The sequence below is a fragment of the Variovorax sp. MSC1_012 genome, from assembly GCF_023667525.1.
Classification (GTDB): Bacteria; Pseudomonadota; Gammaproteobacteria; order Burkholderiales; family Burkholderiaceae_C; genus Variovorax; species Variovorax beijingensis_B.
In genome coordinates this window covers 4,774,624-4,829,037 of sequence record NZ_CM174443.1, presented here as the reverse complement: position 1 = coordinate 4,829,037, position 54,414 = coordinate 4,774,624, and the positions used below count along the sequence as shown (strand labels likewise).

58 protein-coding genes (2 of these 58 cut by a window edge) are annotated in these 54,414 nt (G+C 68.2%); 32 read left to right on the top strand and 26 right to left on the bottom strand.

What is annotated here, in order from left to right:
• Both L1081_RS22740 and L1081_RS22735 read right to left on the bottom strand, forming a co-directional pair.
• Positions 1–753, bottom strand: partial view of an alpha/beta fold hydrolase gene (locus L1081_RS22740; protein WP_489416828.1) — the 5' portion only. Its footprint begins 258 nt before the window's first position; only the first 753 of its 1,011 coding nucleotides appear in the window; the start codon lies at positions 751–753; its stop codon lies off the left edge, out of view.
• Between the two features lie 49 nt (positions 754–802).
• Positions 803–1,255 carry a nuclear transport factor 2 family protein gene (locus L1081_RS22735; protein ID WP_489414180.1) on the bottom strand — a complete coding sequence of 151 codons (453 nt, stop codon included), beginning with the start codon at positions 1,253–1,255 and terminating at the stop codon, positions 803–805.
• A 217-nt stretch (positions 1,256–1,472) separates the two neighbouring features.
• Between L1081_RS22735 and rutA the strand changes: the two genes are divergently transcribed.
• From rutA to rutF, 6 genes are read left to right on the top strand one after another with little or no spacing between them, the layout of a single operon-like run.
• The gene (rutA, locus tag L1081_RS22730) at positions 1,473–2,585 is read left to right on the top strand and encodes a pyrimidine utilization protein A (protein ID WP_489414179.1); all 1,113 of its coding nucleotides are present in this window, start codon (positions 1,473–1,475) and stop codon (positions 2,583–2,585) included.
• A 13-nt stretch (positions 2,586–2,598) separates the two neighbouring features.
• Positions 2,599–3,354 carry a pyrimidine utilization protein B gene (gene rutB / locus L1081_RS22725; protein WP_489414178.1) on the top strand — a complete coding sequence of 252 codons (756 nt, stop codon included), beginning with the start codon at positions 2,599–2,601 and terminating at the stop codon, positions 3,352–3,354.
• Between the two features lie 34 nt (positions 3,355–3,388).
• Complete coding sequence (gene rutC, locus L1081_RS22720; RefSeq protein WP_124958891.1) at positions 3,389–3,781, top strand: pyrimidine utilization protein C; 393 nt, start codon at positions 3,389–3,391, stop codon at positions 3,779–3,781.
• 2 nt (positions 3,782–3,783) lie between these two features.
• Complete coding sequence (rutD, locus tag L1081_RS22715; protein ID WP_489414177.1) at positions 3,784–4,584, top strand: pyrimidine utilization protein D; 801 nt, start codon at positions 3,784–3,786, stop codon at positions 4,582–4,584.
• 5 nt (positions 4,585–4,589) lie between these two features.
• Positions 4,590–5,180 (top strand): malonic semialdehyde reductase, encoded by a 591-nt coding sequence (locus L1081_RS22710; RefSeq protein ID WP_489416827.1) that lies wholly within the window; start codon positions 4,590–4,592, stop codon positions 5,178–5,180.
• Positions 5,181–5,206: 26 nt separating this feature from the next.
• Entirely contained in the window at positions 5,207–5,749 is a 543-nt protein-coding gene (gene rutF, locus L1081_RS22705; protein WP_489414176.1) for an NADH-dependent FMN reductase RutF, read from the top strand.
• Positions 5,750–5,790: 41 nt separating this feature from the next.
• Here the strand turns inward: rutF and rutR are convergent, their stop codons facing one another.
• A complete protein-coding gene (gene rutR, locus L1081_RS22700) occupies positions 5,791–6,513 on the bottom strand; it encodes an HTH-type transcriptional regulator RutR (RefSeq protein WP_489414175.1) in 723 nt (240 codons plus the stop codon).
• A gap of 198 nt (positions 6,514–6,711) precedes the next feature.
• On the opposite strand from rutR, the gene L1081_RS22695 reads away from it, so the two are divergent.
• The 7 genes from L1081_RS22695 to L1081_RS22665 all read left to right on the top strand — a co-directional run bounded on the left by L1081_RS22695 (position 6,712) and on the right by L1081_RS22665 (position 13,866).
• Entirely contained in the window at positions 6,712–7,716 is a 1,005-nt protein-coding gene (locus L1081_RS22695) for a 2-oxoglutarate and iron-dependent oxygenase domain-containing protein (RefSeq protein WP_489414174.1), read from the top strand.
• Between the two features lie 323 nt (positions 7,717–8,039).
• Positions 8,040–8,426: a VOC family protein gene (locus tag L1081_RS22690; RefSeq protein WP_489414173.1), complete on the top strand. Its 387-nt coding sequence runs from the start codon at positions 8,040–8,042 to the stop codon at positions 8,424–8,426.
• Positions 8,427–8,482: 56 nt separating this feature from the next.
• On the top strand, positions 8,483–9,577 hold the full coding sequence (locus L1081_RS22685) for a BMP family ABC transporter substrate-binding protein (RefSeq protein WP_489414172.1): 1,095 nt from the start codon (positions 8,483–8,485) through the stop codon (positions 9,575–9,577).
• 12 nt (positions 9,578–9,589) lie between these two features.
• Positions 9,590–11,122 carry an ATP-binding cassette domain-containing protein gene (locus tag L1081_RS22680; protein ID WP_489414171.1) on the top strand — a complete coding sequence of 511 codons (1,533 nt, stop codon included), beginning with the start codon at positions 9,590–9,592 and terminating at the stop codon, positions 11,120–11,122.
• Positions 11,115–12,266: an ABC transporter permease subunit gene (locus L1081_RS22675; RefSeq protein WP_489414170.1), complete on the top strand. Its 1,152-nt coding sequence runs from the start codon at positions 11,115–11,117 to the stop codon at positions 12,264–12,266. The genes L1081_RS22680 and L1081_RS22675 overlap by 8 nt, the downstream gene beginning before the upstream one ends.
• Positions 12,263–13,195, top strand: a complete 933-nt coding sequence (locus L1081_RS22670) for an ABC transporter permease subunit (protein WP_489414169.1) — start codon at positions 12,263–12,265, stop codon at positions 13,193–13,195. The genes L1081_RS22675 and L1081_RS22670 overlap by 4 nt, the downstream gene beginning before the upstream one ends.
• On the top strand, positions 13,192–13,866 hold the full coding sequence (locus tag L1081_RS22665) for an isochorismatase family protein (RefSeq protein WP_489414168.1): 675 nt from the start codon (positions 13,192–13,194) through the stop codon (positions 13,864–13,866). The genes L1081_RS22670 and L1081_RS22665 overlap by 4 nt, the downstream gene beginning before the upstream one ends.
• Before the next feature lie 4 nt (positions 13,867–13,870).
• Here L1081_RS22665 and L1081_RS22660 read toward each other — a convergent pair whose 3' ends face one another.
• Positions 13,871–14,620, bottom strand: a complete 750-nt coding sequence (locus L1081_RS22660) for a hypothetical protein (protein ID WP_489414167.1) — start codon at positions 14,618–14,620, stop codon at positions 13,871–13,873.
• Between the two features lie 56 nt (positions 14,621–14,676).
• On the opposite strand from L1081_RS22660, the gene L1081_RS22655 reads away from it, so the two are divergent.
• Genes L1081_RS22655 through L1081_RS22645 form a run of 3 tightly spaced genes read left to right on the top strand, consistent with a single transcriptional unit; the run spans position 14,677 to position 16,736 of the window.
• Positions 14,677–15,270, top strand: coding sequence for a LemA family protein (locus L1081_RS22655; RefSeq protein ID WP_489416826.1), 594 nt, complete (start codon positions 14,677–14,679; stop codon positions 15,268–15,270).
• Positions 15,271–15,282: 12 nt separating this feature from the next.
• Positions 15,283–16,209 carry a TPM domain-containing protein gene (locus L1081_RS22650; protein ID WP_489414166.1) on the top strand — a complete coding sequence of 309 codons (927 nt, stop codon included), beginning with the start codon at positions 15,283–15,285 and terminating at the stop codon, positions 16,207–16,209.
• Positions 16,210–16,211: 2 nt separating this feature from the next.
• Positions 16,212–16,736, top strand: a complete 525-nt coding sequence (locus L1081_RS22645) for a TPM domain-containing protein (RefSeq protein WP_489414165.1) — start codon at positions 16,212–16,214, stop codon at positions 16,734–16,736.
• 119 nt (positions 16,737–16,855) lie between these two features.
• Here L1081_RS22645 and pdeM read toward each other — a convergent pair whose 3' ends face one another.
• A complete protein-coding gene (pdeM, locus tag L1081_RS22640; RefSeq protein ID WP_489414164.1) occupies positions 16,856–17,539 on the bottom strand; it encodes a ligase-associated DNA damage response endonuclease PdeM in 684 nt (227 codons plus the stop codon).
• A gap of 76 nt (positions 17,540–17,615) precedes the next feature.
• On the opposite strand from pdeM, the gene trxC reads away from it, so the two are divergent.
• A complete protein-coding gene (trxC, locus tag L1081_RS22635; RefSeq protein ID WP_209501056.1) occupies positions 17,616–18,065 on the top strand; it encodes a thioredoxin TrxC in 450 nt (149 codons plus the stop codon).
• Between the two features lie 10 nt (positions 18,066–18,075).
• On the opposite strand, the gene L1081_RS22630 is transcribed toward trxC, so the two are convergent.
• Genes L1081_RS22630 through L1081_RS22620 form a run of 3 tightly spaced genes read right to left on the bottom strand, consistent with a single transcriptional unit; the run spans position 18,076 to position 23,635 of the window.
• On the bottom strand, positions 18,076–20,841 hold the full coding sequence (locus L1081_RS22630; RefSeq protein ID WP_489414163.1) for a ligase-associated DNA damage response DEXH box helicase: 2,766 nt from the start codon (positions 20,839–20,841) through the stop codon (positions 18,076–18,078).
• Positions 20,838–22,493, bottom strand: a complete 1,656-nt coding sequence (locus L1081_RS22625) for an ATP-dependent DNA ligase (RefSeq protein WP_489414162.1) — start codon at positions 22,491–22,493, stop codon at positions 20,838–20,840. The genes L1081_RS22630 and L1081_RS22625 overlap by 4 nt, the downstream gene beginning before the upstream one ends.
• Positions 22,490–23,635, bottom strand: a complete 1,146-nt coding sequence (locus tag L1081_RS22620; protein WP_489414161.1) for a ligase-associated DNA damage response exonuclease — start codon at positions 23,633–23,635, stop codon at positions 22,490–22,492. Before L1081_RS22620 ends, L1081_RS22625 begins: the two co-directional genes overlap by 4 nt.
• Before the next feature lie 132 nt (positions 23,636–23,767).
• Between L1081_RS22620 and L1081_RS22615 the strand changes: the two genes are divergently transcribed.
• The 8 genes from L1081_RS22615 to hpxZ all read left to right on the top strand — a co-directional run bounded on the left by L1081_RS22615 (position 23,768) and on the right by hpxZ (position 30,912).
• The gene (locus L1081_RS22615; RefSeq protein ID WP_489414160.1) at positions 23,768–24,673 is read left to right on the top strand and encodes a LysR substrate-binding domain-containing protein; all 906 of its coding nucleotides are present in this window, start codon (positions 23,768–23,770) and stop codon (positions 24,671–24,673) included.
• A 139-nt stretch (positions 24,674–24,812) separates the two neighbouring features.
• Complete coding sequence (gene atzD, locus L1081_RS22610) at positions 24,813–25,985, top strand: cyanuric acid amidohydrolase (protein WP_489414159.1); 1,173 nt, start codon at positions 24,813–24,815, stop codon at positions 25,983–25,985.
• Positions 25,986–26,148: 163 nt separating this feature from the next.
• Positions 26,149–27,363, top strand: coding sequence for an FAD-dependent monooxygenase (locus L1081_RS22605; RefSeq protein ID WP_489414158.1), 1,215 nt, complete (start codon positions 26,149–26,151; stop codon positions 27,361–27,363).
• Positions 27,360–27,905, top strand: coding sequence for a VOC family protein (locus L1081_RS22600; RefSeq protein ID WP_369649112.1), 546 nt, complete (start codon positions 27,360–27,362; stop codon positions 27,903–27,905). The genes L1081_RS22605 and L1081_RS22600 overlap by 4 nt, the downstream gene beginning before the upstream one ends.
• Positions 27,906–27,954: 49 nt before the next feature.
• On the top strand, positions 27,955–28,899 hold the full coding sequence (locus tag L1081_RS22595; protein WP_489414157.1) for an ABC transporter substrate-binding protein: 945 nt from the start codon (positions 27,955–27,957) through the stop codon (positions 28,897–28,899).
• An 8-nt stretch (positions 28,900–28,907) separates the two neighbouring features.
• A complete protein-coding gene (locus L1081_RS22590; RefSeq protein WP_489414156.1) occupies positions 28,908–29,741 on the top strand; it encodes an ATP-binding cassette domain-containing protein in 834 nt (277 codons plus the stop codon).
• Complete coding sequence (locus L1081_RS22585) at positions 29,738–30,514, top strand: ABC transporter permease subunit (RefSeq protein WP_489414155.1); 777 nt, start codon at positions 29,738–29,740, stop codon at positions 30,512–30,514. The genes L1081_RS22590 and L1081_RS22585 overlap by 4 nt, the downstream gene beginning before the upstream one ends.
• Positions 30,515–30,522: 8 nt before the next feature.
• On the top strand, positions 30,523–30,912 hold the full coding sequence (gene hpxZ / locus L1081_RS22580) for an oxalurate catabolism protein HpxZ (RefSeq protein ID WP_489414154.1): 390 nt from the start codon (positions 30,523–30,525) through the stop codon (positions 30,910–30,912).
• 8 nt (positions 30,913–30,920) lie between these two features.
• Here hpxZ and L1081_RS22575 read toward each other — a convergent pair whose 3' ends face one another.
• The 17 genes from L1081_RS22575 to L1081_RS22495 all read right to left on the bottom strand — a co-directional run bounded on the left by L1081_RS22575 (position 30,921) and on the right by L1081_RS22495 (position 46,218).
• A complete protein-coding gene (locus L1081_RS22575; protein ID WP_489414153.1) occupies positions 30,921–31,448 on the bottom strand; it encodes a DUF3617 family protein in 528 nt (175 codons plus the stop codon).
• Positions 31,449–31,528: 80 nt separating this feature from the next.
• Positions 31,529–32,236, bottom strand: a complete 708-nt coding sequence (locus L1081_RS22570; RefSeq protein WP_489414152.1) for a phosphatase PAP2 family protein — start codon at positions 32,234–32,236, stop codon at positions 31,529–31,531.
• 49 nt (positions 32,237–32,285) lie between these two features.
• Positions 32,286–33,449 carry a Gfo/Idh/MocA family protein gene (locus L1081_RS22565; RefSeq protein ID WP_489414151.1) on the bottom strand — a complete coding sequence of 388 codons (1,164 nt, stop codon included), beginning with the start codon at positions 33,447–33,449 and terminating at the stop codon, positions 32,286–32,288.
• A gap of 110 nt (positions 33,450–33,559) precedes the next feature.
• Positions 33,560–34,486, bottom strand: a complete 927-nt coding sequence (locus tag L1081_RS22560) for a substrate-binding domain-containing protein (protein ID WP_489416825.1) — start codon at positions 34,484–34,486, stop codon at positions 33,560–33,562.
• A 94-nt stretch (positions 34,487–34,580) separates the two neighbouring features.
• A complete protein-coding gene (locus L1081_RS22555) occupies positions 34,581–35,582 on the bottom strand; it encodes an ABC transporter permease subunit (RefSeq protein WP_489414150.1) in 1,002 nt (333 codons plus the stop codon).
• Positions 35,569–37,107 carry an ATP-binding cassette domain-containing protein gene (locus L1081_RS22550; protein ID WP_489414149.1) on the bottom strand — a complete coding sequence of 513 codons (1,539 nt, stop codon included), beginning with the start codon at positions 37,105–37,107 and terminating at the stop codon, positions 35,569–35,571. The genes L1081_RS22555 and L1081_RS22550 overlap by 14 nt, the downstream gene beginning before the upstream one ends.
• The gene (locus L1081_RS22545; protein ID WP_489416824.1) at positions 37,104–38,273 is read right to left on the bottom strand and encodes an ROK family protein; all 1,170 of its coding nucleotides are present in this window, start codon (positions 38,271–38,273) and stop codon (positions 37,104–37,106) included. Before L1081_RS22545 ends, L1081_RS22550 begins: the two co-directional genes overlap by 4 nt.
• Positions 38,274–38,508: 235 nt before the next feature.
• Positions 38,509–38,928 carry a F0F1 ATP synthase subunit epsilon gene (locus L1081_RS22540; protein ID WP_124958921.1) on the bottom strand — a complete coding sequence of 140 codons (420 nt, stop codon included), beginning with the start codon at positions 38,926–38,928 and terminating at the stop codon, positions 38,509–38,511.
• Positions 38,929–38,940: 12 nt separating this feature from the next.
• Positions 38,941–40,341 carry a F0F1 ATP synthase subunit beta gene (gene atpD, locus L1081_RS22535; protein ID WP_124958922.1) on the bottom strand — a complete coding sequence of 467 codons (1,401 nt, stop codon included), beginning with the start codon at positions 40,339–40,341 and terminating at the stop codon, positions 38,941–38,943.
• Between the two features lie 127 nt (positions 40,342–40,468).
• The gene (locus tag L1081_RS22530; protein ID WP_489414148.1) at positions 40,469–40,858 is read right to left on the bottom strand and encodes a hypothetical protein; all 390 of its coding nucleotides are present in this window, start codon (positions 40,856–40,858) and stop codon (positions 40,469–40,471) included.
• A 90-nt stretch (positions 40,859–40,948) separates the two neighbouring features.
• Positions 40,949–41,824 (bottom strand): F0F1 ATP synthase subunit gamma, encoded by an 876-nt coding sequence (gene atpG / locus L1081_RS22525; RefSeq protein WP_145739645.1) that lies wholly within the window; start codon positions 41,822–41,824, stop codon positions 40,949–40,951.
• 21 nt (positions 41,825–41,845) lie between these two features.
• Entirely contained in the window at positions 41,846–43,399 is a 1,554-nt protein-coding gene (atpA, locus tag L1081_RS22520) for a F0F1 ATP synthase subunit alpha (RefSeq protein WP_489414147.1), read from the bottom strand.
• 48 nt (positions 43,400–43,447) lie between these two features.
• Entirely contained in the window at positions 43,448–43,978 is a 531-nt protein-coding gene (locus tag L1081_RS22515) for a F0F1 ATP synthase subunit delta (protein WP_319427964.1), read from the bottom strand.
• 8 nt (positions 43,979–43,986) lie between these two features.
• Complete coding sequence (locus tag L1081_RS22510) at positions 43,987–44,457, bottom strand: F0F1 ATP synthase subunit B (protein WP_007830193.1); 471 nt, start codon at positions 44,455–44,457, stop codon at positions 43,987–43,989.
• A 77-nt stretch (positions 44,458–44,534) separates the two neighbouring features.
• The gene (gene atpE, locus L1081_RS22505) at positions 44,535–44,798 is read right to left on the bottom strand and encodes a F0F1 ATP synthase subunit C (RefSeq protein WP_007830191.1); all 264 of its coding nucleotides are present in this window, start codon (positions 44,796–44,798) and stop codon (positions 44,535–44,537) included.
• Between the two features lie 60 nt (positions 44,799–44,858).
• A complete protein-coding gene (gene atpB, locus L1081_RS22500) occupies positions 44,859–45,728 on the bottom strand; it encodes a F0F1 ATP synthase subunit A (protein ID WP_489414146.1) in 870 nt (289 codons plus the stop codon).
• A 4-nt stretch (positions 45,729–45,732) separates the two neighbouring features.
• Entirely contained in the window at positions 45,733–46,218 is a 486-nt protein-coding gene (locus L1081_RS22495) for an ATP synthase subunit I (protein ID WP_489414145.1), read from the bottom strand.
• Positions 46,219–46,375: 157 nt separating this feature from the next.
• Between L1081_RS22495 and L1081_RS22490 the strand changes: the two genes are divergently transcribed.
• From L1081_RS22490 to lipA, 4 genes are read left to right on the top strand one after another with little or no spacing between them, the layout of a single operon-like run.
• Positions 46,376–47,281, top strand: coding sequence for an aminotransferase class IV (locus tag L1081_RS22490; RefSeq protein WP_489414144.1), 906 nt, complete (start codon positions 46,376–46,378; stop codon positions 47,279–47,281).
• Entirely contained in the window at positions 47,278–47,595 is a 318-nt protein-coding gene (locus L1081_RS22485) for a YbeD family protein (protein WP_319439786.1), read from the top strand. Before L1081_RS22490 ends, L1081_RS22485 begins: the two co-directional genes overlap by 4 nt.
• A 19-nt stretch (positions 47,596–47,614) precedes the next feature.
• Complete coding sequence (gene lipB / locus L1081_RS22480; RefSeq protein ID WP_489414143.1) at positions 47,615–48,295, top strand: lipoyl(octanoyl) transferase LipB; 681 nt, start codon at positions 47,615–47,617, stop codon at positions 48,293–48,295.
• A 7-nt stretch (positions 48,296–48,302) separates the two neighbouring features.
• A complete protein-coding gene (gene lipA, locus L1081_RS22475) occupies positions 48,303–49,286 on the top strand; it encodes a lipoyl synthase (protein ID WP_145739634.1) in 984 nt (327 codons plus the stop codon).
• Positions 49,287–49,307: 21 nt separating this feature from the next.
• Here lipA and L1081_RS22470 read toward each other — a convergent pair whose 3' ends face one another.
• Positions 49,308–50,867 (bottom strand): MFS transporter, encoded by a 1,560-nt coding sequence (locus L1081_RS22470; RefSeq protein WP_489414142.1) that lies wholly within the window; start codon positions 50,865–50,867, stop codon positions 49,308–49,310.
• Between the two features lie 116 nt (positions 50,868–50,983).
• On the opposite strand from L1081_RS22470, the gene L1081_RS22465 reads away from it, so the two are divergent.
• The 3 genes from L1081_RS22465 to L1081_RS22455 form a co-directional block, all read left to right on the top strand.
• Positions 50,984–51,889 carry a LysR family transcriptional regulator gene (locus L1081_RS22465; protein ID WP_489414141.1) on the top strand — a complete coding sequence of 302 codons (906 nt, stop codon included), beginning with the start codon at positions 50,984–50,986 and terminating at the stop codon, positions 51,887–51,889.
• A gap of 131 nt (positions 51,890–52,020) precedes the next feature.
• Positions 52,021–53,553, top strand: coding sequence for an AMP-binding protein (locus L1081_RS22460; protein WP_489416823.1), 1,533 nt, complete (start codon positions 52,021–52,023; stop codon positions 53,551–53,553).
• On the top strand, positions 53,534–54,414 hold the 5' portion of the coding sequence (locus L1081_RS22455; RefSeq protein ID WP_489414140.1) for an SLC13 family permease. The gene runs 256 nt beyond the window's last position; the window shows 881 of its 1,137 coding nt (coding positions 1–881); it begins with the start codon at positions 53,534–53,536; its stop codon lies beyond the right edge, outside the window. The genes L1081_RS22460 and L1081_RS22455 overlap by 20 nt, the downstream gene beginning before the upstream one ends.

Here is a 54,414-nt window from a genome sequence, read left to right as displayed (position 1 = left end):
CGAGCCCCGGGCCCAGTAGTCGTCGGTGTTGCGAAAGCCGTGCAGCGGCGCGGTGAACACGTCGTCGAAGGCGTAGAGGTCGCGCGCCGCGAGCAGCCGCTCGCGGTCGAACAGGCCGGGAAACTGCGCCAGCTTGGCCAGTGCCTTGGGCTTCATGGTCGCCAGGAACATGCGCGTGTAGACCAGCCGGTTGAAGCCGCGGCCAATGGCCTGGCCGCCGGCCGCCAGGTCGAGCGGCGCGGACACCGAAGCCACCGCGTTGACCGAATCGCGCGCCGTGTCGCCGGCCTCGCAGGCCCAGCGCAGCAGCGCATTGCCGCCGAGCGAGACGCCCACGGCCAGCACCGGGCCGCCGCCATGGCGCGCATGCTGGTCGTGCATGCGCTGCAGGATCCAGCCGATCTCCTCGTAGTCGCCCGAGTGGTAGGCGCGCGGCGCCAGGTTCATCTCGCCGCTGCAGCCCCGGAAATGCGGCACCGCATAGGCCATGCCCTGCGCGGCGGCAAAGGCCGCGAAGGCCTCCGCATAGTGGCTGCGGGATGACCCCTCCAGCCCGTGGAACAGCACCAGCAGCGGCCGCGGGCCGGGGACGGCCGCATTGACGAAGTCGACGTCGATGAAGTCGCCGTCGGGCGCGGTCCAGCGCTCGCGGCGGTAGGCGGGCGCGGGCCCCTCGAAGCGGCGGGCATAGAGCGCCGGCCAGATGGTCTGCAGGTTGCCGCCAGGCAGCCAGCGCGGCGCCATGTAGCCCATCGACGCATGCAGGGCGGATGAAGAATATGGCGCGTCGGGGGGCATCGCTTCAGTGCAGGGTCTGGGGCAGCTCGTTCACGTCGCCGGGTTCGCGCGCGCTGCCGGGGCTCGCGTGGTGCGCCACCAGGCGCCACCCTTCGACGGTCTTGTGATAGACGTTGGTGGCCAGCACGAAGGCGTGCTTGGGGCCTTCAGGCGTGAGCACCTCGATGCGTTCGAGCACATTGTGCACGGCGCTGGCCAATGACTCGATCTTGCGCACGCGCGCCGGCGTCGCATGGATGGCGCCGTTGCCGAACATCTGCTCGAAGGCCGCGCGGATGGCGATGGCGCCCACCAGCCGGGGGCCGCCGGGATGCACGCAGAACACCTCGTCCTCGTCGGCCCAGCACGCCATCAGGGCATCGATGTCGCCGCGCTGCAGCGCTTCGTAGAAGGCCGCTTCGATGTCGTCGGCAGTGCCGCCGATGGCCGCGGCGGCGCGGAGTGGGGTCTTGGGCATGGGGTGATTTTGCCGCGCGATCGGTGACATGGGGCTGCACCGCTTTGGCCTTGCGGCGCACCGCGTTGCCGCAGCGCGGGCGGTTCGTCCGCTCCACTTTGGACCAAATGGTCAAAACACAACATCCAAAAGCACTCAAACCGTTGATTTCAAACGGCTTTCCCAATTGGCACGGGGCATGCATAGGGCTTTGCGACCTCGCAACAGGAGCTTCTGCATGAACGTTGGCATCTTCATTCCCATCGGCAACAACGGCTGGCTGCTCTCCGAGAACGCGCCGCAGTACAAGCCCAGTTTCGAACTCAACAAGGAGATCACGCTGACAGCCGAGCGCTACGGCGTGGACTTTGTGCTTTCGATGATCAAGCTGCGCGGCTTCGGCGGCAAGACCGAGTTCTGGGACCACAACCTCGAGTCGTTCACGCTGATGGCCGGGCTCGCCGCGGTCACCACGAAGATCAAGCTCTTTGCCACCGCCGCCTCGCTGGTGATGCCGCCGGCCATCGTCGCGCGCATGGCGTCGACCATCGATTCCATCTCCAACGGCCGCTTCGGCCTCAACCTCGTCACCGGCTGGCAGCGGCCCGAGTATTCGCAGATGGGCATGTGGCCCGGCGATCAGTTCTTCGGCACGCGCTACCAGTACCTCTCCGAATACATCCAGGTGCTGCGCGAGCTCTGGGGCAAGGGCCAGTCCGACTTCAAGGGCGACCACTTCCAGATGGACGACTGCCGCCTGAGCCCGCAACCGCAGGCCGACATGAAGGTGATCTGCGCGGGCCAGAGCGATGCGGGCATGGACTTCTCGGCCAGGTACGCCGACTACAACTTCTGCTTCGGCAAGGGCGTGAACACGCCCAAGGCCTTCGCGCCCGCGGCCGAGAAGCTCATTGAGGCCACGCGCAAGACCGGCCGCCACGTCACCACCTACGTGCTGATGATGGTGATTGCCGACGAAACCGACGAGGCCGCGCGCGCCAAGTGGGAGCACTACAAGGCCGGCGCCGACCACGAGGCCATCGCCTGGCTGGGCCAGCAGGGCGCGGCCGACACCAGGTCGGGCGCCGACACCAACGTGCGCCAGATGACGGACCCGACCTCGGCCGTCAACATCAACATGGGCACGCTGGTCGGCTCCTATGCCACCGTCGCACGCCTGCTCGACGAAATGGCCGAGGTGCCGGGCACCGAGGGCGTGCTGCTGACCTTCGACGACTTCGTGCGGGGCGTGGAGGCCTTCGGCGAACGCATCCAGCCGCTGATGAAGAGCCGCGCGCACGTGCAGAGCCCCGTGCCCTCGCAGGCCGAAACCGAGCGCCTTGCGGCCTGAGCAGGAGCCTCACGTGAGCACTCCCGCACGCAACACCACCCTCACATCGAACATCCCCGTTGGCGCGCCGCGCCTGCCCGGCGCTCCCGCACCGCAGGTGCTGCCCGCGCGGCCCGAGCCGCTCGCGCTGCATGCCACCGACTCGGCGCTGATCGTGGTCGACATGCAGAACGCCTATGCGTCGATCGGCGGCTATGTCGATTCGGCCGGCTTCGATATTTCCGGCGCGCAGGGCACCATTGCCAACATCGCGCGCACCATTGCGGCGGCGCGCGCGGCCGGCATGCTGGTGGTGTTCCTGCAGAACGGCTGGGACGCCGCGTATGTCGAAGCCGGCGGGCCGGGCTCGCCCAACTGGCACAAGTCGAATGCGCTCAAGACGATGCGCGCGAAGCCCGAGCTGCAGGGCAAGTTCCTCGCCAAGGGCGGCTGGGACTACGAGCTCATTGCCGAGATGAAGCCGCAGCCCGGCGACATCGTGGTGCCCAAGACGCGCTACAGCGGCTTCTTCAACAGCACGCTCGACAGCACGCTGCGCGCGCGCGGCATCCGCCACCTGGTGTTCACCGGCATCGCGACCAACGTGTGCGTGGAGTCGACCCTGCGCGACGCCTTCCACCTCGAATACTTCGCCGTGATGCTGGAAGACGCGACGCACGAGCTCGGCGGCGCGGCCATCCAGAAGGCATCGGTCTACAACGTGGAGACCTTCTTCGGCTGGGTCTCCACCGTCGACGACTTCGTGCGCAGCTTCGCGCCGGCCGCCTGACTTTCAATCGTTCAACCCACAGCAAGGAACTCCCATGCCCAAGCAAGCCATCATCCCGGCCGGAACCACCACGCCGATCGCTCCCTTCGTGCCCGGCACCATGGCCGACGGCGTCGTCTACGTGTCGGGCACGCTGCCCTTCGACAAGGACAACAACGTGGTCCACGTGGGCGACGCCTCGGCGCAGACGCGCCACGTGCTCGAGACGATCCAGAACGTGATCAAGACCGCCGGCGGCACCATGGACGACGTGACCTTCAACATGATCATGATCAAGGACTGGGCCGACTACGCCAAGGTGAATGCGGTGTACGCCGAGTTCTTTCCGGGCACCAAGCCCGCGCGCTACTGCATCCAGTGCGGCCTGGTGAAGCCCGATGCGCTGGTCGAGATCGCCTCGATCGCCCACGTCGGCAACAAGGCCTGAGCATGCCGCTGCACTACGAAGTGCATGGGCCGGCCGATGGCGAGGCGGTGCTGCTGTCGTCGGGCCTCGGCGGTTCGGCCGCCTTCTGGCAACCGCAGCTTGGCGCGCTGGTCGAGGCGGGCCATCGCGTGATTGCGTACGACCAGCGCGGAACGGGCCGCAGCCCCGCCGCGCTGGACCTGGGCTACGCCATTGCCGACATGGCGCGCGACGTGGTGCAGATTCTCGATGCCACGGCCACGCCGCGCTGCCACCTGGTGGGCCATGCGCTGGGCGGGCTCGTCGGCTTGCAGCTGGCGCTCGACGAACCCTCGCGCGTGGCCAGCCTGGTGCTGGTCAATGCGTGGTCGAAGCCCAATGCGCATTCGGCGCGCTGCTTCGATGCACGGCTCGCGCTGCTCGATGCCTGCGGACCGCGCGCGTACGTGGAGGCGCAGCCGATCTTCCTGTACCCCGCGGCCTGGTGCGCGGAACATGCGCAGCGCGTGGCCGACGAGGTGGACCATGCGTTCGCGCACTTTCCGGGCGAAGCCAACATGCGCGCACGCATCGGTGCGCTGCGCGCCTTCGACGTCGACGCGCGCCTTGGCGACATCACCGCGCCCACGCTGGTGGCCGCCGCCATGGACGATGCCCTGGTGCCGTGGACCTGCTCGCAGCGCCTGGCCGATGGCCTCAAGGACGTGACGCTCCACTTCATGCCGCACGGCGGCCATGCGCACAGCGTGACCGAGGCCGCCGCCTTCAACCGCAGCCTGATCGACTTTCTTGCCCGGGTCAGCGCACCCGGCGTTCTTGCCTGACCATGATGAAACCTGCTCTCGACGACGCCGCACTGGCGCTTCTTTTTACCGAGGCGCGCAGCCACAACGGCTGGACCGCCGAACCCGTGACCGACGCGCAGATCCGGCAGATCTACGCGCTTGCCTGCATGGGACCGACCTCCGCCAACTGCTCGCCCGCGCGCTTCGTGTTCGTTCGCACGCCCGAAGGCAAGCAACGCCTCGCGCCGTCGCTTTCCAAGGGCAACCTCGACAAGACCATGGCGGCGCCCGTCACGGTGATTGCGGCTTGGGACCGCAGGTTCTACGACAAGCTGCCCACGCTGTTCCCGCATGCCGACGCGCGCAGCTGGTTCACCGGCAGCCCCGAGGCCGCGCACGAAACCGCCTTTCGCAACGCCAGCCTGCAGGCGGCCTACCTGCTGCTCGCCGCGCGCGCCGTGGGGCTGGATGCCGGTCCGATGTCGGGCTTCGACAAGGCGAAGGTCGACGCCGCGTTTTTCGAGGGCACCGACTGGAGCGCCAACTTCCTGATCAACCTCGGCCATGGCGATCCGGCCAAGGTGTTCGGCCGCCTGCCGCGGCTCGCCTTCGACGAAGCCTGCTTCCTCGCCTGAAGCCCGTCTTCACGGAAACTTTTCTCATGCTGCTCAACGCAATGGCCTCCAACCACGTCATGCCGAGCGGTGCGCCGCCCGCGCTGCCCAAGGCCGACTACCGCAACGCCATGGCGCGGCTGGGCGCGGCGGTCAACATCATCACAACCGACGGCCCCGCGGGCCGCGCCGGCTTCACTGCCTCGGCCGTGTGCAGCGTGACCGACGAGCCGCCGATGCTGCTGGTGTGCCTGAACCGCTCGGCCTCGGTGTATCCGGCGTTCACGGCCAACGGCGTGCTCTGCGTGAATGTGCTGTCGGCGGGCCACCAGGCGCTCTCGGGCCTGTTCGGCGGCAAGACGCCGATGGACGAACGCTTTGCCGCGGGCCGATGGAGCCGCAAGGCCACGGGCTCGCCGGTGCTCGAAGATGCCGCGGCGTCGTTCGACTGCCGCGTGGTGCGGGCCACGAGTGCGGGGACGCATGACGTGCTGTTCTGCGAGGCCTTGGCGATTGCCATCGGTGGGGCGGCGCAGAGCCTGATCTATTTCGATCGGCGGTATCACGAGATCGCGGCGCCGCCGCACTGATTTTTTGTCCCCTCTCCCGGAGGGAGAGGGAGTAAATCCCCCTAACGCGGCGCGATGCCCTGCAGCACGATCCGCTGCACGTTCTCCACCGTCTGCTCGAAGAAGGCCGGGTCTTCGAGCGTATGCCCCGTCAGCGCCTGCACCTGCACGCCGAAATCGGCGTAGTGCTGCGTGACGGCCCAGAGCGCGAAGATCAGGTGGTGCGGATCGACCGGCGCCAGCTTGCCGGCGGCGATCCATGAGCGGATGACCTCCGACTTGCGCTCCACCAGCGTGCGCAGTTCGCGGTCGAGCTCGTCGCGCAGGAGCGGCGCGCCCTGGATCATTTCGAGGCAGAACAGGCGCGATGCATCGGGCCGGTCGCGCGAGACCACGAGCTTGCGGCGGATGTAGCCGCCGATGGCTTCGCCCGGATCCTGCTCGTCGCTGAAGCCGCGCAGCGGCTCGAGCCACAGCGCGAGCAGGTCGCGCAGCACGTTGACGTACAGCTCCTCCTTGTTGGCAAAGTAGTAGAGCAGGTTGCTCTTGGACACATCGGCGCGCGCCGCCACCTGGTCGATCGACGTGCCATGCAGGCCGAAGCGCGAGAACAAACCCAGCGCGGCGCCGAGGATGGCGCTGCGCTTGTCCTCGATCTGGCGCAGCCTGCGGCTCACCGCGGACGCGCTGCGCACGGCGGGTTTCGCGCGCTGGCGCGCCGGGCCCTTCACCGGGATCTTCTTCTTGGTGCTGCTGGCTGCGGCCAGCGCCTTGGTCTTCGGCATCTTCCCTCGCTTCATCGATTGCTGGTTCTTCTTTCAACGCGCACCACTGTAAGGCCGCGGTGCATCGCGTTGCGCCAAGGCGGCCTTCACACGCCGCCGGCACGCACCATGCTGACGCGGCCAACGCGTTTTGTCCATTTGGTCCAACTGGCACAGACGTTGCATGGCGAAAGGCATGCCAAGCACGAGGACCGACACATGAGCACCCTGCTGTCCGTACCCATCATCGATCTCGCGCCCTACTTCGCCGGCACGGCCGAAGGCAAGGCGCAGGTTGCGGCCAAGGTCGACGAGGCCTGCCGCAGCATCGGCTTTCTGGTCATCACCAACCATGGCATTCCCGCCGAGCTGATCGCGCGCGTGTCGCGGCTCTCGCGCCAGTTCTTCGACATGCCGCTGGCCGAGAAGCGCAAGGTCGACCGGCCGCGCGAAGACGCGGTGCGCGGCTACAGCGCGGTCGGCGAAGAGGGGCTTTCGTACAGCCTGGAAGAGGCCGCGCCCGGCGACCTGAAGGAATCGTTTTCCGTCGGCCCCTCGAACGTGCCCGACGACGACTACCACCGCGGCCCCGCCGCCGGCCCGCACTTCGAGCCCAACAGCTGGCCGCCGATCGACGGTTTCCGCGAAGCCTATGAAAGCTACTTCGAGGCCATGAGCGATCTCTCGCGCTCGCTGATGCGAATCTTCGCGCTCGGCCTTGCGCTGCCCGAGACCTTCTTCGACGACAAGATCGACAGGCACATCAGCATGTTCCGCGTGCTGAGCTATCCGCCGCAGCGCGAAGCGCCGCTGCCGGGCCAGCTGCGCGCGGGCGCGCACAGCGACTACGGCAGCCTCACGATCGTGCTGCCCGACGACAAGGGCCTGCAGGTGTTCAACAAGGCGGGCCAGTGGGTCGACGTGCCGCAGGTGGAAGGCGGCCTGGTGGTCAACATTGCCGACCTGATGATGCAGTGGACCAACGACCAGTGGGTGTCGACGCTGCACCGCGTGGTCAACCCGCCGTTCGAGGTGGCCAGCACCAACCGCCGCCAGTCGCTGGTGTTCTTTCACCAGCCCAACTACGACGCGATGGTCGAGTGCCTGCCGAGCTGCCTGGCGCCGGGCGAGCAGCCGAAGTACGCACCGATTTCTTCGGGCGACCACCTGACCTCCAAGTTCGTCAAGCAGACGACCTTTGGTGGGACCAAGGTGGCGGCCTAGGCCCACGATGAAGACCTGCTCTTCGATTTGCTGGGTTCCTTGTCCGGGGCGCGCTCCCGCCGACGGGGTACCTTGCTCCGCGAATGTCCTCCGGCCTGCGGCCTCCCCCTTGATTTCGCTGCGCAAGGCACCCCATCGACGTGATCGTTGGGCAGAGCGGTCGTTGATCCGCCAGCACAAGCGCCGCGCCTCTCGTGCACAGGGCATCGAGTGCTCCCCGCAGCGAAATCAAGGAGGAGGCCGCAGGCCGGGGGACATTCGCGGAGGGGAGTACCCGGTGGCCTGTGCACGCGCCCTGAACAACAGCGCCAAGAAAAACTGACATGCCCCATCTCTCCTACGTCAACATCTTCGCAAAGGACGTGGCCGCGCTCAGCGGCTTCTACCAGCGCGTGTTCGGCTTCCCCGAGATCGAGGCGATCCGCTCGTCGATCTTTCGCGGGCTCGATACCGGCAAGTCGAGCCTCGGCTTCAACGCGCTCGAAGCCTACGAGCTGCTGCACCTGGCCGAATTTTCCGACACTCGCGGCGTGAAGTTCCTGCTGAACATCGACGTCGACAGCAAGGACGACGTCGACCGCATGGTGCCCATTGCACTCGAGGCCGGCGCCACGCTGGTGAAGCCGCCGTACGTCACCTACTACAACTGGTACCAGTCGGTGCTGCTCGATCCCGAGGGCAATGTGTTTCGCATCAACTTCATGATGTGACGCACGCAGTGTTCTTTCTCTCCGTCATTCCCACGCTTCCCACGAAAGGCTGCTCCATGCTGCGCACTCTCACCCCCGGCCTCGCCCTGGCGCTCGCAGCCGGCGGCGCGTTCTTCACGCTGCCCGCCGCGGCCGCCGACGGCTTCACGCTCAAGGACAAGCCGAAGATCGCGATGCTCTACTTCGGCCCGAAGAACGACGGCGGCTGGACGCAGGCCTTCGACGAGGCGCGCGTGAAGATCGAGAAGGAGATCGGCCAGAAGATCCAGTTCGTCGAGAACGTGCCCGAAGATGCATCGGCCATCAAGCCCGCGGCCGAGAAGTTCATCCAGCGCGGCGCCAACATCGTGATCGGCACCGCCTTCGGCTACTCCGACAGCTTCAAGGACCTGGCCGCCAAGTACCCCGGCGTGGCTTTTCTCAACGGCTCGGGCACCACCAACGGCGGCAATCTCGAATCCTTCTACGGCCGCACCTACGAGAGCCAGTATCTCTGCGGCATGGCCGCGGGCGCGGCCTCCAAGAGCGGCAAGCTCGGCTTCGTCGCGGCCAACCCCTTCGGCGTGGTGAACTGGACCATCAACGCCTTCGCGCTCGGTGCGCAGAAGATGAACCCCAACGCCACGGTCAACGTGATCTACACCGGCGCCTGGAACGACCCGGTGAAGGAACGCGCCGCCGCGGCCGCGCTGATCGACCAGGGCGCCGACGTGATCGGCCAGCACGTCGACTCGCCCACGCCGCAGATCGTGGCGCAGGAGCGCGGCGTGTACGGCACCGGCCACCACCGCGACCTGCGCCAGTTCGCGCCCAAGGCCACGCTGTGCTCGTCGGTGTGGGTGTGGGACCGCTTCCTGACGCCCGAGCTCAAGAAGATCATGGCCGGCAACTGGAAGCCCGGCCAGTACGGCGCCTTCATCGAGATGAAGGACGGCGGCACCGACATCGCGGGCTTCGGCCCCGCGGTGCCCAAGGACAAGGCCGCGCTGATCACGGCCGAGCGCGACGCCATCATGAAGGGCAAGCAGGTCTACGCCGGCCCGCTCGCCGACCGCGACGGCAAGGAGCGCGTGGCCAAGGGTGCGGTGCTGTCGGATGCCGAGCTCTGGAAAATGGACTGGTTCGTCAAGGGCGTGGTCACGCAGAAGTAAGCAGGCCGGCCGATGCCCAACGCGCTCCAGCTCACCGGCATCCGCAAGTCCTTCGACGGCTTTGCGGCACTGACCGACGCGCACTTCGAAGCGCGCTGGGGCGAGGTGCATGCGCTGCTGGGCGAGAACGGCGCGGGCAAGTCCTCGCTGATGAACATCGCGGCCGGACTCTATGCGCCCGAGGCGGGCCAGCTGCTGGTCGACGACAACCTGGTGCGCCTTGCCGGACCGCGCGATGCGGCCAGGCACCGCATCGGCATGGTCCACCAGCACTTCAAGCTGGTGCGGCCGTTCACGGTGGCGCAGAACATTTTGCTCACCGCGCCGCAGCCGGCCGAGTTCCAGAGCCACGGGGAGCGCCTGCGCGAGATTTCGCGCGACATCCGCAACAGGGCCTCGGAGCTGGGCTTCGAGATCGATCCGTCGAAGCGCATCGATGCGTTGTCGATCGCGGAACAGCAGCGCGTCGAGATTCTCAAGGTGCTGCTCGCGGGCGCGCGCATCCTGATTCTCGACGAGCCGACCGCGGTGCTGACCGACCGGGAAGCCGCGCGCCTGTTGCAGACGGTGCAGGGCCTCGCGCGCGCCGGCTCCGCCGTGGTGCTGGTCACGCACAAGATGGCCGACGTGAAGACCTATGCCGACCGCGTGACGGTGATGCGCGGCGGCCGCACGGTGGCCACGCTGGAGCCGGGCGCCGCCTCGGTGGCCGAGCTCGTGAAGCTCACGGTGGGCGAATCGGTTGCCGCGCAAGGCTTTCAAGCGGCGAAGTCGCCGCGCGGCCCGGTGCGGCTCGCGGTGCGCGGCCTGCGCTCGGCGGCATCGCCCGAGGGCCGCCGCGTGCTCGACGGGGTGGACCTCGAACTGCATGCGGGCGAAATCTATGGCCTGGCCGGTGTCGGCGGCAACGGTCAGGGCGAGCTGGCCGGTGCCATCATGGGCCTGCCGGATGCCGGCGGGCCGCTCGAAGGCGAGATCCATCTCGATGGCCACGGCGACCTCAAGGCCATGGCCGCACCCGAGCGCCGGAACATGGGCATTGCCGCGATCCCGGCCGACCGCTACGGCCTCGCGCTGGCCGGCAGCCTTTCGGTGGCCGAGAACTACGCGATCGGCCGCGTGCACACCGGCCGCTACGGCCCCGCCTGGCATCTGCGGCGCCGCCGCATCCAGGACGATACGCAGGAAGCGGTTCGCGCCTTCGATGTGCTGGGCGTGCGCTCGGTGGCACAGAAGGCCGCGCTGCTGTCCGGCGGCAATGCGCAGAAGCTGGTGCTCGCGCGCGAATTCGGCAAGGCGCCCTCGCTGGTGCTCGCGCACAGCCCGAGCCGCGGGCTCGACGTGCGCGCGAGCGCCGAGGTGCATGCGCGCCTGCGCGCCGCGCGCGACAGCGGCGCCGCGGTGCTGCTGATCAGCGAAGACCTCGACGAGGTGCTGCAGCTGGCCGACCGCGTGGGCGTGATGACGCGCGGGCGCATCGCCGGCGATTTCGCGCAGCCCGCCGACCGGCAGGCCATCGGACAGGCGATGGTGGACCATGGTTGACGCCACGCTCGCGGCCATCGCGCAGCCGGCGCAGGCCGATCCGGATGCCGCGCAACGGGCACGGCGCCAGCCGCTGGCGCGCCGGCGCTATGCGCTGGAGATCCGCCAGCACATGGGATGGCGGCGGCAGGCGCTGATCCTTGCGGCGGCGCTCCTGGCCGGGCTGGCGATTTCCGCCGCCATTCTGGTGGCGGCCGGCGTTCCCGCCAACGAGCTCGCCAACGAGTTCGTGATGCAGACCTTCTTCGACGGCCAGAACTTGCGCGCCGTGCTGTTCCAGGCCGCACCCATGGTCCTCGTGGGCCTGGCCGGCTCGCTGGCGTTTCGCGCGCGCTTCTGGAACCTGGGGCTCGAGGGCCAGATGATCTGGGGCGCCATCGGCGCGACGGCCGTCTCGATGTGGCAGATCGGCCCCGAGCCGCTGCGCCTGCCGCTGATGTTCACGGCCGCCATCGGCTGCGGGCTGCTCTGGGTGCTGGGGCCGGCGTGGCTGAAGATCAGGCTCGGCGTGAACGAGATCATTTCCACGCTGATGCTCAACTACATGGCGGCCAACTTCCTGCTGCACCTGGTCTATGGCAGCTGGAAGGACCCGAAGGACAACTTCCCCTATTCGCCGCAGTTCCGCGCCTTCGAGCGGCTGCCCGAACTGGGCGCCGGCGTGAGCAGCGCCATCGTGCTCGCGGCCGTGGTGGCGCTCTTCGCATGGTGGCTGGTGGGCGTGAGCCGCGCCGGGCTGTACCTGCGCTTCGTCGACGCCAATCCGCGCGTGGCGCATGCCAATGGGGTGCCGGTGCGCCGCACCATCTACGGCGCCGTGCTGCTCTCGGGCGCGATGGCCGGGCTCGCGGGCCTGGCGGTGGCCTCCGGGCAGGAAGGGCGGCTCACGCAGGCCTTCTACCAGGGCTACGGCTTCTCGGGCATCCTGATTGCCTTTCTTGCGCGCAACAACCCGCTCGCGGCCACCGTGGTGGCGCTGCTGGTGGCGGCGCTGTTCGTCACCGGCCGCAGCCTGCAGGTGTTCTACCAGGTGCCGTTCTCGATGGTGCAGCTGATCCAGGCCATCATCGTGGTGTGCGTGGCGGCCAGCGATTTCTTCATTCGCCATCGGCTGCGGCGCGTGGGTGCGGAGGCGCTGCAATGAGCGGCGGCATCGTGCTGAACTGGCTCGCGAGCACGCCCGATTTCGCGGTGCCCTATGCGCTCGCGGCGCTGGGCCTGATCATCAGCGAGCGTGCGGGCGTGCTGTCGCTCGGCGCCGAAGGCCTGATGTTGGTCGGAGCGCTCGCGGGCATCGGCGCACAGATCGCCATGGGGCAGCCGGCCGTGTCGCTGGTGCTGGCGATGCTCGCGGCCAGCGCGGTGTCGCTGCTGTTCGCGGTGATGGTGATCTGGCTGCGCGTGAACCAGGTGATCGCGGGGCTGGCGCTGGTGTTCTTCTGCCAGGGCCTCACGGCGCTCGTCGGCTCGCTGGCCGAATGGACCAACCATGCCACCGGGGGCATCGGCACGATGGCGCTGTGGCCGCTGTCGCTCCTGCCCGGCGCCGGCCGGCTGTTCGAGCAGAACGCGATGGTCTGGCTCACGCTGCCGATCTTCCTTGCCGTGGCGTGGTTCTTCTCGCGCACCTCGGCCGGGCTGCGGCTGCGCGCGGTGGGCGAGAACCCGCAGGCGGCCGATGCGGCCGGCATCCGCGTCGCCATGTGGCGGCTGGCCGCGGTGCTCGCGGGCGCGGCGCTGGTGGGGCTGGCTGGCGCGTACATCTCGGTGGTCAGCACCAAGCTGTGGATCGCGGGCATGACCGGCGGGCGCGGCTGGATCGCGGTGGGGCTGGTGATCTTCGCGCGCTGGTCGCCGTGGAAGGCGCTCGTGGGCGCGCTGCTGTTCGGCTGCATCGAGGCGCTGATCCCGCAGCTCGCGGCGGCCGGCGTGCAGCTGCCGCAGTACTTCGTGATGATGACGCCCTATGCGGTGACGCTCGGGGTGATGGTGTGGGTCGCGCTCTCGCGGCGCGGCGCCGACGAAGAGCCCGGTGCGCTGGGCCAACCCTACGTGCGGGAAGAGCGCCGATGAAGGCCTGGGTCTACAACGAGGAGCGCGAGCTCGACGCGGCGCAGTTCGCCGACTACCTGAACCCGGCCACCACCGCGGTCGTGTCCATCGACATGCACCGCGGCCACCTGGACGACAGCCCCGACTGCCCCTGCCCCGCGCCGCGGGCGCGCGACGTGGTGGCGCCCATCGACAGCTTCCACGACGCGGTGCGCGCGCTGGGCGTGCGCATCGTGCACATCCGGTCGGTGCTGCGGCCCGGCGGCGTGGACGATGTCCACGGCATTCCGTCCGCATGGCGGCGCACCTTTCCGCTGCACGTGGGCGCGATTCCGAATGCCGACGCGCACGCCATCGAAGGCTCGAAATGGACCGAGTGGGTCACGCGCGTGGCGCCCGGCGACATGCGCGTGGACAGCAAGCGGCGCCTCTCGGCCTTCTACCCGACCGACCTCGACTTCCTGCTGCGCAACCAGCGCATCGAGACGGTGGTGCTCAACGGCGGCTTCACCGACTGCTGCGTGCTCAACACCGCCTTCGACGCCAGCAACCGCAACTACCGCGTGATCGTGCTGCGCGACCTGGTGCGCGGCACCGATGCGCACCTGGAAGGCGCGGCGCTCGCGATGGTGTCGCTGCACCTGGGGCTGGTGCTCGACTCGGCCGAGCTGCTGCGCCAGTGGCGCCGCTGAAAAGCTAGCCGAGCCAGCGCTGCGCGACCGCCTGCATATCGCCCTGCGCAGCCTCCCACACCAGCTCGGGCGCCGCCACGTGCACGCCCGGCGGCGCGATGCGCAGCGCCAGGTCGACCAGCTCGGCCACCTTCGACGCGCGCACCGGCTGCTCGCTCGTCGGCACCATGAAGCGCACGATCGACAGCATCCAGGCCGCGAGCCTTTCGGCGGGGTTGGCGAACTTCGCATGGAGCGGCTTGCGCGCCGAGCGCACGAGGATCACGCGGTCGAAGCCGTTGGCGACCACGGCCTGCTCGTCGAGGCTCGCGAGGCCGCGCTTGAGCGCCTCGGGCAGCTTGCCCTGGTCGTGCGGCTGCACGATGGCCAGCGTTTGCACGCCGCAGGCGCGCAGCCAGCGCGCGAGCTCGGGCAGGTCCGAAGGCTGCGGCACCCAGAGCGCGCGTTCGCGGTCGTGGTAGAGCCGCGGCGGGTCGAAGGCGATGACCGCGCTGTCGGCCGATGTCAGCGGCCATTGCGCGATCGGCAGGCCGGGGACGAGGCAGGTCTCGACGCCGCGCAGCCCGTCGCGGATCGGCTCGCCTGCCAGCACGCGCGCATGGGCGAAACGGTGGCTGCCCGCGAGCCGGCGCAGCAGCTCCTGGCCCAGGGCGCCGGTCGCGCCGGCCACCAGCAGCGTGCCGGCACCTGCCGCGGCGGGCACGGGTGCTGCGCGGTTTGCGGCCCGCAGGGCATGGAGGGGATCGAGGGCCATGGAGCCTTCTATGCTAACTTCGGCTTCCTTCTGCGGAGGTAATGCAAATGACGATGATGAAACGCTGGCTCCTGATTCTTGCGGCGGCCCTGTCCCTGAGCGGCTGCGGCTACAACCAGTTCCAGTCGCTCGACGAGGCCAGCAAGTCGGCCTGGAGCGAGGTGCTCAACCAGTACCAGCGGCGCTCCGACCTGGTGCCCAACATCGTGGCCACCGTGAAGGGCGAGGCCAGCTTCGAGCAGGACACGCTCACCAAGGTGATCGAGGCGCGCGCCAAGGCCACCTCGATCCAGGTTTCGCCCGAGACGCTCAACAACCCCGAGACCTTCAACAAGTTCCAGCAGGCGCAGGGCGAGCTGTCGAGCGCGCTGTCGCGGCTGATGGTGACGGTCGAGCGCTATCCGGAGCTCAAGGCCAACCAGGCCTTCCGCGACCTGCGCGTGACGCTCGAAGGCACCGAGAACCGCATCACCGTGGCGCGCAACCGCTACATCCAGACGGTGCAGGAGTACAACGTGCTGGCGCGCAGCTTCCCGACCAACATCACGGCCAAGATCTTCAACTACGAGCCCAAGCCCAACTTCTCGGTGCAGAACGAAGCGCAGATCTCGACGCCGCCGACGGTCGATTTCAGTGCACCTAAAAAGTAAGACGCCCGCCTGATGGCCCTTGCCCTCTTCCGCCGCGCGCTGGCCACCGTCCTGCTGGCTGCGGCCGCGTGGGGCGGCCTTGCGGCAGCGGCATGGGCGCAGGGCCTGCTGCCGGTACCGGCGCTCACGGCGCGGGTGATCGACCAGACGCAGACGCTGGCCGAATCCGAGCGCGCCGATCTCGAAGCCAAGCTGGCCGCGTTCGAGCAGCGCAAGGGCTCGCAGATGGTGGTGCTGATGGTGCCCACCACCGAGCCCGAAGACATTGCGAGCTACGCCAACCGCGTCGGCAACGCCTGGAAGATCGGGCGCAAGGAGGTCGGCGACGGCATCCTGGTGATCGTGGCCAAGAACGACCGCAAGATGCGCATCGAAGTGGCCAAGGCGCTCGAGGGTGCGGTGCCCGACCTCGCGGCCATCCGCATCATCGACGAGGAGATGAAGCCGCGCTTTCGCAACAACGACTTCGCGGGCGGGCTGAACGCTGCCGTGGCCCGGCTCATCGGGCTGGTCGACGGCGAGGCGCTGCCCGCGCCTTCCAGCGGCGGCGACACCGATTCCAGCGAAGGCATCGACTGGGAGAACCTCGCGATCTTCCTGTTCATCGGGGTCTTCGTCGCGGCGCCGATCGTGCGCTCGATCGTCGGCAAGAAGCTGGGCTCGGTGGTCATGGGCGGCGGCATCGGCGTGATTGCCTTCCTCATCACGACCAGCATCGTCATCGCGGTGCTGGCGGGCATGGCGGCGCTCATGGTGTCGCTGTTCTCGGCCGTGGCTGCGACGAGCCCCGGACGCCGCGGCGGTGGTGGTGGCGGATTCGGCGGCTGGGGTGGCGGCGGCGGTGGTGGCTGGAGCAGTGGCAGCAGCGGAGGCGGCGGCGGCTTCAGCTCCGGCGGCGGCGGCGATTTCGGAGGCGGCGGCGCCTCGGGGGACTGGTAGGCATGGCATCGGCAACGCTTTTCTCCAGGCTCGCCCGCATCTGGCGCCACCAGTGGATGGACGAGGCCGATGTGCGGCGCGTGCTGCCCGATGCCGCCATGGAACGCCTCGCGGCGCGCGTGGCCGCGAGCGAGCGCCGCCACAGCGGCGAGATCCGCATCTGCGTGGAAGCGGGCCTGCCATGGTCCTACCTGCGGCGCAATGCCTCGGCGCGCGAGCGTGCCGTCACGCTGTTCGGCAAGCTGCGCGTGTGGGACACCGAGCACAACAACGGCGTGCTCATCTACCTGCTGCTGGCCGAGCATGCGATCGAGATCGTGGCCGACCGCGGCATCGATGCGCGCGTCGACGATGCCGAATGGGCCGCGATGGCGCAGCGCATGGGCGCAGCCTTCCGCGAAGGCCGCTTCGAGGACGGGCTCACGCAGGCGCTGGAAGAAATGTCGGCCTTGCTGGTGGCGCACTTTCCGCTGGCGCACGACCAGGCCGACAGCAACGAACTGCCCGACCAGCCCGTCGTCCTCTGACTTTCTTTCTCCCTCCCCTTCCGGGGGAGGGCCGGGGTGGGGGCAAGCTGCGTTGACACTGGGCACGCTCTGCCTGCCCCCATCCCAGCCTTCCCCCGGAGGGGGAAGGAGCTGAATCCTTACTCCGATGACGGCAGCGCCCACACGGCCGCGCCGCCCACCGCATAGAAGCGCCGCCCCGGCGCGCGCTCCATCAGCCACCCGCCCGTGAACTCGCCGAAAGCCGGCAGCACGGCCTGCTGCGCGTCGCTCACGAAACAGGGCAGCCGCACGCTGTCGCGCCCCGGCCCGTACAGCCTGCACACGGGATGCAGGTGCCCCGCGAGCACGAAGTGCGTGGCATGCGCCTGCGGATGGTGGCAGCAGGCAAAAGGGCCGAGCAGAAACGGCTCGTCGACCACCTCGATGCCGAGTGCGGCGGGCGGATCGCCCGCGCGGCTGTCGTGGTTGCCCCGCACCAGCACCATGCCGACGGAGGCATGCGCTGCGCGCCAGGCGGCCAGCGCCGCCAGCACCTGCGGCGTGCGCGCCTGCGCCGCATGCAGGAAGTCGCCAAGGAACACGATGCGCTGCGGTGCATGGACCGCCACGAGCGCATCGAGCCGCGCCAGGTTCTCTTGCGTGGTGCCGCCCGGCACCGGCTGCCCGAGCGCGCGGTAGGTCGCGGCCTTGCCGATGTGCAGGTCGGCAATGAACAGCACGCGGCCCTCGGGCCACCAGAGGGCGTGCTCGGGCAACAGGTGCAACAGTTCGCCGGCCCACTGGACCGGGAGCGCCGATGCGGGGAGATTCGAAGCGGTCACGGGCCACGAGTGTCGCAAAAGAAGCGCGGGCTGGCGGCCGTCTTGCAATTCACCCCGCGAGCCCCAGTTCTTCGTCATGACCGAAACGCCTTCGCTGCACATCGTCTGCCCGCACTGCCACACGACCAACCGCGTGCGCGCGGCGCAGCTGGGCAGTGCGCCCGACTGCGGCAGCTGCCACCGCGCGCTGTTCACCGGCCATTCCGCCGCGCTGCCGGACGAAAAGACCTTCGACCGCCACATTGCACGCAATGAAATTCCGGTACTGGTGGACTTCTGGGCGCCCTGGTGCGGCCCGTGCCGCCAGATGGCACCGGGCTACGAACAGGCCGCGGCCCAGCTCGAACCGCAGGTGCGGCTGGCCAAGGTCGACACGGAAGCCGTGCCGGCGCTGGGCGCGCGCTTCAACATCCGCAGCATCCCGACGCTGGCGCTGTTCCGCGGCGGCCGCGAAGTGGCGCGCCAGGCCGGCGCCATGGGTGCGGCGGACATCGTGCGCTGGGTCAAGGCGCACGGCGCGGGCTGAACTGAACGGCTCACAGCGGCGGCAAGGGCCGTGACGGCCGCCTGCGTTCGCGGCGCGGCGCAGACGGCGGCTTGCCCGGCCCTTCCTGGCCGAATGCGAGCGTGCGCTTCACGCGTTCCACGCCCCCGGCCGTGACCACGCCGCCCGCGGCCTTTTCGAGCTGCTCGACCATGCGCGCAATGCGGTCGGCCACGTTCTCGTTCGACAGCTTCTCGCGGAACAACTCGACCATCAGCGGAAACGAAAAAGGCGTGGGCCGCTCGAGCGGCTTCAGCACCAGCTGCTGAGTCGCCATGCGCGCGAGGCTGGCAGCCAGGCGGCCGATTTCGAGTTCCTGCGCAAGCAGTTCCTGCTCAGCCTGAAGCAGCAGCTTGTTCGCCGGGTCGTACTTGCGGAACACCTCCCAGAACAGCGAGGACGAGGCCTGCAGCTGCCTGCTGCTGCGCTTCTCTCCCGGATAGCCCTGGAAGATCAGCCCCGAGACGCGCGCGATCTCACGGAAGCGGCGCTGCGCCAGTTCGCCCGCGTTGAGCGAGGCCAGCACCTCGTGCAGCAGCGTGGCATGCGCATCCTCGCCCTGGGGCAGGCGCAGCACCTGCGGCAGCAGCGCGGGCCAGTCGACCGGTATGGCGCTCAGCAGCTCAAAGCCGTAGTCGTTCACCGCGATGGAGAAAGTGCGCGCCTCGTGCTGCGCCACGCGCCAGGCCAGGAGGCTCGCCAAGCCCATGTGCACATGGCGTCCCGCGAAGGGATAGAGGAACAGGTGCGAGCCTTCGCGCGTGGCGAGCGTTTCGGCCAGCAGGGTCTGCGGCGTGGGCAGGGCCGACCATTGCTGCTGGATCTCGAGCAGCGGCCGCACGCACTGCAACTCGGGCGATGCGTAGCGACCCTCGCCGGCCAACGCGAGCTGCTGCACCACCGCATCGGCCAGCGTGGTCGACAGCGGCATGCGCCCGCCGTTCCAGCGCGGCACCGCGGCACGCTTGCCGGTGGCGCGCCGCACCCAGGCCGTCATGTCGTGGATGCGCACGAGCTCGAGCAGCCGGCCGCCGAACAGAAAGCAGTCGCCGGGCTTCATGCGCGCGACAAAGCCTTCCTCGACGCTGCCGATTTTTGCGCCGCCCATGTACTGCACCGCCATGCTGGCGTCGCTCACGATGGTGCCGATGTTCATGCGGTGGCGCCGCGCGAGCCGCGCGTCCGGCACGCGCCAGACGCCCTCTGCATCAGGCACCGCGCGGCGGTAGTCGGGATAGGCGGACAGCGAAGGCCCGCCCTGCGAGACGAAGGACAGGCACCAGGCCCAGCTCTCGCGCGACAGATCCGCATAGGCGGCGGTGCTGCGCACTTCGGCATACAGCTCGTCGGGCACGAAACCGCCGCCGAGCGCCACGGTCACCAGATGCTGCACCAGCACGTCGAGCGGCTGCACCGGCGTGTGGCGCGCCTCGATGTGGCCGGCCGCGATGGCCGCGCGCGCCGCGGCGCCCTCGACCATCTCGATGCTGTGCGTGGGCACGAGCGTGATGCGCGAGGGCCGGCCCGGCGCATGGCCAGAGCGCCCCGCACGCTGCAGCAGTCGCGCCACGCCCTTGGGCGAACCGATCTGCAGCACGCGTTCGACCGGCAGGAAGTCCACGCCCAGGTCCAGGCTCGAGGTGCAGACCACGGCCTTGAGCTCGCCGTTCTTCAGGCCCAGCTCGACCCACTCGCGCACCGCGCGGTCGAGCGAGCCGTGGTGCAGCGCGATGATGCCCGCCCATTCGGGCCGTGCCTCGAGCATGGCCTGGTACCAGATCTCCGATTGCGAGCGCGTGTTGGTGAACACCAGCGTGGTGCTGCTGGCGGCAATCTCGTCGAGCACCTGCGGCAGCATCGTGAGGCCCAGGTGGCCGCCCCACGGAAAGCGCTCGGCGCGACCGGGCAGCAGCGAATCGACCATGAGCTTCTTGGGCACCGCGCCCTGCACCAGCACGCCCTGTTCACGCCCCAGCAAGGCGTGCATGGCCTCCTGCAGATTGCCGAGCGTGGCCGACATGCCCCACACGCACAACGCCGGGTTCCAGCGCCGCAGCCGCGCGAGCGCGAGCTGCACCTGCACGCCGCGCTTGTTGCCGAGCAGTTCGTGCCATTCGTCGACCACCACCATCTTCACGCGGCCCAGCACCTCGCCCGCGTCGGCGCGGGCGAGCAGCAGCGAGAGGCTCTCGGGCGTGGTGACGAGCACGGTGGGCAGGCGCTCGTTCTGCGCGCTGCGCTCGGCCGGCGAGGTGTCGCCGCTGCGCGCGCCGGCACTCCAGCGGTGCACGTCGATGGCCTGGGCATCCATCGCCTCGAGCGGCTGCTGCAGCGCGCGCAGCGTGTCGGCCGCGAGCGCGCGCATCGGCGTGATCCACAGCACGGTGAGCGGTGGTGGCGTGGTCTTTCCGGTGCGCGAGGGCGGCGGTGCCGCAGACGAGAACGCCTGCAGCGCGCCGAGCCACACGGCGTAGGTCTTGCCCGCGCCGGTGGTCGCATGCAGCAGGCCGGACTTGCCTTCGGCAATAGCCTTCCATACGTCGCGCTGGAACTTGAAGGGCTTCCAGCCGCGCGCTGCAAACCAGGCGTCGAGCGCCGCCTTGACTGCTGCTGCCTTGCTCCTTCCCCTCCCGGGGGAAGGTTGGGATGGGGGCTCGCGGCTTTCGAGAGGCGGCTGATCCTTGATACGCCGCTGGCCCCCACCCCTGCCCTCCCCCGGTAGGGGAGGGAGAAATTCGGGGTCCACGGGTGCGGTCATGGCGGCAGCAACGCAGCGAGCGTCTGCAGGGTATCGGCCTCTGCCACCGGCTTGTCCTCGCGCCAGCGCAGCATGCGCGGAAAGCGCACGGCGATGCCGCTCTTGTGGCGCGCGCTGCGCGCGATACCCTCGAAGCCGAGCTCGAACACCAGCCTGGGCTCCACGCTGCGCACCGGGCCGAAGCTCTCGACCGTGGTCTTGCGGATGATCGCGTCCACGCGCGCCATCTCGGCGTCGGTGAGGCCCGAATAGGCCTTGGCAAAGGGCACGAGCTTGCGGCCTTCCTGTTCGGGCGGGCCGTCCCAGACGGCGAAGGTGTAGTCGCTGTAGAGGCTCGCGCGCCGGCCGTGGCCGCGCTGCGCGTAGACGAGCACGGCGTCGATGCTGAGCGGATCGATCTTCCACTTCCACCACACGCCCACGTCCTTGGTGCGGCCCACGCCGTACTGCGCGTCGCGGCGCTTGAGCATCATGCCTTCCACGCCCATGCTGCGCGCCGCTTCGCGCTGGCGTGCGAAGTCGCTCCACTCGATGCCGGTGAGCATCGGACTCGGCAGCAGCGACGGGTGCTGCATGCGCGTGACGAGCTCGTCGAGCAGCAGCCGGCGCTCCGACTGCGGCAGCGCGCGCAGGTCGCGCCCTTCCCATTCGAGGATGTCGTAGGCCAGCAGCACCACCGGAATCTCGCGCAGCAGCTTCGCGCCCAGCGTCTTGCGGCCGATGCGCTTCTGCAGCTCCGCGAAGGGCTGCACGCGGTCGTCGCGCCAGACGGCAATCTCGCCATCGAGCACCGTGCCGTCGGGCAATGCGTCGCCCAGCACGGCCAGCTCGGGGAAGCGCTCGGTCACCAGTTCCTCGCCGCGCGACCACAGCCAGGCGACGCCCGCGCGCTTGACCAGCTGCGCGCGGATGCCGTCCCACTTCCATTCGATGATCCAGCTGGCCGGCGAGCCGAGCACGGCATCGAATTGCTCGAGCGGCAGGTTGAATGCATGCGCGAGAAAGAACGGGTAGGGCTGCCCGCTGGTCTTCTGCGCCTGCTCCGCACCCGACTCGGGCGCGATCAGCGCGCGGTAGTCTTCCGCCCGCGGCCGGCCGCCGATGTGGGTGTAGCCCATGAGGCGCTGCGCCACGCGCTTGGGATCGATGCCGCCCACGCCCGCGAGCGCCTGCGTGACCTGCAGCTTCGACACGCCCACGCGAAAGGCGCCGGTGATGAGCTTGAAGTACACCAGCCGCTCTTCGGCCGCGAGCTGGCGCCACTGCGCGCGCAGCCGCGCGGGGAGTTCGTCGGGCGCGGCCTTGCCGGCTTCGCGCAGCGGCAGCAGATGCTCCTCGACCCAGCGCGCCAGGCCGAGGTCGTGCGCCTCGGTGGGCGGCGGCAGCAGCAGGGCGATGGTCTCGGCCAGGTCGCCGACCGCCTCGTAGCTCTCGTCGAACAGCCATTCGGGCAGGCCCGCGGCCTCCTGCGCGAGCAGGCGCAGCAGCTTGGTGGGCACGAGCTGGCGCGGCTTGCCGCCGGCCAGGAAGTACACGGCCCAGGCGGCATCGGCCGGATCGGCCTCGCGCAAGTAGCGCTGCAGCGCGGCCTGCTTGGCGAGGCTCGAGGTGCTGGCGTCGAGTTCGCGGTAGAGCGCGGCGAAGTCCTTCATGGCTTTGCTCCTTCCCCTTCCGGGGGAAGGTCGGGATGGGGACTCTCGGCGTCCCTATCGAGCGCCGCTTGCCCCCTCCCCGGCCCTCCCCCGGAAGGGGAGGGAGCTTCCTGGTCGTCTTCATCACCGTACTCGGTCCTGAAGCCCTGCGCATCCAATCCGTTCTCTCCGAGCCAGCGCACCATCACCGCCACGCTGCCGTGGGTGACGAACACCCGCCCGGCCCCCGTGCCTGCGATGGCCTGCTGCAGGCCGGGCCAGTCGGCGTGGTCCGACATCACGAAGCCGCGGTCCACGCCGCGCCGGCGGCGCGTGCCGCGCAGCTGCATCCAGCCGCTTGCGAAGGCGTCGGCATGGTGGCCGAAGCGGCGCATCCACGGCGTTCCCTGGGCCGAGGGCGGTGCCAGCACCAGCGCGCGCTTGAGCAGCGCGGCATCGACGCCCGCATCGGTCACGCGCAGCGTCTGCGGCAGGGCCACGCCCGCGGCGCGGTACACCGCATTGAGCGGCTCCACGGCGCCGTGCACCACGATCGGCCCGATCGATGCATCCACGCCATGCAGGATGCGCTGCGCCTTGCCGAAGGCATAGCAGAACAGCACCGACGCGCGGCCGGCCTCGGCATTGGTGCGCCACCAGGCGTCGATCTCGGCGAACAGCATGGCCTGCGTGGGCCAGCGGTAGATCGGCAGGCCGAAGGTCGACTCGGTGATGAAGGTGTCGCATGGCACGGGCTCGAAGGGCGCGCAGGTGCCGTCGGGCTCGGTCTTGTAGTCGCCCGAGGCCACCCAGACGCGGCCGCCGTGTTCGAGCCGCACCTGCGCCGAGCCCAGCACATGGCCGGCCGGATGCAGCGAGACGCGCACGCCGCGGTGCGCGATCGCCTCGCCGTACGGCAGCGTCTGCAACGCGATGTCGCCGCCAAGGCGGGTGCGCAGCGTGCCGGCGCTGTCGGTGTGCGCGAGGTAGTGGCCGTGACCGGCGCGCGCGTGGTCGGAGTGCGCATGGGTGATGACGGCGCGCGCCACCGGCCGCCAGGGGTCGATGTAGAAGTCGCCCGGCGGGCAGTAGAGGCCCTCGGGGCGCGCCACCACGAGGTCGCCAGGGCGCAAGGCGGAACTGTGGGGCAGCGGCGCGGTCATGGCCCGACATCGTAGGCCGGCGCGGTGGTCCGCGTGCCGAAGGCGGGGCGCGAAGCGGTGTGGGCGGCGGCCTACGCTCGCTTCGCCGGCCCGGCCGCGCATGGCCCTGTGGAACAATCTTCGCCACTACCCATGCTGCATCCGCCTCGCCACTTCGTCTACCTCGATGCCGTCGCGCGCGCGGGGTCGATCCGCAAGGCGGCCGAGAAGCTGCACGTGGCCTCGACGGCGCTCAACCGCAAGATCCTCGAGATCGAGTCCGACATCGGCACGCCGCTGTTCGAGCGCCTGCCGCGCGGCGTGCGCCTCACGGCAGCGGGCGAGGTGCTGATCACCGCGGTGCGGCGCAGCATGGCCGACATGCGCTCGGCCGAGTCGCAGATCGAGCAGCTGCGCGGGCTGGTGCGCGGCACGGTGCGCATCGGCTGCGCCGAATCGGTCGCGACCGACCTGATCCCCGGCACCATCGCGCACTACCAGCAGACGCATCCGGGCGTGCAGTTCCAGATCGTCTCGGGCGTGACGGGCAACCTGGTCGCGTCGCTGATGGCCGACGATGTCGAACTGATCCTGGTGCACGACCCGCAGCCGTCGGAGACGCTGCGCGTGATCAGCGCGATCGCACAGCCGCTGTGCGCAATGCTGCGGCCCGACCACCCGCTGGCGAAGCGCGCCACGCTGCGGCTGGCCGATTGCCAGAAGTACATCGTGGCGCTGGGCGACCGGTCGTTCGGCAGCCGCCGGCTGCTCGACGACGTGATGGCGCGCTCGCGCATCGCGCTGCAGGTCGCGCTGGAGGCCAGCACTGTGCAGACGCTCAAGGAGTTCACGCGGCAGACGGGCGCGATCAGCTTCCAGTTCCAGATCGGCACGCTCAACGAGGTGCGCCGCGGCGAGCTGGTGTCGATCCCGCTGTCGGACCGGGCGCTGGCGCACAGCCAGCTGGTGCTGGCGGCGCGCGCCGGCCGCATGTTGCCGATCGCCACGCTGTCGTTCATGGAAACGCTGGTCAACCGGCTGGCGGCGCTGCCGGGCTGAGCGGGCCTTCGGGCGCGTGGCCGCGAACGCGGCGAATCTTCCACTGCACACAATTTGCGCTCGGTCCGAGCGAAACATTGCGCTGGAAGTTTGCACCCCGGCTGCCCATACTGCGTTCATCTGTTGCACCGCAGCATCCATGAACGCCCACACGCTCCTTCCCCCAGGCACCGCGCCGACGCAGGCCGCCACGCGTCCGCGCCTGGCCGTGCACCGGCTGCCGATGGCGCATCCGGGCGACCTCTCGGCGCTTGCCGCGCTGTTCGACCAGGGCGCGATCGAACCCGCGCAGGTGGTGGCCGTGATCGGCAAGACCGAAGGCAATGGCGGCGTCAACGACTTCACGCGCGGCTACTTCACGCAGACCCTGATGAACCTGCTGGCCGCGCGCCTGGGCCGGCCGGCCACCGAACTGCTGCGCGAGCTGCCCTGCATCCTGTCGGGCGGCACCGAGGGTGTGCTGAGCCCGCACTACGTGGTGTTCGCCCGCAGCGGGCGACCCGCAGCGGACGCGGCCGCCGGGCCCGGCCCGGGCGCGCTCGCGATCGGCACGGCCGTCAGCGCGCCGCTGCCCGCGCAGCATGTCGGGCGCTGGGCGCAGGTGGCGTCGGTTGCCGACGCGGTGCGCGAGGCGATGCGCGATGCCGGCATCGCCCGCACCGAGGACGTGGCCTTCGTGCAGGTCAAGTGCCCCTGCGTGACGGCCGCGCGCGCCCAGGCCGCCGCCGCAGCCGGCCACACGGTGCTGACCGCCGACTCGGGCCGCTCGATGGCGGCGGCGCGCGCCGCCGGCGCTTTCGGCGTGGCGATCGCACTGGGCGAGCTGCCCGACGACCCGGCGCTGGAGGCCGCGATGGGGGTCGACTTCGAGCGCTTCTCCCGCCGCGCGAGCATTTCGTCGGGCGTCGAGGTCGAGGCCAACGAAGTGATCGTGCTCGGCCACAGCGCGGCATGGGAAGGCACGCTGCGCATGGCCTGCGCACCGATGCGCGACGCGCTGGACATCGGCGCGGTGGCCGAGGCGCTGCGGCCGCTGGGCATGAACGCAGCGCCCCAGCTGGGCGCGGCCGATGCAGCACGGGTGGCGGCGGTGTTCGTCAAGTGCGAGCCCGACCGCCGCGGCCACGTACGCGGCCTGCGCCACACCATGCTCGACGACACCGACATCAATGCCCAGCGCCACATCCGCGGCGCGGTCGGCGGCATGGTGGCCGGCGTGCTGGGGGACGCGCGCATCTTCGTTTCGGGGGGCGCCGAGCACCAGGGACCGGACGGCGGCGGACTGGTCGCGGTGATCGCGCACGCGGCATGACGGCACGCTTGCAAACCGATGCCGGCGCGGACTTGGTACGCATCCTGCAGGTGCCCGCACCCACCATGCACGCCACCGGCCACGCCTTCGAACAACGCCATCCCCGGCAACACCGGCGTCGCGCGCCCGCCGCGGCGGCGCCTCTCAGCGAGAGCTCATCCGCATGAAGATCGTGATCATCGGTGCCGGCGTGGCCGGCGCCATCCTGGCCCGCCGGCTCGCCGCGCTGCCCGGCATTGAACTGCATTGCCTGGAGCGCGTCGGCCCCGACGACCACTCCGAGGCCGGCACCGGCCTGAACGTGGGCCCCAACGCGGTCAAGGCGCTGCGCCTGTGCGACGCGGCGCTGGCCGCCGAGGTCGAGGCCGCAAGCCTGCCGTGGAAGCACTGGCAGATCGCGCTGACCGACGGTACGGTGCTGTTCGACCTGCCGCTGTCGCAGGTGGCGGACAACCCCGGCATCCGCATCCGCTGGTCGGAGCTCTACCGCGTGCTGCGCGAAGGCGCGGGCGCGGCGATCCGGTACGACTGCGAGATCGCGTCGATCGCCGGGGCCACGGGCGGCGGCGGACGCACCGCCGTGCGCTACGTCCAGGGCGGCGTCGAGCACCGCATCGACGACATCGACCTGCTGGTCGGCGCGGACGGCCGCTATTCCGCCACCCGCGCCGCGTTCTCGGGCCTGCCCGAGCCGCGCCATGTGGGCGTGGCGATCCTGCGCACGCTGGTGCCCGACACCAGCGCCGGCCTGATCGACGACTACGGCCAGTGGTTCAACGGCCCGCACCGGCTGCTGGCCTTCCGCGTGCCGCCGGGCCATGTCTACATCGCGGCGACCTACCCGGTCGAACCCGGCGCGCCGCTGCGCGACGAATGGAAGACCGAAGCCACGATGCGCGCCACCTACCAGCCCGCGAAGGGTGCGCCGAGCGCGCAGGTGCAATGGCTGATGGACGCCATGTGCGCGAACCTGCCGCACAGCCACTGGGCCCGCATGCAGGAGTCCGACGTGCTGTTCGGCGAAGCCGATTTCAATGTGATGTACCTGGGCGACAGCGCCCACGGCATGGCACCCACGCTGGGCCAGGGCGCGACCCAGGCCATGGAGGACGCCTGCGCCGCCGCGCTGATCCTCGAGCGCGAGATCCGCGCCGGCCGCCGGGCGCCGCGCAGCTGGCTGGCGCTGGTGGACGCCGCGCGGCGCGAGCGCATCCGCTTCGCGATGGCGCTGTCGATCACGGCCACCGACACCATGCTGGCCGGCGCCGATCCGGTGGCCGGAACGCGCTGGAAGACCGGGCCCGGGTTCCTCGGCGACCTTTCCACCCTGTTCCGCGACGTGTCGCTGGGGCTGCGCGAGCCGGTGCCTGCGCCATGACAACAACGAACGCCGCCATCACGCACGGCCTCTTCCATCTTGCGATCAAGACCGCGGACCTCGGCCGCACCCGCGCCTTCTGGACCGGCGTGATCGGCCTGCGCGAGATCGCGCGGCCCGACTTCGGCTACCCCGGTGCATGGCTGGCCTGCGGACAACCGGGCGGCCAGGCCATCATCCACGTCTATGCCGGCGGCCCGGCGCTGGGCCAGGGCGGCCAGGTGCCGCACGGCAGCGGCGCCATCGACCACGTGTCGCTGGCCTGCTCGGGCTACCACGCCTACGTCGCGCGCTTTCGCGCCGCGGGGCTGGACTGGCGCGAATTCCTCGTGCCCGGCACCACGCTGTGGCAGCTGTTCGTGTACGACCCGAGCGGCGTGCAGCTCGAGCTCACCTTCGAAGGCGCTGTGGAAGACGGCGCGCCGCCCGACATGTCGGCCGCGCGCGTGTATCGCGCCGGCAGCTCCTTCTTCGACCCGCTGACCTATCCCGCCCTGACCCCGCCACCCCGTTCCGGAGAACCCCACGATGCCACCCCCTGAGCTTTCTTTCGCCGCGCCCCTTCGTGCCGCCACCCGTCTCGCCGGCGCCGTGGCCTTCGTCCTCGCCGCGTTCGCGGTGCTGCCGGCCCAGGCAGCCGACCGGATCAAGGTCGGCGTGTTTCCCTCGAGCGCGGCGCTGCCGTTCTACGTGGCCGTGAACCGCGGCTACTTCAAGGAGGCCGACCTGGAGATCGAGGAGGTGCCCATGACCAGCCACCCGCTGACCGTGCAGGCGCTGGTGTCGAACGGCATCGACGCGGCGGTGAACCTGGTGACGCTCGAAGGCGCCAACATGGAATCGCGGCGGCCCAACACGCTGAAGTACATCTCGCTCAACGGGCAGAACGCGCAGCACGTGATCGAGCAGTTCGTCGTCAAGGCCGACAGCCCGGCGCGGACGCTGAAGGATTTCAGGAACGGCTTCAAGCTGTTCTCGGCGCCCGGCCCCGCCAACATCGGCGCAGCGCGCGCGGTGCTCAGGAAGGTGGGCCTGGCCGAAGGCCGCGACTTCACGATCCAGGAGCAGCAGATCGGCGTGCACCTGGGCGCACTGCAGTCGGGCACCTTCGACGGCGGCTACACGCTCGAGCCGTCGGCCACCATCATGGTCGCGCAGAAGATCGGCAAGCGCATCGAGGCCGGCGTGATCTCCACCTACCTGCTGGGCAACAAGAGCGCCTCGGCCTTCGCGGCCGGCGCCGTGATGTCGGGCAGGTTCATGGCCGACAAGCCCGACGTGGCCCGGCGCTTCGCGGCCGCGTGGGCGCGCGGCGTGAAGGAAGCGCAGGCCGACAGCAGCGCGCGCGGCTACCTGGTGCAGGGCATGAAGGTGCCGCCCGAGCTGGCCGCCACCGTGCCGCTGCCGCGCATCGTGATGGCCAGGGACATGACCCCCGCCGACGTGGACGACTTCCAGAAGTTCCTGGACATCGGCACCGAGCTGGGCGTGGTCAAGGACAGGATCGACGGCAAGGCGCTGGTGCGGGCCTTCTGATGCGCACCATGAGCACCCATCTGCCGATCGGCACCGCCGCGCCCGATGCCGCGGATGCCGGCGCCTCGCACCGCTGGTACCCGAAGGGCACGCACATCACGATCCGCGGGCTGACCAAGCGCTTCCAGGACGCGACCATCTACGACAACTTCGACCTCGACATCCCGAAGGGAAAGATCGTGTCGGTGTTCGGCCCCAACGGCTGCGGCAAGAGCACGCTGATCAACATGATCGCGGGCATCCTGCCGTGCGACAGCGGCCAGATCCTGTTCGAGGGCAAGGAAGCGCGCGAGACACGCATCGGCTACGTGTTCCAGAACTACCGCGAGGCGGTGTTCCCGTGGCTGCGCGCAATCGACAACATCCGCTACCCGCTGCAGTACCTGAACCTGTCGAAGGTGGAGCAGCAGTCGCGCATGGACAGGCTGATGGAGAGCTTCGACGTCAGGCTCGACCTGCAGCGCTACCCCTATCAGATGTCGGGCGGCCAGCAGCAGCTGGTGTCGATCATGCGGGCACTGGTGGTCGACCCCGAGGTGCTGTTCCTCGACGAGCCTTTCTCCGCGCTCGACTACGAGATGGTGATGTTCCTGCGCGAACGGCTGCAGAAGGTGCTGGTCGAACGCCGGACCACCACCTTGCTGGTCTCGCACGACCTCGACGAGGCCGTGCTCTTGGCCGACGAAGTGCTGCTGCTGACCAAGCGGCCCACGCGCGTGGCCGAGAACCTGCCCTTCGACGTGGCGCGCCCGCGCACGGCCGACACCACGATCACGCCGGCCTTCATCGCCACCAAGACCCGCGCGCTGGACGTGTTCCAGCGGGAGGTGCGCAAGCCATGAGCCTCGCCCATCGAGCCAACGCCTTCGGCGCCCGCTTGCGGCCGCTGTTCGGCATCGCCGCGCTGATCGGCCTCTGGGCCTTCGTGCATGCGACACGCGCGGTCGACCCGGTGCTGCTGCCCTCGCCGCTCGAGGCCCTCGCGGCCTTCTGGAACGGCCTGGCGCACGGCACGCTGTGGGGCGACTTCTTCAAGACCATCGTGCGCACCGTCACGTCCTTCGGCCTCGCGCTCCTGACCGCGGTGCCGCTCGGCATCGTGCTGGGGTCGAACGAGAAGATCTACGAATCGATCGAGTTCGCGATCGACTTCTTCCGCTCGACGCCAGCCTCGGCCATGTTTCCGCTGTTCCTGGTGCTGTTCGGCGTCGGCGAGGCCACCAAGATCGCGGTCGCGGCCTTCGGCGCGGCGCTGGCCATCCTGTTCAACGTTGCCTACGGCGTGATGAGCGCGCGCAAGCAGCGCCAGCTCGCGGCCAAGGTGATGGGCGCGCCGCGCTGGCGCGTGCTGACCGACGTGATCCTGCTCGAATCGATGCCGCAGGTGTTCGTCGGCATGCGCTCGGGCGTGTCGATCGCACTGGTGATCGTGATCGTGGCCGAGATGTTCATCGGCTCCACCGATGGCCTCGGCCAGCGCATCATGAATGCGCAAACCATTTTCGACATGCCCGACATGTACGCCTCGATCTTCGCGGCGGGCCTGCTCGGCTATGTGATGAACCTCGTGTTCCTGGTGGCGGAGCGGCGCTTCGTGCACTGGGGCGGAAAGTAATGCAAGCCATGACCCTTTCCATGACCGACATCAACCTGCCCGCCGTGCTCGCCGAAGTCGAGGCCGCGTTCGCCGAGTACGAGCGTGCGCTCGTCACCAACGACGTGCCGGTGCTCGACAGGCTCTTCTGGGATTCGCCGCACACGCTGCGCTACGGCGCCGGCGAGAACCTCTACGGCTACGACGCGATACGCGCGTTCCGCCAGGGCCGGCCTGCGGTCAACCTCGAGCGCGAGATCACCGCCAGGGCCATCACCACCTTCGGGCAGGACTTTGCGGTCGCGAACGTCGAGTTCAGGCGCGCGGGCAGCGACCGCACGGGCCGCCAGAGCCAGACCTGGGCGCGCCTGCCGGAGGGCTGGCGCGTGGTGTCGGCGCACGTGAGCCTGATGGGCTAGGGCCCGCGCTATTTCTTCGGCTGGCCCTTCATCATGTCGACGACGTTCATCTTCATGCCGTTGCCCATGATCATGTCGCCGGGCTTCTGCCCGGCCTTGCACGGGCCAACCCACTTCGCCTCCATGACGAAGCTCCCGCTGGATCTGCCCATCATCGGCGGCTTGTAGGTCGAGCTGCTTTCCATCCGGTAGCTGGAACCGAAGTCGCCCGTGACCACCGCGTGGCTGGTGGCGGTGGTGGTGCCCATCTTGCACACGGAATCGATCACCAGCGTGCTGCCTTCCCTGCGCATCTCCTGCTTCGAGCAGGCGTCCTTGCCCATGCCCTGCCCCATGTCGCGCAGCGCCTGGTCGGTGGCGGCGTCGATGCACTGCTGGATGGTCTGCGCCGGCGCGCTGCTGGCGCCACCGGCGCCGTCCCCCATCTTCATCTCCCAGAGGCCGGGCTTGCGCGCGGGATAGTCGATGGCCAGCGCGGGCAAGGCCGTGCTGCAAGCCAGCATGAAAAGGGCAATGGCGGATGGACGAATCTTCATGGCGGGCTCCGCGTCGGTTCGAAGAAAAGGATGCCCGGGTTCTACCGCGCGCGGCGCGCAGTTGGAATAGCGCAATCGGCCTACGCCGGCCGTGCCTGCACCGCCGCTGCCGCCGCCACGGCCTTGCGGGGACGCGAGGCCAGCCCGAAGCCGATGCCGAGCGCCAGCCCGCCGAGCACGTCGACCAGCACGTGCTGGCGCACCGCCATCGTCGAATAGACGATGGCCACGGCCCACGCGATGTTGAGCGCGCGAGCCCATGCGGGTGCAGTCACCTCGCGCAGCTGCCGCGCGAGCACCACGCAGGCAAACACCGAGAACGACACATGCAGCGACGGAAACGCGTTGCCGGCCGCATCGACGGTTTTCAGCAGATGCAGCGTAGTGCCCGGGCTGGTGTCGATGCTGAAGTTCGGGATGGCCGTGGGCATGAACCAGAACACCACGAGCGCGATGCCCGTCATGAAGGCGCAGCCCAGCGCAAAGCTCCAGAGCTCCCGCCTGTCCTTGGCAAGGAACACCGGCAGCGCGATGTAGAGCCACAGCGAAAGATAGACCGGCAGCAGCGCCGGCCAGAAGGCGATCAGCCGGTCGAGCGCAGTGAGCGGCAGCGTCCAGGGCTGGCCGGCGTTCTTCATGATCCAGAAATACAGCGGAAAGAACCCCGCGGTCGCGACCGTGTTGCCGACCAGCTTCAGCGGCCAGAGCGCGCGGCACCGCCGGCCCAGGGCGCGAAGCCAGGGCTGTGGATTCGAAGGCGGCGGATCTTTGAAAGAAGAAGGTGTCATGAACGCCCGATGCGGTGCGCCTGGAACTCGCGCATGCGAGCCCGCGGCCCTACCAGGGCGTCCATTTTGATTCGCTTTGGGCCGAGGCCACCGTGCGCTCGATGAAGCGCACGCCGCGTGCGCCGTCTTCCACGCGTGGATAGTCGGCCGCGATGGCATCGGCCGGCTGGCCCGCATTCCGCGCGCGGATGTCGGCCACCACGCCGGCATAGATGTTGGCAAAGGCCTCGATGAAACCTTCGGGATGGCCGGCAGGCAGGCGGCTGGCGCGCTGCGCGGCCTCGCAAAGCCAGGGCGAGCCGCGCGTGAAGATCTGCTTCGGTCTGTCGTGCGGCAGGTGCACCAGTTGGCTCGGCTGCTCCTGCCGCCATTCGAGCGTTCCGAGCGTGCCCGAGACGCGCAGCCGCAGATCGTTCTCCAGGCCGGTGTTGATTTGCGAGGCAATCAGCACACCGCGCGCGCCGCCCTTGAAGCGCAGCAGCAGGCTGCCGTCGTCGTCGAGCATGCGGCCCGGCACCAGCGCGCTCAGGTCGGCGCACAGGCTCTCGATCTCCAGGCCGGTGACGCTGGCGACCAGGTTCTCGGCATGCGACCCGATGTCGCCGATGGCGCCGGCCGCGCCGCTCCGCGCGGGGTCGGTGCGCCAGTCGGCCTGTTTGTTGCCGGCGCCTTCGAGCTGGCTCGCGAGCCAGCCCTGGTTGTATTCGACCACCACCTTGCGCAGTTCGCCGAGCTGGCCCGAGCGGACCATCTCGCGCGCCTGCCGCACCATCGGGTAGCCGGTGTAGTTGTAGGTCACGCCGAACAGCGTGCCCTGCTTCTTCACGGCGGCGACCAGCGCGTCGGCCTGCGCGCGCGTGTGCACCAGCGGCTTGTCGCACACCACGTGGAAGCCGGCTTCGACGAAGGCCTGCGCGACCGGAAAGTGCACATGGTTGGGTGTGACGATCGAGACGAAGTCGATGCGCTCTTGCGGCGGGCGCTTCAGCTCGTCGGCCAGGAGCGACTGCCAGTCGCCATGGTTGCGGTCGTCCGCCAGGTGCAGGTCGCGCCCCGAGGCGCGCGCCTTCTCCGGACTCGACGACAGCGCGCCGGCCACGAGCTCGATCTGCCCGTCGAGCGCCATGGCGTTGCGGTGCACGGCGCCGATGAAGGCGTCGCGGCCGCCGCCGACCATGGCGCAGCGCAGTTTGCGAAGAGGTGTATCGGTCATGTCGTGTTTTTCAAGGAACACCGCGGAACCGGCTTTGCCGGGCCGCTGGTGTTGCCCCCGGTAGGGGGTTGGCGAAGCGACACGAAGTGCGCGCAGACTGGGGGCGAGCTTTAAAACGGCGAGTTCGGGTGATAGAAGTCCTTGGCGTTTTCCTTGGTGATCAGCACCGAAGGAATGATCGTCGTCGCGGGCAGCTTCTCGCCCTTCAGCCGCGCCTCGGCCGTGAGCTTGATCGCGTCGTAGATGAACTTGGGCGAGTAGCTCACGTCGGCGCCGATGCGCTTGTCCTTGCCGTCCATGATGGTCTTGACCATGCCCTTGGCGCCCGCGCCGCCAAAGACGATCTTGATGTCGTCGCGCTTGGCCTGCTCGATGGCCTTGAGCACGCCCACGGCCATGTCGTCGTCGGCCGCCCAGATGGCGTCGATGTTCTTGAAGCGCGTGAGGTAGTCCTGCGTGACCTTGAAGGCGTCGTCGCGGTTCCAGTTGGCGTACTTGGCGTCGAGCAGCTTGATGTCGGGATGGTTCTTGAGCACCGCGTTGAAGGCATCCATGCGCTCGTTGTCCAGCGTGGTGGCAATGCCGCGCAGTGCAACCACGTTGCCCTTGCCGCCGAGCTGCTTGGCGATGTACTCGGCCGGAATACGGCCGAAGGCGGTGTTGTCGCCGGCCACGTAGGCATCCTGCGCGCTGGTGTCGGTGAGGCCGCGGTCGACCACGGTCACGTAGGCGCCCTTGGCCTTGACCTGCGCCACCGGCTTGGTGAGCGCGGCCGATTCGAACGGGAACACCACCAGCGCATTGATCTTGGTGACGGTCGACAAGTCTTGCAGCTGGTTCGCCTGCTCGGGCGCGTTGGCTGCGGTCTTGATCGTGATCTTCAGGTCCTTGTGTTCCTTCTCCAGGTCTTTCTTCGCCTGGTTGGCCCAGTAGTTGATGCCGCCCATGAAGCTGTGCGTGGCCGCCGGAATCGAAACGCCGAGGTTCACTTTCTCGGCGGCGAATGCGGGCAGGCTCGCGAGCGCCGCGGCCGCCATGGCCGTGAGTGCGATGCGACGTGTGAAGAAACTTGTCATGCTGGATGTCTCCTTGTGGTTGATGAGTGAAAAGAAGGAACGAAACGCGAGCGCACTAGCGGCGCCCTCTTTGCAGGAACGCGACGATGATGATCACGAAGCCCTGCACCGCGGCGTTGAGGTACACGCTGATGATGCTGGTGAGGTTCAGGATGTTGCTGATGACCGAGAGCAGGATGGCGCCCACCACGGTGCCCGTGATGCTGCCCGCGCCGCCCTTGAGCGCGGTGCCACCGACGATCACCGCGGCAATCGCCTCGAGCTCCCACAGCAGGCCCGTGGTCGGCGACGCCGATCCGAGGCGCGGCACGTACAGCAGCGTGGCAATGCCCACGCACACGCCCAGCAGCACGTAGGTGAGGATCTTCACGCGGTCCACATCCACCGCCGCATAGCGCGCGACCTGTTCGTTGGAGCCGATGGCCTGCACGTAGCGCCCGTAGGCCGTGCGGTTCAGGATGACGCCGCCGATGATCGCGACGATCACGAACACCCACACCGGCACCGGAATGCCCGCGAGGCTTGCGTAGTACACCGGCGCATAGAGGTCCGACAGGTCGTTGTCGAGCGTGAGCGCGCCGCCATCGGCAAAGTACGTGAGATAGGCGCGGAAGATGCCGAGCGTGCCCAGCGTGACGATGAAGGGCTCGATGCGCCCCTTGGTGATCAGGAGCCCGTGCGCCAGACCGAACAGCGCACCCAGCACCACCGCGAGCACCGCGCCCATCACCACGGCCATCAGCGGCGAGCCCGAGGCCGGACCGGCCCAGTTGATGAACATGATCACGCTGCCCGCGATGAGCGCCGCCATCGAGCCTACCGACAGGTCGATGCCGCCGGAGATGATCACGAAGCACATGCCCACCGCGATGATGCCGATGAAGGCCGTGCGCGTGAGCACGTTCATCGCGTTGTCGACGGTCGCGAAGTCGCTGTTCAGCAGCGTGCCGCCGATGCACAGCAGCACCAGGCCGATGACCGGGCCGAGCCCGTGCAGGTACTCGGTCCAGCGCGGCTTGCCCTCGCTGCGGTGTTGCGCGGCTTCAGGCTGCGGCATGGGTGTCTGCTGTTCCGGTGGCATGAGCGATGAGCTCCTCTTCAGTCAAGTGGTCTGCGTCCAGCGTGGCAACGAGGCGGCCCGCGCGCATCACCGCCACGCGGTGGCACAGGCCGATGAGTTCCATCAGCTCCGACGAGATGACGATCACCGCGAGCCCTTCGCGGGCAAGTCGCTGGATCAGAAAGTAGATGTCGCGCTTGGCGCCGATGTCGACGCCGCGCGTGGGCTCGTCGAGCACCACCACCTTCGGCTTCGGCTGCAGCACCTTGGCGAGCGCGAGCTTCTGCTGGTTGCCGCCCGAGAGCGACGAGGCGCGCACGTCGAGCGAGCCGGTGCGGATGCCGTAGTCCTTCACCGCCTCGGCCAGCGCGCCGCGTTCGGCGTCGGGCTGGAGCCAGGGCTGCGCATAGCGTTCGAGCGCCATCAGCGTGAGGTTCTGGCGCAGGCCGAAGTTCACGTGCAGGCCTTTGCCCTTGCGGTCCTCGCTCAGATAGGTGAGCCCGTGCCTGGCGGCGTCGCGCGGATTGCGCCAGCCCTTGTGGTGGGGCACCGGCCTGCCGAGCATCTCGACTTGGCCGCTCGCGGGCCTGAGGCCCAGCAGGCCTTCGAACAGTTCGGTGCGGCCCGCGCCGACCAGGCCCGCGAAGCCGAGGATCTCGCCGGGGCGCACCTCGAAGCTCGCGTCCTGTGCCCAGCCGGGCACGTTGAAGCTGCGCACGCGCATGGCGGGCGCATCGGCGGCCACCACCAGGTCGCGCGGCGGGTACAGGTCGGCAAGCTCGCGGCCCACCATGAGGTTGGCCATCTGGTGGCGCGTGACCTGGGGCGTGGGCGCGCGCGCCACGAAGCGGCCGTCGCGCATCACGATCACCTCGTCGGTCACCTGCTCCACTTCGTCGAGCTTGTGCGAGATGTAGACGATGGTCACGCCGTCGCCGCGCAGCTGCGCGATGAGCTTGAAGAGGCGTTCGGTTTCGCCCGGGGTCAGCGTGGCGGTCGGCTCGTCCATGACCAGCAAACGTGCGCGGCGCGCGATGGCCTTGGCAATTTCGACGAGCTGCTTCTCGGCCACGATGAGCCGGCGCACCTTGGTGCGCGGATCGACCTGCAGGCCCACTGCGGCAAGGGCAGCCGCAGCGTCGCGCTCCATCGCGGCATCGTCGAGCAGCCAGCCCTTCTTCTTTTCATGGCCCAGGAAGATGTTCTGCGCCACGCTCAGGTCTTCGGCGAGATTGAACTCCTGGTGGATCAGCACGATGCCCAGCGCCTCGGCGTCGCGCGAGCTCGTGAATTGCTGCGGCTGGCCGTTGATGCGCAGCGTGCCGCCGGTGAGCGGCTCGTAGCCCGACAGGATCTTCATCAGCGTGGACTTGCCCGCGCCGTTCTCGCCGAGCAGGCCGTACACATGGCCGGGCGCCAGCGAGAAACTCACGCCGTGCAGCACCTGCACCGGGCCGAAGGCCTTCACCACGCCGTCGAATTCGACCGCGACGCTTCCCTTGGTTTCTGCTTCTGCCGTCATGGCGCCACTCCGCGGACCTTCAGTGTTTCGTGCATCGCGAGCACGCCGGCACCCACCAAGCCGCCCTGCACGCCCAGCGGCGTGTACTGGATTTCCAGGTGCCGCGTCGAAAGCGCAAGCGAGCGCTGGTACACGCTCTGCCGCACGGCCGCCAGGAACAGCGGCCCGATGCGCGTGATGCCGCCGCCGATGAACACGTGCGACGGATTGAAGAAGTTCACCACCGACGCCAGCATCTGGCCGATGAGGTTGCCCGCGCGCTGGATGATGCCGTTAGCCGCCGTATCGCCGGCGCGGCTCGCCTGGCCGACGTCGACGGCATCGATGCGGCCATGCACGCGCAGGCACTCGGCCAGCATGGCGCTTTCGCCGGCTTCGGCCGCCTGCACCGCCATGCGCGTGATGGCCGGCCCCGCGGCCATGGCCTCGACGCAGCCGACATTGCCGCAGTGGCAGCGCGGACCGTCCTGGTCGACGCAGATGTGGCCCACGTCGCCGGCCGAACCGGCGGCGCCGCGATAGACCTCGCCGTGGCAGACGATGCCGCAACCGATGCCGGTGCCGATCTTGATCACGAGGAAGTTGTTGAGCGAGCGCTTCAGCCGCCAGAGCTCGCCGAGCGCCATCAGGTTCACGTCGTTGTCGACAAAGACGGGCGCCGCATAGTCTTCGCGCAGGTAGTCGCGGATCGAGAAGCTGTCCCAGGCCGGCATCAGCGGTGGATTCACGAGCTGGCCGATCTCGAAGTTGACGGGGCCCGGCACGCCGATGCCGATGCCCAGCACGTCCTTCGGGCCATGGCCGCAGCGCGCGAGCAGCTCGCGCATCAGCACGCGCACCCGCGCCAGCACCACGGCCGGGCCTTCGCGCACGTCGGCCGGTTCGTCGTGCTGCGCGAGCACGGAGAGGTCGGGGCGCAGCACCGCGACGTCGAGGCTGGTGGCGCCAATGTCGATGCCGACCAGCACACCCAAGCCGGCATGCAGCTGCAGGTTTTCGGCGCGACGCCCGCCCGAGGAGCGCTGCAGGCCCGCTTCGGCCAGCAGGCCCTGCTCGACCAGGCCGGCGATCAGCGCATTGGCCTTGCTTTTGGAGAAACCGAGCTGTTCGGCCATGGCATGGCGCGAGCCGCCGGCTGACCAGAAGGTGGTCTCCAGCAACCGCATCTCGTCCGCAGTGATGCCACTCCAGGGTGCCACGCGCTTTGTCTCCAGATATTCTTTTGGCCATCGGCTGCAGCAACTGCAGTCCAGGGCGAAGGCGAATACTAGGGGCGCAGCTTCAGCCGGACAAGGCCGAACTTCGACCATATTCGGATCAAAGATGCCACCTTGCAGCAGCGGCAGACGCAAAAAAGCCGCCCGGAGGCGGCCTTTCGTGAAGAGCCTCTTCGGCTCCTGTTTATTTTTTCTGGCGGTACTTGCGCAGCGCAGCGATCTGCGCGGCCATCACGGCCAGTTCCGACTGCGCCATCGCGATGTCGATGTCGCTCTTGGCGTTCTTGAGCGCTTCCTCGGCGGCCGCCTTGGCCTGGTTGGCCTTCTCGTCGTCGAGGTCCTTGCCGCGGATCGCGGTGTCGGACAGCACGGTGACGGCGTTGGGCTGCACTTCGAGAATGCCGCCGGCCACGAAGACGAACTCCTCGCCGCCGTCGGCCGTTTCGATGCGCACGGCGCCGGGGCGGATGCGCGTGATCAGCGGCGTGTGGCGCGGGTAGATGCCGAGCTCACCGGCTTCACCGGGCAGCGCGACGAACCTGGCTTCGCCCGAGAAGATCGACTCTTCCGCGCTGACCACGTCCACATGAATGGTGCCTGCCATGGTGATTCCTTGTTAAGCGACCTTCTTGGCCTTTTCGAACGCTTCGTCGATGCTGCCCACCATGTAGAACGCTTGTTCCGGCAGGTGGTCGGCTTCGCCGTTCACGATCATCTTGAAACCGCGGATGGTTTCGGCCAGCGGCACGTACTTGCCGGGCGAACCCGTGAACACTTCGGCCACGTGGAACGGCTGCGACAGGAAGCGCTGGATCTTGCGGGCGCGGGCCACGGCCAGCTTGTCTTCCGGTGCAAGTTCGTCCATGCCCAGAATCGCGATGATGTCGCGCAGTTCCTTGTAGCGCTGCAGCGTGCCTTGCACGGCGCGGGCCACGTTGTAGTGCTCTTCGCCGACCACGTTCGGGTCGAGCTGGCGCGAGGTCGAATCGAGCGGGTCCACGGCGGGGTAGATACCGAGCGAAGCGATGTCGCGCGACAGCACCACGGTGGAGTCCAGGTGGGCGAAGGTGGTGGCGGGCGACGGGTCGGTCAAGTCGTCGGCCGGCACGTACACGGCCTGGATCGAGGTGATCGAGCCGACCTTGGTCGACGTGATCCGCTCCTGCAGGCGGCCCATTTCCTCGGCCAGCGTCGGCTGGTAGCCCACGGCAGAAGGCATGCGGCCCAGCAGTGCCGACACTTCGGTACCGGCCAGCGTGTAGCGGTAGATGTTGTCCACGAAGAACAGCACGTCGCGGCCTTCGTCGCGGAACGACTCGGCGATGGTCAGGCCGGTCAGCGCCACGCGCAGGCGGTTGCCCGGGGGTTCGTTCATCTGGCCATAGACCATGGCGACCTTCGAGTCTTCGAGCTTCTCGAGGTTCACGACGCCGGAGTCGGCCATCTCGTGATAGAAGTCGTTGCCTTCGCGGGTACGTTCACCCACGCCAGCGAACACCGACAGGCCCGAGTGAGCCTTGGCGATGTTGTTGATGAGTTCCATCATGTTCACGGTCTTGCCCACGCCGGCACCGCCGAACAGGCCCACCTTGCCGCCCTTGGCGAACGGGCACACGAGGTCGATCACCTTGATGCCGGTTTCCAGCAGGTCCTGCGAGGGCGACAGTTCGTCGTACGCGGGTGCCTTGCGGTGGATCGATGCGGTGAGGTCCTGGCTCACGTCGCCGCGCTCGTCGATCGGACGGCCGAGCACGTCCATGATGCGGCCAAGCGTGGCCTTGCCGACGGGCACCGTGATGGGCGCGCCGGTGTTGGTGACGATGAGGCCGCGGCGCAGGCCGTCGGACGAACCGAGCGCAATGGTGCGCACCACGCCGTCGCCGAGCTGCTGCTGGACTTCGAGGGTCAGCCCGCCGCCTTCGAATTTCAAGGCGTCATAGACCTTGGGCATCTGGTCACGCGGGAACTCCACGTCGACCACGGCGCCGATACATTGGACAATTTTTCCTTCAGCCATGGCGTTTCCTTCTGGATCTCAATAATGTTGCGACAGGTTCTTGCAGAAGCGTCCTTGTGCCATCGCGGGCCGCTTTTGCAAGAATGCCGGACGGGCCGGCACCCTTGGTTTCTTCAGTTGCTTCCGATCAGCACTTCAGCGCCGCGGCCTGTGCGGCGAAGGCATCGCTGGCAGCCTTGCAGGCCTGGCCCAGCGCGGCCTTGTCGGTGCCCATCGAAGCCCACGCCGCCTTGGTCTGCTCCACGCTTGCCTTCATCGCATCGGCGGCAGCGCCGCTTTGCGCGGACACGCACGCCTGGGCCTTGGCCAGGTAGTCGTTGCACTCCTGGGGCAGGTCCGCGGCCGATGCCGTGGGAGCGGTGGCCGCGGGTGCGGCCGGCGCTGCCGGGGCGGCAGGCGCCGCGGGAGCGGGCGCCGGTGCGGCGGCAGGTGCCGGCGGTGCAGCAGGCGCCTCTTCCTTCTTGGAGCAGGCAGTCAGGGCGGCGGCCATGGCCACCAGAACGAGAAGTTTCTTCATTTGTGCAGAGTCCCCAGAAAAAGGCCTTCGGTTATCGGTTCGCAGTGCTGCGAAGCGCGAATGGCAATGTGGCCCGGTCCATTGCCGCAATCAAACACCGGCAGCCGCAGCGGCGCCGGACACGATTTCCGAAAGCTCCTTGGTGATGCCTGCCTGGCGGGTCTTGTTGTAGACCAGCTTGAGCTCGTTGATCACATTGCCGGCGTTGTCCGTCGCCGCCTTCATGGCGACCATTCGGGCGGAGTGCTCGGACGCCATGTTCTCGGCCACGGCCTGGTAGACCAGCGACTCCACATAGCGCACCAGCAGCTCGTCGATCACGCTCTGCGCATCGGGCTCGTAGATGTAGTCCCACGAATGCTGACCGGCCTCGACCTGCAGCGAGTCCGCGGCCAGCGGCAGCAGCTGCTCGACGAGCGGCTCCTGCTTGATCGTATTGATGAACTTCGTGTAGCACAGGTACACGGCCGAGAGCTTGCCTTCCGCATAGGCGTCGAGCAGCGTCTTGACCGGGCCGATGAGCTTGTCCAGATGCGGCGTGTCGCCCAGGTGGGTGACATGGGCCACGACGCGCGCACCGATGCGGTTCAGGAAGCCCAGGCCCTTGCTGCCGATGGCCACCGACTCGATCGCGATGCCCGCGCTCTGTGCTTCCCGCAGCTTGGCCGTCACGGCGCGCAGCAGGTTGGTGTTCAAGCCGCCGCACAGGCCCTTGTCGCTCGTGACGATGATGAAGCCGATGGCCTTGGCCTCGTTCTTCTTCATGAACGCGTGCGTGTACTCGGGATTCGCCTTGCCCAGGTTGGCCGCGATGTTGCGGATCTTTTCGCTGTAGGGGCGGGCGGCACGCATGCGCTCTTGCGCCTTGCGCATCTTGGAAACCGAGACCATTTCCATGGCCTTGGTGATCTTCTTGGTGTTTTCCACCGATTTGATCTTGCCGCGGATTTCCTTACCAGCTGCCATGAGTGCTCCTTGTCCGGCCGATCAGGCGAACGACTTCTTGAACGCCGTGATGGCGGCGGTCAGCTCGGCTTCGGCGTCCTTGTCGAGCGCCTTGGCCTTTTCGATCTTGTCGAGCAGCGCAGCATGGCTGGACTTCAGGAACTGGTGCAGGCCGTGTTCGAACGGCAGCACCTTCTTGATCTCGAGGTCGTCCATGAAGCCCTTGTTCACCGCGAACAGCGTGGCGCCCATCAGCGAGATCGGCAGCGGGCTGTACTGGGCCTGCTTCAGCAGTTCGGTCACGCGGGCACCGCGGTCGAGCTGCTTGCGGGTGGCTTCGTCGAGGTCGGAGGCGAACTGCGCGAACGCAGCCAGCTCGCGGTACTGGGCCAGGTCGGTACGGATACCGCCCGAGAGGCCCTTGATGACCTTGGTCTGCGCCGACGAACCCACGCGCGACACCGAGATACCGGCGTTGATGGCGGGGCGGATACCGGCGTTGAACAGGTTGGTTTCCAGGAAGATCTGGCCGTCGGTGATCGAGATCACGTTGGTCGGAACGAAGGCGGACACGTCGCCGGCCTGCGTTTCGATGATCGGCAGCGCGGTGAGCGAGCCGGTCTTGCCCTTGACTTCACCCTTGGTGAAGGCTTCGACGTAGTCGGCGTTCACGCGGGCTGCGCGCTCGAGCAGGCGGCTGTGGAGATAGAACACGTCGCCGGGGTAGGCTTCGCGGCCTGGCGGGCGGCGCAGCAGCAGCGAGACCTGGCGGTAGGCCACGGCTTGCTTGGAGAGGTCGTCATAGACGATGAGCGCGTCTTCGCCGCGGTCGCGGAAGTATTCGCCCATGGTGCAGCCCGAGTAGGCCGACACGTACTGCATGGCCGCCGATTCGGAGGCCGATGCGGCCACCACGATGGTGTAGTCCATCGCGCCGGCTTGTTCGAGTGCGCGCACCACGTTCTTGATCGACGAAGCCTTCTGGCCGATCGCAACGTAGACGCAGGTCATGTTCTGACCCTTCTGGTTGATGATCGCGTCGATCGCCACGGCCGTCTTGCCGGTCTGGCGGTCGCCGATGATCAGCTCGCGCTGGCCGCGGCCGATCGGCACCATCGAGTCGATCGACTTGAGGCCGGTCTGCATCGGCTGGTCGACCGACTTGCGGGCGATCACGCCCGGTGCAACCTTCTCGATCACGTCGGTCATCTTGGCGTTGATCGGACCCTTGCCGTCGATCGGCTGGCCGAGGGCGTTCACCACGCGGCCGATGAGCTCGGGGCCGACGGGCACTTCCAGGATGCGGCCCGTGCACTTGACGGTGTCGCCTTCGGAGATGTGCTCGTACTCGCCCAAAATCACGGCGCCGACCGAGTCGCGCTCGAGGTTCAGCGCGAGGCCGAACGACGGCGTGCCGTCGGCCGTGGGCGGGAACTCGAGCATTTCGCCCTGCATCGCGTCGGACAGGCCGTGCACGCGCACGATGCCGTCGGTCACCGAAACCACGGTGCCCTCGTTGCGGATGTTGGCGCTGACCCCAAGGCCCTCGATGCGGCTCTTGATCAGTTCGGAAATTTCTGCGGGATTGAGTTGCATGACTCTTTCCTTCTTTCTTTGAGGCTACAAGTAGAGGGCTGAAGACCGTCAGGCCGCCAGCGCAACTTTCATTTGTTCAAGGCGCGCTTTGACGGAGGTGTCGAGCACCTCGTCGCCGACCACCACACGAATGCCGCCGATCAGTTCCGGCTCCTGCTGGACCGTGACCTGCAGCTTGCGGCCGAAGCGCTTTTCGAGCGCTGCTGCCACATTGGCCAGGGCCGATGCGTCGATCGGGAAGGCGCTGTAGACCACGGCGTCGGACGAACCGCTCTTCGCGTTGGCCAGTGCCCGGAACTGCTTCGCAATTTCCGGCAGCACCGAAAAGCGCCCGTTGTCGAGGAGCGCACCCAGGAAATTCTGGGCATGGGCAGCCAGCGGCGCACCGAAGGCGCCGGCGACCACGCCGAGAACCTGCTCGGCCGTGGCCTTGGGGTTGTCGGCGAACTGCTGGAGCTCCGGATTGGCCGCGATGGCGGCCATCTTTTCGAGCCAGGCGCTGGTGCCGGCAACGTCGGACGACGAGGCCTTGAAGAGCGCCTCGGCGTAGGGGCGTGCAATGGTGGCGAGTTCTGCCATGGCTTCTATCAGAGTTCGGTCTGCAGGCGGGCGAGCAAATCGGCGTGAACGCCTGCATTCACTTCCTTGCGCAGGATCTGCTCTGCGCCCTTGACAGCCAGGGCCGCGACTTGTTCGCGCAGTGCTTCGCGCGCCTTCAGTGCCTGCTGGTCGGCTTCGACGCGTGCGGCTGCAACGATCTTGTTGCCTTCTTCGGTCGCGCGGGCCTTGGCCTCTTCAACGATGGCCTGGGCGCGACGTTCGGCGTCAGCAAGACGTTGTGCGGACTCGTTGCGTGCCTGGCCCAGTTCGGCTTCCACGCGCTTGTTGGCGGCGGAGAGTTCGGACTTGGCCTTGTCGGCGGCAGCGAGGCCTTCGGCGATCTTCGCAGCGCGGTCGTCCAGCGCCTTCGCGATCGGCGGCCACACGAACTTCATCGTGAACCCGACCAGGATCAGGAACACGATCATCTGAACGATCAGGGTACCGGTAATGCTCACTTTTCACCCTCTCTTTGGGATTGAATGCGAAGCCATTCCACAGAGGGGAACGACGACACGGGTCCTACGAGAAAGACTTACTTCGGCAGGTTGGCGATCTGAGCCAGGAACGGGTTGGCCGTTGCGAACCAGAGGGCGATACCGGTGCCGATAATGAAAGCGGCGTCGATCAGACCGGCCAGCAGGAACATCTTGGTTTGAAGTTCACCCATGAGTTCAGGCTGACGTGCGGCCGACTCGAGGTACTTGCTGCCCATGATGCCGATGCCGATACATGCGCCCACAGCGCCCAGACCGATGATCAGGCCGGCGGCCAGTGCAACAAAGCTAATAACTTCCATGATGACTCCTAGAGGACTTTGGTTGAAGAGAAAACAAAAAACAAAAACGAAAACGGATGATCAGTGGTGATCGTGGGCCTGGCCGATGTAGACCAGCGCCAGCATCATGAACACGAACGCCTGCAGCGTGATGATCAGGATGTGGAAGATGGCCCAGGCCGTGCCCGCGATGATGTGGCCGATGGCCAGGCCGATGCCGGTGGCCGACAGCGACCAGGCACCGCCCATCAGCGCGATCAGCAGGAAGATCAGTTCGCCGGCGTACATGTTGCCGAACAGCCGCATGCCGTGCGAGACGGTCTTGGCGACGAACTCGATCATCTGCATTGCGAAGTTGAACGGATACAGCGCCCAGTGGTTGCCGAACGGCGCCGTGAAGAGCTCGTGCACCCAGCCGCCCAGGCCCTTGATCTTGATGTTGTAGTAGAGGCAGACCAGCAGCACGGCAACCGACATGCCCATTGTCACCGAGAGGTCGGCCGTGGGCACGACGCGCAGGTAGGCGTGGTGCGGGTCTTCGCCGGCGATGTGGAAGATCTTGGCCCAGATCGCCGGGAACAAATCGACCGGGAACAGGTCCATTGCATTGAGCAGGAAGATCCAGACGAAGATCGTGAGCGCCAGCGGGGCAACGAACTTGCGGCTGGTGGCGTTGTGGACGATGCCCTTGGCCTGCTGGTCGACCATTTCCACCAGCAGCTCGACGGCTGCTTGAAAACGGCCGGGAACGCCCGAAGTAGCCTTGCGGGCAGCCAGCCAGAGCAGCCAGCAACCCAGGATGCCCAGTGTTATCGAGAAGAAGAGCGAGTCGAAATTGAAAACCGAAAAGTCCGCAACACCGCCCGGCTTGGAGCTTTGCAGGTGCGTCAAGTGGTGAATGATGTATTCACCCGCGGTCTGACCATGTTCCGCAGCGTTTTCAGCAGCCATTCAGTTACTCGTCTCTATGTTGCCGGCGCCGGGGCGAGAACATCACCGCCAACCAGGCCGCCTTCATTGTCACCACCAAACCGATCAGCATTGCTGGCCAGCTCAGCGCCGTTATCAGCCTTGGCGCTGCGAACAACATCGCAATCGACAAGGCCATCTTGACCATTTCCCACAGGAAGAACCCAACCACCGCAGTGCCCGGATTCAGGGAAGAAAACCGGCCGGTCAGCCCCCGCGCGAACACCGCAGCAGGAATGACCACCGCAATCGCGCCGTAGCCGGCGGACCACCCCAGATTTTGCCTCCCCGTCAGTCCCCAGGCGGCCAAAGCCACCAGCAGACCGACAACCAACTGCCCCGCGATGACCCACCAGGGGGAGATCGAAGGATGCCTTGCTCGCAGTTCACGCGCCTCATCGGCGGTCAACGGCTTGTATTCTGCGTCGAGGTCTTCCGCGACTTCCTCATCTTTTCGGGCGATTGTTTTCATTTCGAATGAAGCCCGGATGACGACCCAGAATTTCTACAAAGCCATTGATTATAAGTAAAAACCCAGCCCGTCCGACCACCCGAGCTGTCGCGTTTGCAAATCGAGGCTTCGTTGGCTGACGAGAGCCCGACCTGCCGCGCACAACCATAATTCCAGCATGCACCCTCTTACCGCCGCACTCCCCTCCACGCTCTGCTATCTCGACGGCGAGTACACCGCGCTCAAGGACGCACGCATCAGCGTTCTCGACCGCGGCTTCATCTTCGGCGACGGCGTCTACGAAGTCGTCCCCGTCTACGGTGGCCAGCCCTTCTGCTTCGAGGAGCACATGGCGCGCCTCGATCGCTCGCTGGCCGAACTGCAGATTGCCAATCCGCTCACGCTCGCCCAGTGGCGCGGCATCGTGATGCGGCTCGTCGAGGCGGGCGGCGATGCGCCCCAGGCCGTGTACTTTCAAATCACCCGCGGTGTCGCGCCGCGCGATCATGCCATGACCCAGGGCGTGCGCCCGACGGTGTTCGTGATGGTGAATCCGCTGCCGCCGGTGGCCGATGCCGTGCGCGCCAAGGGCGTGGCCTGCGTGAGTGCGGCCGACTTCCGCTGGCAGAAGGCGCACATCAAGAGCACCAGCCTGCTGGGCGCGGTGCTGGCGCGGCAGATCAGCGTCGAGGCCGGCGCGGCCGAGACCATCATGTTCCGTGACGAATGGCTCAGCGAGGCCTCGTCGAGCAACGTGTGGATCGTGAAGGACGGCCGCCTCGTGGGGCCGCCCAAGGACCACCTGGTGCTGACCGGCATCCGCTACGGCCTGCTCGAACGCCTGTGCGCCGAGTGCGGCATCCCGTTTGCGCTGCGCCGCATCTCGCGCGATGAGGTTTTCGGCGCCGACGAGCTGCTGCTTTCGTCGGCCAGCAAGGAAGTGCTGCCGGTCGTGACGCTCGATGGCCAGGCGATTGGAAATGGCCGCCCCGGCCCCATCTATCAAGCCTTGTACGCGGCTTACCAAGAGGCCAAGCAGCGCAATGCCCAGCAGCCACACAAGCAAGGAGCGACCACCGCATGAGCAGCAGCACCACCAACGACATCACCGACACCGGCGCTCCGATTCCCGATCCGCGCAAGGAATCGCTGATCGAGTACCCCTCGCAGTTTCCGATCAAGGTCATGGGCATCAAGGCCGATGGCTTCGTGCATGCCATCACGCAGATCGCCGAGCGCTTCGATCCGGCCTTCGACGCCACCACGGTCGAGCTGCGCGACAGCAAGGCGGGCAACTACCTGGGCGTGACGATCACCGTCACCGCCACCAGCCGCGAGCAGCTCGACGATCTGTACCGCGCGCTCTCGGGCCATCCGCTGGTCAAGGTCGTTCTCTGAAGAAAGCGCCGGGCACGCGATGAGCACGGGCATCGAAGCCACATGGCTGGGCGCCGCCGACTACGCCGCGACCTACGGCGCAATGAAGCAGTTCACGCTCGAACGCCTGCCCGAGACGCCCGATGCGCTGTGGATCTGCGAGCACGCCCCGGTCTTCACGCAGGGCATCGCGGGCAAGCAGGACCACATCCTGAACCCTGGCGCGATCCCGGTCGTGCAGACCGACCGCGGCGGCCAGGTCACCTTCCACGGCCCGGGCCAAGTGGTGGCCTATCCGCTGATCGATCTCCGGCGCGCGGGCTACTTCGTGAAGGAATACGTCTACCGCATCGAGGAATCGGTGCTGCGCACGCTGGCCCACTTCGGCGTGACGGGCCACCGCGTGGCGGGCGCGCCGGGCATCTACGTACGGCTCGACGACCCTTTTTCGCATGCCGCGCTGACCGGCCCGCTACCCGCTGGCGACCCGTTCCGCGGCCTCGGCAAGATCGCCGCGCTCGGCATCAAGGTGAGCCGCCACGCCACCTACCACGGCGTGGCGCTCAACGTCGCGATGGACCTCGAACCCTTCTCTCGCATCAACCCTTGCGGCTATGCGGGGCTGCAAACGGTCGATCTTTCTACAATCGGGGTCCAAACCACATGGGAAGAAGCTGCCCGGGTCCTGAGCCAGAAGCTCAGCACCTACCTGGCGCCTTGACACTCCAATGAGCACCACAGAAGTCGTCCGCGACGCACAAAGCGCCGAAACCTACAACCCGCTGGCCAAGCAGAAGGCCGCGGCCAAGCTCTCGCGCATCCCCGTCAAGGTGGTGCAGCAGGGCGAGGTGCTCAAGAAGCCCGACTGGATCCGCGTGAAGGCCGGCAGCCCCACCACGCGCTTCTACGAGATCAAGCAGATCCTTCGCGAAAGCAACCTGCACACCGTCTGCGAAGAAGCCTCGTGCCCGAACATCGGCGAATGCTTCGGCAATGGCACGGCGACCTTCATGATCATGGGCGACAAGTGCACGCGCCGCTGCCCGTTCTGCGACGTGGGCCACGGCCGCCCGGACCCGCTCGACAAGGACGAGCCGCTCAACCTCGCCAAGACCATCGCCAAGCTGCGCCTGAAGTACGTGGTGATCACCAGCGTCGACCGCGACGACCTGCGCGACGGCGGCAGCCAGCATTTCGTCGACTGCATCACCAACATCCGCGAACTCTCGCCGATGACGCAGATCGAGATCCTCGTGCCCGACTTCCGCGGCCGCGACGACCGCGCCCTCGAGATCCTCAAGGCCGCGCCGCCGGACGTGATGAACCACAACCTGGAGACCGCGCCGCGCCTCTACAAGGAAGCGCGCCCCGGCAGCGACTACCAGTTCAGCCTCAACCTGCTGAAGAAGTTCAAGGCGCTGCACCCGCAGGTTCCGACCAAGAGCGGCATCATGGTGGGCCTGGGCGAAACCGACGAAGAGATCCTGCAGGTGATGCGCGACATGCGCGCGCACGACATCGACATGCTGACCATCGGCCAGTACCTGTCGCCGTCGGGCTCGCACCTGCCGGTGCGCCGCTACGTGCACCCCGACACTTTCAAGATGTTCGAGGAAGAGGCCTACAAGATGGGCTTCAGCCACGCGGCCGTGGGCGCGATGGTGCGTTCGAGCTACCACGCGGACCAGCAGGCGCACGCCGCGGGCGTCTGACAAACAAGCGGTCGGCGCGCGTCAGCGCCCGCCCGCCACCCGGGGCGAGGCGTCCCGCGCGGACGAGGCCTGCCGGCCGCCGAACACCGCGAAGCTGAGCGCCGCGGTCAACCAGGCGCCGAGCCCGCCATACAGCATGACCCATCCAAAGCCGTGGGTCACGGCGGCCTGCAGCACCGCACCGGAAACATCCGGCAGGGCCAGCGCCTGCTGCGCGCCCGCCACGTCCCCGCCCGCCAGCTGCTCGGCCAATGCGCGCAGCCGCGCAGCATCGAGCGCCGCCCCCAGCGAGCCCCGCAGCGCGGCCAGGATGCCCGCCACCAGCACCAGGCCCATTACCGCGATGTTGATGGCCAGGGAAATGAGGCGCGCGCTGACGTCCATGCCCGAGGCCATGCCGGCGCGGTGCGCAGGCACCGAGGCAGTGGTCATGTTGGTTGCGGGCGTGGTGGTCAGGCCCAGGCCGATGCCGGCGATCAGCGCACCGGGCAGCACCGTCCAGCCGCCCAGGTGCGCGAGGCCGCTGCCCCACTTCATCGCCATGAAGCCCAGGCCGATCAGGAACAGGCCGGCGGGAATCACGAAGCGCGCCTGGTAGCGCAGCAGCAGCCATTGCGCGATCGGCGGCATCACGAGGAAGGGCACCGTGTAGACCAGCAGCGCCAGGCCGGCGGTGGTTGTGCCGTAGCCCAGGCCGGCGGAGAAATACAGCGGCAGGTAGATCATGAACGGCCAGTAGCTGCAGTTCATGCCGATGCAGCCGACGATGGCGCCCGAGAAATCGCGGATGCGGAACACCGAGAAGTCGAACATCGGGTGCGGATGGAAGCGCTCGACCGCGACGAAGGCCGCAAGGCCCGCCGCGGTGGCGGCCATCAGGCCCAGCGCGGCCGGGCTGGTCCAGCCCAGGCTGTCGCCCTGCGTGATCAGCCACGTGAGCCCAAGCACCGCGATGGTCAGCGTGACGATGCCCGCCAGGTCCAGCTTCTGCTGGCGGGCCAGCGGATCGCGGGACTCCGCCACGCCGGCCATGATCAGCGCCAGCCCCAGCAGCGACAGCGGCGCATGCACCAGGAAGACCCAGTGCCAGCTGGCCAGCGCAATGATCGCGCCGCCCACCACCGGCCCGAAACCCAGGCCGATGCCGGCCACCACGCCCCAGATCGCAAAGGCGCGGCCGCGCGCCCGGCCGTCCGGAAACTGGTGCGACAGGATCGCGATCGAGCAGATGAACATTGCGCCGCCCGCCATGCCCTGCAGGAAGCGCGCGGCAATCAGCACCGGCGTGCCGGGCGCCAGGCCGCACAGCAGCGAGGCCAGGCCGAAGGCCAGCACCGTGAGCGCGAACATGCGGCGCCGTCCGTAGCGGTCGGCCAGGGTGCCGGTGGCCATCAGCACCGTGGTGCAGGCGATGGTGTAGGCGTTCATGATCCATTGCAGGTCCTGGAAGTCGGCATGCAGCCGCGCCTCCAGCACCGGCAGGATGATCGGCACGCTCGAAATCTCCAGGCCGAACATCAGCGCCGCCAGGCAGATGGCGGCCAGCGCGAGGGTGGGATGGCGGGGAACGGAAGAGGACATCGGAGCGTAAAGAGGAGAAGGAAGGTGGTCCGAGGCATTCTCAAGACCCCTATTTCATTAGGCAAATGATTAAATTTCTCTCCATTCAAGACGCAATTTCATTAATCTGAGCAGCCATGAGCTTCGACACCGGCCTCCTGCAGGCCTTCATCGCCGTCCACCGCGCCAACGGCTTCACCCGCGCCGCCGAGCAGCTGCACCTGACGCAATCGGCGGTCAGCCACCAGATCCGCCGGCTCGAAGAACTGGTCGGGCGCCCGCTGTTCCACCGCACCACGCGGCGCCTGAACCTGACCGCCGACGGCGAGGATTTCCTGCGCCATGCCGAGCGCATCCTGCAGGCGCAGGACGCGCTGGCGCGGCACTTCCGCTGCTCGCCGATCGAAGGCACGGTGCGCTTCGGCGTGCCCGAGAGCTTCATGAGCGAGGGCCTGCCGCAGCTGCTGCAACAGTTCGCGCGCAGCTGTCCCAACGTGCGGCTGGAAGTGAGCGTGGGCCTGACGCTCGACCTGGCCACGATGGTGCGCGAGCGCGAGCTCGACCTGGCGGTGGTGGTGTCGGTCTCGGGCACGGTCGAGGGCACGCTGCTGCGGCGCCTGCCGATGGTGTGGGCCGCCGCCGAGGGCTTCGAGCGCGCGGACGGCGCCTCGCTGCCGCTGGCCTACTCGCCGCCGCCCTGCGTGTGCCGCCAGGTCAGCATCGATGCGCTGAACCAGGCCGGCATTCCCTGGCACGGCGCATTCAGCTCGCACAGCCTGCAGGACCTGCGCACGGCCGCGCTGAGCGGCCTCGCGGTCGCCACCTTCACCCGCGACAACCTGCGCCCCGGCATGGCGGCGCTGGACGAGCGCCATGGCCTGCCCGCGCTGCCGATGCTGGACTTCACGCTGGCCTACGGCGAAGGCGATGCCGGGGAGCGCAGCCCGGCCGTGGCCGAACTCGGCCGCCTGATCGAACAGGCCGAGTGGGCGCGCCGGGACAAGCCAGCGCAGCGGTCGCGCCGCACCCTGCGTACGGCGTAGGCCCCGCCATGGCACCGCTGCATGCGCGCTCGTCGCGTGCGGCTCACCGCCGGGCCGGGGTCTTCGCTATCCTGCCGTCTGGCCAAGACGAAGGATAGATTTTGCAAACGCACCCTGCCATTCAAGCCGCCATGGAGCGCAGCTTCGGCGCCATCGCCGACCTGGTTCGCCTCCACGCGCAACACACGCCCGACCACGCAGCGCTCGCGGACGCGCAACAGGCACTGGACTACGGCGCGCTCGACGCGCTGATGGACCGCGTCGCGGCCGCACTGCAGCGCGACGGCCTCGGTCCGGGCGACGCCATCGCGGTCTGCGCGGCGTCCTCGGTGAACTATGCGGCGGTGTTCCTCGGCGCGTTGCGCGCGGGCGTCGCGGTCGCGCCGCTGGCTCCCGGGTCCACGCCGGCCAGCCTGGCCCGCATGATCGAGGATGCCGATGCGCGCATTCTCTTCATCGACGCCTCGGCGGCCGAGGTCGTCGGCCCTGCCAAGGAAGGCGGCATCCCGCGCGTGGCCCTCGACGGCTCTGCCGCCGGGCAGGGCCTCGACAGCTGGCTGCCCCCCTCCGGCACGCAGCCGCGCGCCGTCGAGACGCAGCCTTCCTGGCCCTTCAACATCATCTATTCGTCGGGCACCACCGGCGAGCCCAAGGGCATCGTGCAGGGCCACGGCATGCGCTGGGCCCATGTGCAGCGCGGCGCCAAGTACGGATACGGCCCCGACACCGTCACGCTGCTGTCGACCCCGCTCTATTCGAACACCACGCTGGTGGTGTTCTTTCCGACCATTGCCTTCGGCGGCTGCGTCGTGCTGATGCCCAAGTTCGACGCGCTCGGCTACCTGCAGCTGGCCGAGCAGCGCCGCGTGACGCACACGATGCTGGTGCCGGTGCAATACCAGCGCCTGATGGCGCATCCGCGCTTCGACGCGCACGACCTTTCGTCCTTCCGCTTCAAGTTCAGCACCAGCGCGCCCTTCAATGCCGCGCTCAAGGCCGACGTGCTCGCGCGTTGGCCCGGCGGGCTGATCGAGTTCTACGGCATGACCGAAGGCGGCGGCACCTGCATCCTCGAAGCCCACCTGCACCCCGACAAGCTGCACACGGTCGGCCAGCCGGCCGAAGGCAGCGACATCCGCCTGATCGACGAGGAAGGCCGCGAGATCCCGCGCGCCAACATCGAGCTGGCTGGCGAGGTGGTGGGCCATTCGGCCGGCATGATGACCGGCTATCACCGCCAGCCCGAGAAGACGCGCGAGGCCGAGTGGTTCGACGCCACCGGCAAGCGCTTCATCCGCACCGGCGACGTCGGCCGCTTCGACGGCGACGGCTTCCTCACGCTGTTCGACCGCAAGAAGGACATGATCATCAGCGGCGGCTTCAACATCTATCCGAGCGATCTCGAAGCGGTGCTGCGCGGCCATGCGGCCGTGGCCGACGTGGCGGTGGCCGGCGTGCCGTCGGAGCAATGGGGCGAGACGCCGGTGGCCTTCGTGGTGCGCCGCGAAGGCAATGGCACGTCCGAGGACGCGCTGCTGCAATGGGCCAACGCGCAGCTCGGCAAGACGCAGCGCCTGGCGCGGCTGCAGTTCATCGACGAGCTGCCGCGCAGCGCGATCGGCAAGGTGCTCAAGCGGGAGTTGCGTGAACTCGGCGGCCGCTGAAGCACAGGCGCAGGCAGCCGCGTCCTCCGAACAAGGCGGAGGCAACGGCCTGCTGTGGCTGCTGGCCGCCGTCGCGGTGCTGTTCGCTTTCCTGCGCCCGCGGGCGCCGATGGACTGGCTGAAGCTGGTCGACTGGCAGACCGTGGGCGCGCTGGCCGGGCTGCTCGCGATCACGCAGGGGGTCGAGAAAAGCGGCATGCTGCAGGCCGCCGCGCAGCGCCTGCTCGCGCGCACGCACAGCCAGCGCAGCCTGGCGCTGCTGCTGACCGCCAGCGCGGCGCTTCTTTCCGCGCTGGTGACCAACGACGTAAGCCTGTTCCTGCTGGTGCCGCTGACGCGCGTGCTCGCCAGCCAGGCGCACCTGCCGCTCGCGCGGCTGGTGGTGCTCGAGGCACTGGCGGTCAATGCGGGTTCGGCCCTCACACCCATCGGCAATCCGCAGAACCTTTACCTCTGGCACCGCTCGGGCGAGAGCTTCGTCGGCTTCATGGGCATGATGCTGCCGACAGTGGCCGTGATGCTGTTCTGGCTCTTCGCGGCGGCCTGGCTGCTGGTGCCGCGCACGCCCATCGCGCTCAAGCCCGAGACCGAAGCCGCGCCGGTGCAGCCGCGCCTGCTGGCACTGGCGGGCGTTCTGTTCATCGGCTTCGTGGTCGCGCTCGACCGGCACTGGCTGCTCGCGGGCCTGGGCGTGGTGTTCGCGGTGTTCCTGCTGACCTATCCGCGCGTCCTGAAGGGCATCGACTGGGCGCTGCTCGCGATCATTGCGCTGATGTTCGTGGACCTGCGGCAGCTGGCCGAGCTGCCGGCGGTTCAATCGCTGCTGAACCACTGGCCCATCACCGAGGGATGGCGCGCCTA

Excerpts from the sequence above, each read along its gene's own strand:
- L1081_RS22735 (WP_489414180.1), bottom strand. The coding sequence starts at position 1,255 with ATGCCCAAGACCCCACTCCGCGCCGCCGCGGCCATCGGCGGCACTGCC.
- rutA (WP_489414179.1), top strand. The coding sequence starts at position 1,473 with ATGAACGTTGGCATCTTCATTCCCATCGGCAACAACGGCTGGCTGCTC.
- rutC (WP_124958891.1), top strand. The coding sequence starts at position 3,389 with ATGCCCAAGCAAGCCATCATCCCGGCCGGAACCACCACGCCGATCGCT.
- rutD (WP_489414177.1), top strand. The coding sequence starts at position 3,784 with ATGCCGCTGCACTACGAAGTGCATGGGCCGGCCGATGGCGAGGCGGTG.
- L1081_RS22710 (WP_489416827.1), top strand. The coding sequence starts at position 4,590 with ATGAAACCTGCTCTCGACGACGCCGCACTGGCGCTTCTTTTTACCGAG.
- rutF (WP_489414176.1), top strand. The coding sequence starts at position 5,207 with ATGCTGCTCAACGCAATGGCCTCCAACCACGTCATGCCGAGCGGTGCG.
- rutR (WP_489414175.1), bottom strand. The coding sequence starts at position 6,513 with ATGCCGAAGACCAAGGCGCTGGCCGCAGCCAGCAGCACCAAGAAGAAG.
- L1081_RS22695 (WP_489414174.1), top strand. The coding sequence starts at position 6,712 with ATGAGCACCCTGCTGTCCGTACCCATCATCGATCTCGCGCCCTACTTC.
- L1081_RS22690 (WP_489414173.1), top strand. The coding sequence starts at position 8,040 with ATGCCCCATCTCTCCTACGTCAACATCTTCGCAAAGGACGTGGCCGCG.
- L1081_RS22685 (WP_489414172.1), top strand. The coding sequence starts at position 8,483 with ATGCTGCGCACTCTCACCCCCGGCCTCGCCCTGGCGCTCGCAGCCGGC.
- L1081_RS22680 (WP_489414171.1), top strand. The coding sequence starts at position 9,590 with ATGCCCAACGCGCTCCAGCTCACCGGCATCCGCAAGTCCTTCGACGGC.
- L1081_RS22675 (WP_489414170.1), top strand. The coding sequence starts at position 11,115 with ATGGTTGACGCCACGCTCGCGGCCATCGCGCAGCCGGCGCAGGCCGAT.
- L1081_RS22670 (WP_489414169.1), top strand. The coding sequence starts at position 12,263 with ATGAGCGGCGGCATCGTGCTGAACTGGCTCGCGAGCACGCCCGATTTC.
- L1081_RS22665 (WP_489414168.1), top strand. The coding sequence starts at position 13,192 with ATGAAGGCCTGGGTCTACAACGAGGAGCGCGAGCTCGACGCGGCGCAG.
- L1081_RS22660 (WP_489414167.1), bottom strand. The coding sequence starts at position 14,620 with ATGGCCCTCGATCCCCTCCATGCCCTGCGGGCCGCAAACCGCGCAGCA.
- L1081_RS22655 (WP_489416826.1), top strand. The coding sequence starts at position 14,677 with ATGAAACGCTGGCTCCTGATTCTTGCGGCGGCCCTGTCCCTGAGCGGC.
- L1081_RS22650 (WP_489414166.1), top strand. The coding sequence starts at position 15,283 with ATGGCCCTTGCCCTCTTCCGCCGCGCGCTGGCCACCGTCCTGCTGGCT.
- L1081_RS22645 (WP_489414165.1), top strand. The coding sequence starts at position 16,212 with ATGGCATCGGCAACGCTTTTCTCCAGGCTCGCCCGCATCTGGCGCCAC.
- trxC (WP_209501056.1), top strand. The coding sequence starts at position 17,616 with ATGACCGAAACGCCTTCGCTGCACATCGTCTGCCCGCACTGCCACACG.
- L1081_RS22630 (WP_489414163.1), bottom strand. The coding sequence starts at position 20,841 with ATGACCGCACCCGTGGACCCCGAATTTCTCCCTCCCCTACCGGGGGAG.
- L1081_RS22625 (WP_489414162.1), bottom strand. The coding sequence starts at position 22,493 with ATGAAGGACTTCGCCGCGCTCTACCGCGAACTCGACGCCAGCACCTCG.
- L1081_RS22620 (WP_489414161.1), bottom strand. The coding sequence starts at position 23,635 with ATGACCGCGCCGCTGCCCCACAGTTCCGCCTTGCGCCCTGGCGACCTC.
- L1081_RS22615 (WP_489414160.1), top strand. The coding sequence starts at position 23,768 with ATGCTGCATCCGCCTCGCCACTTCGTCTACCTCGATGCCGTCGCGCGC.
- atzD (WP_489414159.1), top strand. The coding sequence starts at position 24,813 with ATGAACGCCCACACGCTCCTTCCCCCAGGCACCGCGCCGACGCAGGCC.
- L1081_RS22605 (WP_489414158.1), top strand. The coding sequence starts at position 26,149 with ATGAAGATCGTGATCATCGGTGCCGGCGTGGCCGGCGCCATCCTGGCC.
- L1081_RS22600 (WP_369649112.1), top strand. The coding sequence starts at position 27,360 with ATGACAACAACGAACGCCGCCATCACGCACGGCCTCTTCCATCTTGCG.
- L1081_RS22590 (WP_489414156.1), top strand. The coding sequence starts at position 28,908 with ATGAGCACCCATCTGCCGATCGGCACCGCCGCGCCCGATGCCGCGGAT.
- L1081_RS22585 (WP_489414155.1), top strand. The coding sequence starts at position 29,738 with ATGAGCCTCGCCCATCGAGCCAACGCCTTCGGCGCCCGCTTGCGGCCG.
- hpxZ (WP_489414154.1), top strand. The coding sequence starts at position 30,523 with ATGACCCTTTCCATGACCGACATCAACCTGCCCGCCGTGCTCGCCGAA.
- L1081_RS22575 (WP_489414153.1), bottom strand. The coding sequence starts at position 31,448 with ATGAAGATTCGTCCATCCGCCATTGCCCTTTTCATGCTGGCTTGCAGC.
- L1081_RS22570 (WP_489414152.1), bottom strand. The coding sequence starts at position 32,236 with ATGACACCTTCTTCTTTCAAAGATCCGCCGCCTTCGAATCCACAGCCC.
- L1081_RS22565 (WP_489414151.1), bottom strand. The coding sequence starts at position 33,449 with ATGACCGATACACCTCTTCGCAAACTGCGCTGCGCCATGGTCGGCGGC.
- L1081_RS22560 (WP_489416825.1), bottom strand. The coding sequence starts at position 34,486 with ATGGCGGCCGCGGCGCTCGCGAGCCTGCCCGCATTCGCCGCCGAGAAA.
- L1081_RS22555 (WP_489414150.1), bottom strand. The coding sequence starts at position 35,582 with ATGCCGCAGCCTGAAGCCGCGCAACACCGCAGCGAGGGCAAGCCGCGC.
- L1081_RS22550 (WP_489414149.1), bottom strand. The coding sequence starts at position 37,107 with ATGACGGCAGAAGCAGAAACCAAGGGAAGCGTCGCGGTCGAATTCGAC.
- L1081_RS22545 (WP_489416824.1), bottom strand. The coding sequence starts at position 38,273 with ATGCGGTTGCTGGAGACCACCTTCTGGTCAGCCGGCGGCTCGCGCCAT.
- L1081_RS22540 (WP_124958921.1), bottom strand. The coding sequence starts at position 38,928 with ATGGCAGGCACCATTCATGTGGACGTGGTCAGCGCGGAAGAGTCGATC.
- atpD (WP_124958922.1), bottom strand. The coding sequence starts at position 40,341 with ATGGCTGAAGGAAAAATTGTCCAATGTATCGGCGCCGTGGTCGACGTG.
- L1081_RS22530 (WP_489414148.1), bottom strand. The coding sequence starts at position 40,858 with ATGAAGAAACTTCTCGTTCTGGTGGCCATGGCCGCCGCCCTGACTGCC.
- atpG (WP_145739645.1), bottom strand. The coding sequence starts at position 41,824 with ATGGCAGCTGGTAAGGAAATCCGCGGCAAGATCAAATCGGTGGAAAAC.
- atpA (WP_489414147.1), bottom strand. The coding sequence starts at position 43,399 with ATGCAACTCAATCCCGCAGAAATTTCCGAACTGATCAAGAGCCGCATC.
- L1081_RS22515 (WP_319427964.1), bottom strand. The coding sequence starts at position 43,978 with ATGGCAGAACTCGCCACCATTGCACGCCCCTACGCCGAGGCGCTCTTC.
- atpE (WP_007830191.1), bottom strand. The coding sequence starts at position 44,798 with ATGGAAGTTATTAGCTTTGTTGCACTGGCCGCCGGCCTGATCATCGGT.
- atpB (WP_489414146.1), bottom strand. The coding sequence starts at position 45,728 with ATGGCTGCTGAAAACGCTGCGGAACATGGTCAGACCGCGGGTGAATAC.
- L1081_RS22495 (WP_489414145.1), bottom strand. The coding sequence starts at position 46,218 with ATGAAAACAATCGCCCGAAAAGATGAGGAAGTCGCGGAAGACCTCGAC.
- L1081_RS22490 (WP_489414144.1), top strand. The coding sequence starts at position 46,376 with ATGCACCCTCTTACCGCCGCACTCCCCTCCACGCTCTGCTATCTCGAC.
- L1081_RS22485 (WP_319439786.1), top strand. The coding sequence starts at position 47,278 with ATGAGCAGCAGCACCACCAACGACATCACCGACACCGGCGCTCCGATT.
- lipB (WP_489414143.1), top strand. The coding sequence starts at position 47,615 with ATGAGCACGGGCATCGAAGCCACATGGCTGGGCGCCGCCGACTACGCC.
- lipA (WP_145739634.1), top strand. The coding sequence starts at position 48,303 with ATGAGCACCACAGAAGTCGTCCGCGACGCACAAAGCGCCGAAACCTAC.
- L1081_RS22470 (WP_489414142.1), bottom strand. The coding sequence starts at position 50,867 with ATGTCCTCTTCCGTTCCCCGCCATCCCACCCTCGCGCTGGCCGCCATC.
- L1081_RS22465 (WP_489414141.1), top strand. The coding sequence starts at position 50,984 with ATGAGCTTCGACACCGGCCTCCTGCAGGCCTTCATCGCCGTCCACCGC.
- L1081_RS22460 (WP_489416823.1), top strand. The coding sequence starts at position 52,021 with ATGGAGCGCAGCTTCGGCGCCATCGCCGACCTGGTTCGCCTCCACGCG.